Origin of the sequence: Streptomyces sp. NPDC079020, assembly GCF_044542225.1 — a bacterium.
Classification (GTDB): Bacteria; Actinomycetota; Actinomycetes; order Streptomycetales; family Streptomycetaceae; genus Streptomyces.
Genome location: NZ_JBITUB010000025.1, coordinates 1 through 56,635 on the forward strand (window position 1 = coordinate 1; position 56,635 = coordinate 56,635).

General features: G+C 72.1%; 53 protein-coding genes and 1 pseudogene (1 of these 54 cut by a window edge). 35 read left to right on the plus strand and 19 right to left on the minus strand.

Going from position 1 to position 56,635, the window contains the following annotated elements; translation table 11 throughout:
- Positions 1-308: 308 nt before the first annotated feature.
- Together ACIGJO_RS33120 and ACIGJO_RS33125 are read right to left on the minus strand one after the other, a co-directional pair.
- The gene (locus tag ACIGJO_RS33120; protein WP_399964619.1) at positions 309-503 is read right to left on the minus strand and encodes a ferredoxin; all 195 of its coding nucleotides are present in this window, start codon (positions 501-503) and stop codon (positions 309-311) included.
- 208 nt (positions 504-711) lie between these two features.
- Positions 712-1,356 carry a TetR/AcrR family transcriptional regulator gene (locus ACIGJO_RS33125; protein WP_399964621.1) on the minus strand — a complete coding sequence of 215 codons (645 nt, stop codon included), beginning with the start codon at positions 1,354-1,356 and terminating at the stop codon, positions 712-714.
- Between the two features lie 230 nt (positions 1,357-1,586).
- Here ACIGJO_RS33125 and ACIGJO_RS33130 point away from each other — a divergent pair, with 230 nt between their 5' ends.
- The gene (locus ACIGJO_RS33130; protein WP_399964773.1) at positions 1,587-3,011 is read left to right on the plus strand and encodes an MFS transporter; all 1,425 of its coding nucleotides are present in this window, start codon (positions 1,587-1,589) and stop codon (positions 3,009-3,011) included.
- Positions 3,012-3,059: 48 nt separating this feature from the next.
- Here the strand turns inward: ACIGJO_RS33130 and ACIGJO_RS33135 are convergent, their stop codons facing one another.
- Positions 3,060-3,821 carry a DUF4118 domain-containing protein gene (locus tag ACIGJO_RS33135; RefSeq protein ID WP_399964623.1) on the minus strand — a complete coding sequence of 254 codons (762 nt, stop codon included), beginning with the start codon at positions 3,819-3,821 and terminating at the stop codon, positions 3,060-3,062.
- 221 nt (positions 3,822-4,042) lie between these two features.
- On the opposite strand from ACIGJO_RS33135, the gene ACIGJO_RS33140 reads away from it, so the two are divergent.
- Positions 4,043-5,947 carry an APC family permease gene (locus ACIGJO_RS33140; protein WP_399964625.1) on the plus strand — a complete coding sequence of 635 codons (1,905 nt, stop codon included), beginning with the start codon at positions 4,043-4,045 and terminating at the stop codon, positions 5,945-5,947.
- A 52-nt stretch (positions 5,948-5,999) separates the two neighbouring features.
- Here ACIGJO_RS33140 and ACIGJO_RS33145 read toward each other — a convergent pair whose 3' ends face one another.
- Entirely contained in the window at positions 6,000-7,037 is a 1,038-nt protein-coding gene (locus tag ACIGJO_RS33145) for an NlpC/P60 family protein (RefSeq protein ID WP_399964627.1), read from the minus strand.
- Between the two features lie 705 nt (positions 7,038-7,742).
- Here ACIGJO_RS33145 and ACIGJO_RS33150 point away from each other — a divergent pair.
- From ACIGJO_RS33150 to ACIGJO_RS33170, 5 genes are all read left to right on the plus strand, one after another.
- Entirely contained in the window at positions 7,743-8,873 is a 1,131-nt protein-coding gene (locus ACIGJO_RS33150) for a DNA-binding protein (RefSeq protein WP_399964629.1), read from the plus strand.
- Positions 8,874-8,958: 85 nt separating this feature from the next.
- Positions 8,959-9,234 (plus strand): helix-turn-helix domain-containing protein, encoded by a 276-nt coding sequence (locus ACIGJO_RS33155; protein ID WP_399964631.1) that lies wholly within the window; start codon positions 8,959-8,961, stop codon positions 9,232-9,234.
- A 17-nt stretch (positions 9,235-9,251) separates the two neighbouring features.
- Entirely contained in the window at positions 9,252-9,734 is a 483-nt protein-coding gene (locus ACIGJO_RS33160) for a hypothetical protein (RefSeq protein WP_399964633.1), read from the plus strand.
- A gap of 126 nt (positions 9,735-9,860) precedes the next feature.
- Positions 9,861-10,229: a BlaI/MecI/CopY family transcriptional regulator gene (locus ACIGJO_RS33165; RefSeq protein WP_399964635.1), complete on the plus strand. Its 369-nt coding sequence runs from the start codon at positions 9,861-9,863 to the stop codon at positions 10,227-10,229.
- Positions 10,226-11,146 (plus strand): M56 family metallopeptidase, encoded by a 921-nt coding sequence (locus ACIGJO_RS33170; RefSeq protein WP_399964637.1) that lies wholly within the window; start codon positions 10,226-10,228, stop codon positions 11,144-11,146. Before ACIGJO_RS33165 ends, ACIGJO_RS33170 begins: the two co-directional genes overlap by 4 nt.
- Positions 11,147-11,267: 121 nt before the next feature.
- On the opposite strand, the gene ACIGJO_RS33175 is transcribed toward ACIGJO_RS33170, so the two are convergent.
- A complete protein-coding gene (locus ACIGJO_RS33175) occupies positions 11,268-11,834 on the minus strand; it encodes a GNAT family N-acetyltransferase (protein WP_399964775.1) in 567 nt (188 codons plus the stop codon).
- 228 nt (positions 11,835-12,062) lie between these two features.
- Between ACIGJO_RS33175 and ACIGJO_RS33180 the strand changes: the two genes are divergently transcribed.
- From ACIGJO_RS33180 to ACIGJO_RS33195, 4 genes are read left to right on the plus strand one after another with little or no spacing between them, the layout of a single operon-like run.
- A complete protein-coding gene (locus ACIGJO_RS33180; RefSeq protein WP_399964639.1) occupies positions 12,063-13,112 on the plus strand; it encodes an iron-siderophore ABC transporter substrate-binding protein in 1,050 nt (349 codons plus the stop codon).
- A 24-nt stretch (positions 13,113-13,136) separates the two neighbouring features.
- On the plus strand, positions 13,137-14,174 hold the full coding sequence (locus ACIGJO_RS33185) for a FecCD family ABC transporter permease (RefSeq protein WP_399964641.1): 1,038 nt from the start codon (positions 13,137-13,139) through the stop codon (positions 14,172-14,174).
- Positions 14,171-15,256: a FecCD family ABC transporter permease gene (locus ACIGJO_RS33190; protein ID WP_399964643.1), complete on the plus strand. Its 1,086-nt coding sequence runs from the start codon at positions 14,171-14,173 to the stop codon at positions 15,254-15,256. The genes ACIGJO_RS33185 and ACIGJO_RS33190 overlap by 4 nt, the downstream gene beginning before the upstream one ends.
- Positions 15,257-15,315: 59 nt before the next feature.
- Positions 15,316-15,864 carry a hypothetical protein gene (locus tag ACIGJO_RS33195; RefSeq protein ID WP_399964645.1) on the plus strand — a complete coding sequence of 183 codons (549 nt, stop codon included), beginning with the start codon at positions 15,316-15,318 and terminating at the stop codon, positions 15,862-15,864.
- A 37-nt stretch (positions 15,865-15,901) separates the two neighbouring features.
- Here the strand turns inward: ACIGJO_RS33195 and ACIGJO_RS33200 are convergent, their stop codons facing one another.
- The 4 genes from ACIGJO_RS33200 to ACIGJO_RS33215 form a co-directional block, all read right to left on the minus strand.
- Positions 15,902-16,537, minus strand: a complete 636-nt coding sequence (locus ACIGJO_RS33200; RefSeq protein ID WP_399964777.1) for a response regulator — start codon at positions 16,535-16,537, stop codon at positions 15,902-15,904.
- Positions 16,537-17,685, minus strand: coding sequence for a sensor histidine kinase (locus tag ACIGJO_RS33205; RefSeq protein WP_399964779.1), 1,149 nt, complete (start codon positions 17,683-17,685; stop codon positions 16,537-16,539). Before ACIGJO_RS33205 ends, ACIGJO_RS33200 begins: the two co-directional genes overlap by 1 nt.
- A 149-nt stretch (positions 17,686-17,834) precedes the next feature.
- Positions 17,835-18,497 (minus strand): DedA family protein, encoded by a 663-nt coding sequence (locus ACIGJO_RS33210; RefSeq protein WP_399964647.1) that lies wholly within the window; start codon positions 18,495-18,497, stop codon positions 17,835-17,837.
- Positions 18,498-18,775: 278 nt separating this feature from the next.
- On the minus strand, positions 18,776-19,660 hold the full coding sequence (locus ACIGJO_RS33215; RefSeq protein ID WP_399964649.1) for an SIS domain-containing protein: 885 nt from the start codon (positions 19,658-19,660) through the stop codon (positions 18,776-18,778).
- A 209-nt stretch (positions 19,661-19,869) separates the two neighbouring features.
- Between ACIGJO_RS33215 and ACIGJO_RS33220 the strand changes: the two genes are divergently transcribed.
- The 18 genes and pseudogenes from ACIGJO_RS33220 to ACIGJO_RS33305 all read left to right on the plus strand — a co-directional run bounded on the left by ACIGJO_RS33220 (position 19,870) and on the right by ACIGJO_RS33305 (position 39,686).
- The gene (locus tag ACIGJO_RS33220) at positions 19,870-20,667 is read left to right on the plus strand and encodes a DeoR/GlpR family DNA-binding transcription regulator (protein ID WP_399964651.1); all 798 of its coding nucleotides are present in this window, start codon (positions 19,870-19,872) and stop codon (positions 20,665-20,667) included.
- A gap of 359 nt (positions 20,668-21,026) precedes the next feature.
- Positions 21,027-22,070, plus strand: coding sequence for an MBL fold metallo-hydrolase (locus ACIGJO_RS33225; RefSeq protein WP_399964653.1), 1,044 nt, complete (start codon positions 21,027-21,029; stop codon positions 22,068-22,070).
- Positions 22,071-22,200: 130 nt separating this feature from the next.
- Positions 22,201-23,814 carry an ATP-binding protein gene (locus tag ACIGJO_RS33230; protein WP_399964655.1) on the plus strand — a complete coding sequence of 538 codons (1,614 nt, stop codon included), beginning with the start codon at positions 22,201-22,203 and terminating at the stop codon, positions 23,812-23,814.
- Positions 23,811-24,236 carry a roadblock/LC7 domain-containing protein gene (locus ACIGJO_RS33235; RefSeq protein WP_266924772.1) on the plus strand — a complete coding sequence of 142 codons (426 nt, stop codon included), beginning with the start codon at positions 23,811-23,813 and terminating at the stop codon, positions 24,234-24,236. Before ACIGJO_RS33230 ends, ACIGJO_RS33235 begins: the two co-directional genes overlap by 4 nt.
- Positions 24,233-24,586 (plus strand): DUF742 domain-containing protein, encoded by a 354-nt coding sequence (locus ACIGJO_RS33240; RefSeq protein WP_399964657.1) that lies wholly within the window; start codon positions 24,233-24,235, stop codon positions 24,584-24,586. Before ACIGJO_RS33235 ends, ACIGJO_RS33240 begins: the two co-directional genes overlap by 4 nt.
- Positions 24,564-25,169: pseudogene (locus ACIGJO_RS33245) on the plus strand (GTP-binding protein); the annotation flags it as partial. The gene ACIGJO_RS33240 and the pseudogene ACIGJO_RS33245, both read left to right, overlap by 23 nt.
- A 125-nt stretch (positions 25,170-25,294) precedes the next feature.
- On the plus strand, positions 25,295-26,548 hold the full coding sequence (locus ACIGJO_RS33250; protein WP_399964659.1) for a cytochrome P450: 1,254 nt from the start codon (positions 25,295-25,297) through the stop codon (positions 26,546-26,548).
- Positions 26,549-26,623: 75 nt separating this feature from the next.
- Positions 26,624-27,025: a cell division protein SepF gene (locus ACIGJO_RS33255; protein ID WP_329940876.1), complete on the plus strand. Its 402-nt coding sequence runs from the start codon at positions 26,624-26,626 to the stop codon at positions 27,023-27,025.
- A gap of 54 nt (positions 27,026-27,079) precedes the next feature.
- On the plus strand, positions 27,080-28,363 hold the full coding sequence (locus ACIGJO_RS33260; RefSeq protein ID WP_399964662.1) for an ATP-binding protein: 1,284 nt from the start codon (positions 27,080-27,082) through the stop codon (positions 28,361-28,363).
- Entirely contained in the window at positions 28,360-28,719 is a 360-nt protein-coding gene (locus tag ACIGJO_RS33265) for a nucleotide pyrophosphohydrolase (RefSeq protein WP_399964664.1), read from the plus strand. The genes ACIGJO_RS33260 and ACIGJO_RS33265 overlap by 4 nt, the downstream gene beginning before the upstream one ends.
- Positions 28,720-28,843: 124 nt before the next feature.
- Positions 28,844-29,359, plus strand: a complete 516-nt coding sequence (locus tag ACIGJO_RS33270) for a DUF6099 family protein (protein WP_399964666.1) — start codon at positions 28,844-28,846, stop codon at positions 29,357-29,359.
- Positions 29,360-29,489: 130 nt separating this feature from the next.
- Positions 29,490-30,413: an LLM class F420-dependent oxidoreductase gene (locus ACIGJO_RS33275; protein WP_399964668.1), complete on the plus strand. Its 924-nt coding sequence runs from the start codon at positions 29,490-29,492 to the stop codon at positions 30,411-30,413.
- Between the two features lie 135 nt (positions 30,414-30,548).
- On the plus strand, positions 30,549-31,466 hold the full coding sequence (gene mmuM, locus ACIGJO_RS33280) for a homocysteine S-methyltransferase (RefSeq protein ID WP_399964670.1): 918 nt from the start codon (positions 30,549-30,551) through the stop codon (positions 31,464-31,466).
- A 103-nt stretch (positions 31,467-31,569) separates the two neighbouring features.
- The gene (locus ACIGJO_RS33285; protein WP_399964672.1) at positions 31,570-33,072 is read left to right on the plus strand and encodes a 3' terminal RNA ribose 2'-O-methyltransferase Hen1; all 1,503 of its coding nucleotides are present in this window, start codon (positions 31,570-31,572) and stop codon (positions 33,070-33,072) included.
- On the plus strand, positions 33,069-35,612 hold the full coding sequence (locus ACIGJO_RS33290; RefSeq protein WP_399964674.1) for a polynucleotide kinase-phosphatase: 2,544 nt from the start codon (positions 33,069-33,071) through the stop codon (positions 35,610-35,612). Before ACIGJO_RS33285 ends, ACIGJO_RS33290 begins: the two co-directional genes overlap by 4 nt.
- A gap of 67 nt (positions 35,613-35,679) precedes the next feature.
- Entirely contained in the window at positions 35,680-36,912 is a 1,233-nt protein-coding gene (locus tag ACIGJO_RS33295; protein WP_399964676.1) for an arginine deiminase, read from the plus strand.
- Between the two features lie 73 nt (positions 36,913-36,985).
- Positions 36,986-37,996, plus strand: coding sequence for an ornithine carbamoyltransferase (gene argF / locus ACIGJO_RS33300; RefSeq protein ID WP_399964678.1), 1,011 nt, complete (start codon positions 36,986-36,988; stop codon positions 37,994-37,996).
- A 250-nt stretch (positions 37,997-38,246) separates the two neighbouring features.
- Positions 38,247-39,686, plus strand: a complete 1,440-nt coding sequence (locus ACIGJO_RS33305; protein WP_399964681.1) for an amino acid permease — start codon at positions 38,247-38,249, stop codon at positions 39,684-39,686.
- Here ACIGJO_RS33305 and ACIGJO_RS33310 read toward each other — a convergent pair.
- Complete coding sequence (locus ACIGJO_RS33310) at positions 39,637-40,086, minus strand: ATP-binding protein (RefSeq protein ID WP_266924800.1); 450 nt, start codon at positions 40,084-40,086, stop codon at positions 39,637-39,639. The two genes, ACIGJO_RS33305 and ACIGJO_RS33310, sit on opposite strands and share 50 nt — an antisense overlap.
- Positions 40,087-40,360: 274 nt before the next feature.
- On the opposite strand from ACIGJO_RS33310, the gene ACIGJO_RS33315 reads away from it, so the two are divergent.
- Together ACIGJO_RS33315 and ACIGJO_RS33320 are read left to right on the plus strand one after the other, a co-directional pair.
- Positions 40,361-41,188: an enoyl-CoA hydratase family protein gene (locus tag ACIGJO_RS33315; protein WP_399964683.1), complete on the plus strand. Its 828-nt coding sequence runs from the start codon at positions 40,361-40,363 to the stop codon at positions 41,186-41,188.
- Between the two features lie 4 nt (positions 41,189-41,192).
- Entirely contained in the window at positions 41,193-43,475 is a 2,283-nt protein-coding gene (locus tag ACIGJO_RS33320; RefSeq protein WP_399964685.1) for a bifunctional salicylyl-CoA 5-hydroxylase/oxidoreductase, read from the plus strand.
- Here the strand turns inward: ACIGJO_RS33320 and ACIGJO_RS33325 are convergent.
- From ACIGJO_RS33325 to ACIGJO_RS33340, 4 genes are all read right to left on the minus strand, one after another.
- Positions 43,462-43,965 carry a hypothetical protein gene (locus ACIGJO_RS33325; RefSeq protein ID WP_399964687.1) on the minus strand — a complete coding sequence of 168 codons (504 nt, stop codon included), beginning with the start codon at positions 43,963-43,965 and terminating at the stop codon, positions 43,462-43,464. The two genes, ACIGJO_RS33320 and ACIGJO_RS33325, sit on opposite strands and share 14 nt — an antisense overlap.
- Positions 43,962-44,786, minus strand: coding sequence for a GNAT family N-acetyltransferase (locus ACIGJO_RS33330; protein WP_399964689.1), 825 nt, complete (start codon positions 44,784-44,786; stop codon positions 43,962-43,964). Before ACIGJO_RS33330 ends, ACIGJO_RS33325 begins: the two co-directional genes overlap by 4 nt.
- Before the next feature lie 113 nt (positions 44,787-44,899).
- Entirely contained in the window at positions 44,900-45,724 is an 825-nt protein-coding gene (locus tag ACIGJO_RS33335) for a PaaX family transcriptional regulator C-terminal domain-containing protein (protein ID WP_399964691.1), read from the minus strand.
- A gap of 66 nt (positions 45,725-45,790) precedes the next feature.
- Positions 45,791-47,449, minus strand: coding sequence for an AMP-binding protein (locus ACIGJO_RS33340; RefSeq protein WP_399964693.1), 1,659 nt, complete (start codon positions 47,447-47,449; stop codon positions 45,791-45,793).
- Between the two features lie 91 nt (positions 47,450-47,540).
- On the opposite strand from ACIGJO_RS33340, the gene ACIGJO_RS33345 reads away from it, so the two are divergent.
- On the plus strand, positions 47,541-48,674 hold the full coding sequence (locus tag ACIGJO_RS33345; protein WP_399964695.1) for an acyl-CoA dehydrogenase family protein: 1,134 nt from the start codon (positions 47,541-47,543) through the stop codon (positions 48,672-48,674).
- Positions 48,671-49,072, plus strand: a complete 402-nt coding sequence (locus ACIGJO_RS33350) for a RidA family protein (protein ID WP_266924813.1) — start codon at positions 48,671-48,673, stop codon at positions 49,070-49,072. The genes ACIGJO_RS33345 and ACIGJO_RS33350 overlap by 4 nt, the downstream gene beginning before the upstream one ends.
- A 106-nt stretch (positions 49,073-49,178) precedes the next feature.
- On the opposite strand, the gene ACIGJO_RS33355 is transcribed toward ACIGJO_RS33350, so the two are convergent.
- From ACIGJO_RS33355 to ACIGJO_RS33375, 5 genes are all read right to left on the minus strand, one after another.
- Entirely contained in the window at positions 49,179-50,312 is a 1,134-nt protein-coding gene (locus tag ACIGJO_RS33355) for an FAD-dependent monooxygenase (RefSeq protein WP_399964698.1), read from the minus strand.
- Between the two features lie 64 nt (positions 50,313-50,376).
- Positions 50,377-50,946 carry an ATP/GTP-binding protein gene (locus tag ACIGJO_RS33360; protein ID WP_266924817.1) on the minus strand — a complete coding sequence of 190 codons (570 nt, stop codon included), beginning with the start codon at positions 50,944-50,946 and terminating at the stop codon, positions 50,377-50,379.
- A gap of 6 nt (positions 50,947-50,952) precedes the next feature.
- Positions 50,953-51,357: a DUF742 domain-containing protein gene (locus tag ACIGJO_RS33365; RefSeq protein ID WP_399964700.1), complete on the minus strand. Its 405-nt coding sequence runs from the start codon at positions 51,355-51,357 to the stop codon at positions 50,953-50,955.
- Entirely contained in the window at positions 51,354-51,791 is a 438-nt protein-coding gene (locus tag ACIGJO_RS33370; RefSeq protein ID WP_266924819.1) for a roadblock/LC7 domain-containing protein, read from the minus strand. Before ACIGJO_RS33370 ends, ACIGJO_RS33365 begins: the two co-directional genes overlap by 4 nt.
- A complete protein-coding gene (locus ACIGJO_RS33375; protein WP_399964703.1) occupies positions 51,788-54,865 on the minus strand; it encodes a nitrate- and nitrite sensing domain-containing protein in 3,078 nt (1,025 codons plus the stop codon). Before ACIGJO_RS33375 ends, ACIGJO_RS33370 begins: the two co-directional genes overlap by 4 nt.
- A gap of 194 nt (positions 54,866-55,059) precedes the next feature.
- Between ACIGJO_RS33375 and ACIGJO_RS33380 the strand changes: the two genes are divergently transcribed.
- Positions 55,060-55,491, plus strand: coding sequence for a (4Fe-4S)-binding protein (locus ACIGJO_RS33380; RefSeq protein ID WP_399964705.1), 432 nt, complete (start codon positions 55,060-55,062; stop codon positions 55,489-55,491).
- Positions 55,492-55,721: 230 nt separating this feature from the next.
- Positions 55,722-56,635: the 5' end (the start) of a Na+/H+ antiporter subunit A gene (locus tag ACIGJO_RS33385; protein WP_399964707.1), read on the plus strand. The gene runs 1,990 nt beyond the window's last position; 914 of the gene's 2,904 nt are visible here — the first part of the coding sequence; it begins with the start codon at positions 55,722-55,724; the stop codon falls past the right edge of the window.

Consider the following 56,635-nt stretch of genomic DNA (forward strand, 5'->3'; position numbering starts at 1 on the left):
CATGGACCACGGGCACATCACGGAGTCCCGGGAGGCCCGGGCAATCCGGGAATGACGCGACAGCCGTGGGGGGGGGGGGGGGGGGGGCCGCCGGCCCCCCCCCCCCCCCCCCCCCCCCGGGCCCCCGCGGGGGGGGCGGCGGCCCCCCCGCCCCCGTCCCCACCTCGCCCCCGGCCACCCCCCCGCCCCCCGGGCGGCCCCGGCCACCCGGCCCCCCCCCCCCCCGGGGGGGGGCGCCGGGCCCCCCCCCCCCCCCCCCCACGGCGACGGCCGCGGCACCGGGCCGCGGCGGACGCGTCGGACAGCCCCTAGTCCTCCAGTTGGATCGCCAGGGCCGGGCAGACGATGGCCGCGTGGCGGACGTCGTCCGCGTCGTCCGCGGAGGGCGCGGCGTCCAGGAGTACGGCGATGCCGTCCTCGTCGCGCTGGTTGAAGACCTCGGGGGCCGCCATGACGCACTGGCCCGACGAGACGCACTTGTCCTGATCGAGAGTGACTTTCACCGTGCTCCTTGGTTGAGGGGGCGAAATGTGCTGTCCGTGTCAAGCACCGTACCCGGCGGGGTCACCGTGTAACGGGGAGTTGGTACACGCCGTACACGCAACCGCCGTGCCTGAACGGGATGTCGTCCCTCCCGGCCGCGCGGCGCGGGGTGGGGATGCGCCGGCAGAGGGTGCTGCGGACGGCCCGGGCCCCGGGCGGGCAGCCGGGTCAGGGGCCGGGCGTCACGGGGGCGAGCCAGACCGCGGTGATCGCGTCGATGAGACCGGTCGCGAACTCCTGCCAGCCGGCGCGTGCGGTGTGCGTGCCGTCGGCGAGGGCGCGTTCCCGCTCGGCGGGCATGTGCACCAGCAGGTTGCGGGCCATGTCGCCCCGCTCGATCCGGACCGGGAGCGGCAGGTCGGGCAGGCACCGGTTGAGACCGTCCAGGGTCTGCTGGATGGACGGTCCGAACGTCTCGTCGACCATCACCTCGCGCAGGACCGGATCGGTCATCAGCTGCGCGCCGAACCGGGCGTACCACGTCGGATACGGGAGCTGCGCGAGGTGTTCGGTGCTCGGGCGGACCAGGCAGGCCACCCAGTCCCGTACGTCGGCGGAGTCCCCGGTCTGCTCCAGCATGCTCCTGCGCAGGGCGTCCATCGGCTCGCTGTGCCGGCGGACGATGGCCCGCAGAAGGTCGTTCTTGGTGCCGAAGTGGTAGCCGACGGCGGCGTTGTTGCCCTGTCCGGCGGCCTCGCTGATCTGGCGGTTCGACACGGCGAACACACCGTGCTCCGCGAACAGCCGCTCGGCCACGTCGAGGATGACTTCCTTCGTTCCGTCGGCCCGTCGGGAACGGGTGGTCCTGGTCATCGCGGTCTCCTTCCCGTCCCCGTTCTGCTGTGTACGAAGCCAGTGAATCAGCTTGCTAACGTAAGTCAAGCGAGTGACTTAAAACTTGCCGGGTGCCGATGCCGTGCCGTCGGCGCGGACCCGATACGTGAACAGCGGAGGTAGCCGTGGTGGCCAGCACTTCATCGCAAGCCGGGGAAGACTCCGGGGGCAGTCCCGGGGGCAGCCCGCGGGAACCCTCGAAGGGCCTGGTGGCCGTGCTCGCCCTGGCCGGCGTCGTCGTCGCGCTGATGCAGACGATCGTGATCCCTCTGGTACCCGAACTGCCCCGGCTCCTGCACGCGTCGGCGGCCGACACGACCTGGGCGATCACCGCCACACTGCTCGCCGGAGCCGTCGCCACCCCCGTCATGGGGCGGCTCGGCGACATGTACGGCAAGCGGCGCATGCTGCTCGTCAGCCTCGGCCTGCTGGTGGCCGGTTCGGTCGTCGGCGCGCTCAGCGACACACTCGTCCCGATGGTCATCGGGCGGACCCTCCAGGGCCTGGCCGCCGGGGTCATCCCGCTGGGCATCAGCATCATGCGGGACGAACTGCCGGCCCACCGGCTCGGCTCCGCGACCGCGCTGATGAGTGCCTCGCTGGGCATCGGCGGCGCGCTCGGACTGCCCGCCGCGGCCTTCCTGGCCCAGCACATCGACTGGCACGTGCTGTTCTGGGGGGCTGCGGGCTTCGGTGTGCTCGCCGCCGTACTCGTACTGACGCTGATACCGGAGTCGCCGGTCCGCTCCGGCGGCCGCTTCGACGTGGTGGGCGCCGCCGGGCTGTCGGCCGCCCTCGTGTCCCTGCTCCTGGCGATCTCCAAGGGCGGTACGTGGGGATGGGGCAGCGCGCTCACGGTCGGCCTGTTCTGCGCGGCCGTCGTGATCCTGCTGCTGTGGGTCCGGTGGGAGCGGCGCGTGTCCCGGCCGCTGGTCGACCTGCGTACCGTCACCCGGCGCCAGGTGCTCCTCACGAACGTCGCCTCGGCGGTGTTCGGCTTCGCGATGTTCGCGATGTCGCTCGTGCTGCCCCAGGTGCTCCAGCTGCCGGAGGCCACCGGCTACGGCCTCGGTACGTCGATGGTCACGGTGGGCCTGGTGCTCGGCCCCTCGGGCCTGATCATGATGGTGATGGCGCCGGTGTCCGCGCACATCACCCGTACCAGGGGCCCGAAGGTGACGCTGATGGCCGGAGCCGTGGTGGTCGCCGCCGGATACGGCCTGAGCATCGGCCTGATGTCGGCGATCTGGCAGCTCGTGCTCGTCTCCACTGTGATCGGCGCCGGCATCGGACTCGCGTACGGGGCGATGCCCGCCCTCATCATGGGCGCCGTGCCCGTGTCCGAGACGGCCGCGGCCAACAGCTTCAACACCCTCATGCGGGCCATCGGCACGACGATGGCCAGCGCCGTGGCGGGCGTGGTCCTCGCCCAGATGACCACCGCGTTCGGCCCGGTGTCCGTGCCGTCGGAGAACGGCTTCCGCACCGTCATGACCATCGGTGCCGGAGCCGCCCTCGTCGCCCTCGCCTTCGCGGCCTTCATCCCCGGCGGGCGTCCCGCCCGGCCGTCCGGGGACCTGCCCGCCGCCGCGGGGGCCGGTGCGGCGACGGCGACGGCACCCGTGAACGGCTGACGCCCAGCGCTGCCGCGGGCCGGCGGCGGGGCGGGCGCCGCCCCGCCGTCAGCCCGCGCGGTACAGGCCGGCCGTATCCAGCGCGGCACCGGTCTGCGCGGCCAGAGCGACCGCCACCAGGCGGTCCTGCAGCGACGGGAGGGGACCTGCGGCCGGTTCGAGCAGGAAGCGGCCGTAGTAGTGCCCGCCGCCGACGACGCGCAGCTCGACCGTGCCGGGCGGCCACCGGTCCGGCCAGTAGGTGCACTCGGTGTCCCCGGGGCCCAGGCCGAGCCACACGTTGCCGTCGTGCTCCAGGCGCGGCAGGTGCCCGATGAGCGACCCGTACGCGAAGCGGCAGCCGCGCAGCCCCAGCAGGCCGGTCAGCTCCCGCCGCACCTGCTCGACCACGTCCTCGGGCGAGCCGCCGCGCTCGACGAGCCGGGCCGTGCCCTCCAGCCGCGACAGCCGCGCGGCATCGTCGCCCACCGTGCCGCGGAGCCCGCGTATCCGGACCGCGAGCCGGGAGACGATCAGCCCGACGGCCAGCAGCAGAACGGCCGTCCGGATGTCGTCGCCGTCGGCGATGGCCACCTGTTCGTACGGCCTGGTCAGGAAGAAGCCGAAACAGGCCGCCGCCGAGAGAGCGGCCAGGGCGCCGGCGGCCCGGCTGCCGAGGGCGGACACCGCCACCACCACGACGACGAGCACCAGAGCCATGTTCGTCGTGGACAGATCCGTACGCAGCGGCACGAGCGCGAGGGCTGCCGACAAGGGGGCCACCAGGCCCACGACCAGGGCGAGTCGGTCAAGAAATCGGTACCCGGACATGTGATGCCTCCCGTCCGCATCTCCACCGTGCTCCTCGGCGCGAGGAAGGACCGCGGATGCCCATGGATCTTGACGAACTCCGTACGGCGCTGTGGATCCGGTGTCAGGAGTGCGTCAGGAACGGCTTCGCAGCCGTAGGGAAGACGCCAGGAGCGCTCGCCGCGGGGCCGTGGCGTTCCCACGCTGTCCTTCAGTCAGTCCGACGGAGGAACGAGCGAAAAATGTCCATCGACATGGGAAGACCGAGCGCGCCGGGGCACGGCCCGGACCGGGAGCAGCCTCCTGATACCGGTGCGGCCGTGCCTGCGGACGCCGGGGACAGACACCGGCTGACCTCCCTCCAGGGCCTGTCCGCACTCTCGCTCGACGCGATGGCGTCCGTGGCGTACGGCCCGGAGTCGATCGTGCTCGTCCTGGCCGCCGCCGGGGCCTACGGACTGGGCTTCACGCTCCCCGTCACGCTCGCGATCGCCGCACTGCTCGCCGTACTGGTCGCCTCGTACCGGCAGGTCATCGCCGCGTTCCCGGACGGCGGCGGCTCGTACGCGGTGGCCGGGAAGCACCTCGGCCGGCGCACCGGCCTGGTCGCGGCCGCCTCGCTGATCCTGGACTACGTACTCAACGTCGCCGTGTCGGTCACGGCGGGCGTCGCGGCGCTGACCTCGGCGTTCCCCGGCCTGTACGGGCAACGGGTATGGATCTGTCTGGCCGTCCTGGTCCTCGTCACCGCGGTGAATCTGCGGGGCATCGTCGACTCGGCCAGGGCGTTCCTTCTCCCCACCGCGCTCTTCGTCGGCTCGGTCCTCTCGATGATCGTGGTCGGGCTCCTCCGGGACGGACCGGTCAGTACGGCCTCCGCCGACGGCCATGCCTCCGCGCTCGGTGAGGGTGCCACCACCGTCGGCGCGCTCCTGCTCCTCAAGGCCTTCGCGGCCGGCTGCTCGGCACTGACAGGGGTCGAGGCGGTGGCCAACGCCGTACCGTCCTTCCGTGCCCCGGCCGCCCGCCGCGCCCAGCGCACGGAGGTGGCGCTCGGCGCGCTCCTCGGGGTGATGCTGATCGGGCTCTCGGTCCTCATCGGGCGCTTCCACCTCCAGCCGGTCGAGGGCGTGACGGTACTGGCCCAGCTCGCGGACGCCTCCTTCGGGCACTCCCTCGCCTTCTACGTGGTCCAGTTCGCCACCATGGTGCTGCTGGCGCTGGCCGCGAACACCTCCTTCGGCGGACTGCCCGTCCTGATGAGCCTGCTGGCCCGGGACAACTGTCTGCCGCACGTCTTCGCCCTCAAGGCCGACCGCCAGGTGCACCGCCACGGTGTCCTCGCCCTGGCGGCCGTCTCCGCCGTACTGCTGGCCGTCTCCGGCGGCGACACCAACACCCTCGTACCGCTCTTCGCGATCGGTGTGTTCGTCGGCTTCACGATCTGTCAGGCGGGGATGGTCCGGCACTGGTACACGGAACGCCCCGGGGGATGGCGGGCCAAGGCCGCGCTCAACGGCCTGGGCGCGCTGCTCACCGGCGTTTCGGCGGTCGTCGTCACGGCGACCAAATTCACCGAGGGCGCCTGGCTGATCGCCCTCGCGCTGCCGCTGCTGGTGCTCGGCTTCGAGAGGATCCACCGTAGTTACGCCCGCGTCGGGGCCCGCCTGGAACTGGGCCGCATCCCGCAACCGCCGCGGCGGGAGCGCTCGTTGGTCGTCGTGCCCGTCTCCGGGCTGTCCAAGCTGACCTGCCGTGCCCTGACCGCCGCCCGCTCCCTCGGCGATGAGGTCCGCGCGGTCACCGTCACCCACTCGGCCCCCGAGGACCGGAAGGCGGCCGAAGCGCTGCGCCGCGACTGGGAGCTGTGGAACCCGGGTGTCGAACTCATCGAGATCCCCTCCCCGGCCCGCTCCCTGGGGCGCCCGGTCTCCGCCTATGTGGCCGGGCTCGCCCGGTCGCATTCCGGCGTCCAGGTGACGGTCCTCATTCCCGAGACCGAACCGGCCCGGCTCTGGGAGCGGCTGCTGCAGAACCAGCGCGGCGCCGTCGTCGCCCGTGCCGTACGGCGCGACACCGACGCCGTGATCTGCCGGCTCCGGCTCCGGGTCACCCCCGGGTCCGGATCAGCGCCCGGAGCACCCTGACGCACCGTCGCGCGGTGGCCCCGCGCCGGTGTCAGCACGGCCGGCGCGGGCGTCAGAGGCGCACGCCCCACATGAACGGCATGCCGCTCCGCGCGATCGATTCGTAGCGGACCTTGGCACCCGGCTTGGGCGCGTGAAGGATCTGGCCGTTGCCGGCGTAGAAACCGACATGGCTCAGGTCGGTGCGCATGATGATGAGGTCGCCGGGTTTGAGGGCGCTCAGCGAGTTGATGCGGGTGCCGACCTCGGCCTGTGCCTGCGAGGTGCGGGGGATGGAGACACCGGCCTGTCGGAAGGCCCATGAGGTCAGGCCCGAACAGTCGAAGGAGCCGGGCCCCGACGCGCCCCACACGTACGGCATGCCGACGCGGCTCTGCGCGGCGGAGAAGGCCGCGGCGGTGCGCCCGGAGGCGCTGGCCTCATTGCCCAGATCCGTACGGGCGCTGTCGCGGTCGGCGCGCGCCTCCTCGGCGGCGGCCGCGGCCCTCTCCTCGGCGCTGAGGGTGTTCAGGAGCCGCCGCGCCTCGGCGAGCTTGCCCTGGATCTCCTTCTTCTTGCGTCCCATCTCGGCGCGTACGTCCCGGAGGTCACCGAGTTCGGCCGAGGCCCGGGCACGTTGCTGGTGCAGGGCGCGCTGCTGGTTCTCGAACGTCCGCAGGACGGTGAGCTGACGGTCGCTGAGCCGGTCCATGAGGGAGGCCTGGTCCAGGAAGCCGTCCGGGTCGGACGAGAGCATCAGCTGCACGGAGGGGTCGATGCCGCCGCTGCGGTACTGGGCGTTGGCTATCGCGCCGACGCCCTCGCGCAGGGTGTTGAGGTCCTCCTGCTTGCGGGCCGCGGTGTCCTGCAGGCCGGCGACCGACTTCTGGAGGGCGTCGGCCTCCTCCTTCGCGCCGTTGTACTTCTCCGTCGCCTGCGTGGCCTCCTCGTAGAGGCGGTCGATCTGCGCCTGGACCCCCTTCTTGTCCGGGTCGGGGGCGGGGTCGGCCGAGGCGGTCTGTGCCGAGAGCGCGACGGCAGCGGCAGCGGTGGCCGTCAGCGCGCTGGTGTACGCCCGATGGGGCGGCTTGGGCCTGCGGTGGGACGCCACGATGGGGCCAACTCCTTCTTCCTCGGCTGCCTCCCTGCTGGAGCGGGGGCGCCGGGGTGCCGTGTCCGGGTGCTCCGCAGGGCCACGAAAATACTAAGCGGATTAGCACTCAGTTTCCAAGTGTGGCCGAGGTGCCCGCCGTGCCCATCCGCGATTCCACTAAGAGGCTGCGCAGATTGGCTTGGCGGGGAAGGGTGTGGTGGGCTTCAGTTACAGTCTCGCCGTGTTCGGGATCGCAGCGCTCTGTCACCGCCACGCCGGGCACCGCAGTCGGGCGGCGGCCGCATCCGGCACGCCGGGCAATGTTTTCCTGCGGCTGGCTCGTGGATGAGAGTGACACCGTAGGCCTGGCCGGCTTGTGTGTGCTGGGTGTCGGGCTTCGGCTACGAACTCCGTTACGCAGCTGCTGAAGTGCCTCGTGGACGTCTTGTGTCGGTGCATGCGGTTACTCTGCCGGTCATGCCTGATCATCCATGATGGCAGTACAGGCACAGGTCTCCCCGATGATCACAGAGCGTCGCAACTCCATGATCGCCAAGACCTGTATCTGCTGTGCTGCTGGGACCATCATCGCGCCTACCTGCGCGCCCTCTAATGTGTCGCGCGAAGGGCATACGCGCTCACAGCGGAGATCCCTGAGCGAGATGAGCGGCCTTTGTCCTGGCAGAGCACACGGTCTGGACGAGTGGGTATGCGAGAAATCTGGTGACGCGCGAGCTGGACGAGGCGGCCGTCGGCGGCCCGATTGGGGTCCGCCTGGCGGCCTGGCGCCTTCGCCGGCGACTGACCCGCGATGAGCTGGCCTCCCGCACTGGGCTGGAACTCGATTACGTCGTCGGGCTGGAGACGGGCGGGGAGTGGGTGGACCGCCGCAGCCGGTTGGCGGCCCTGGCCGCCGCCTTGCGGCTGGACGTGGCGGACCTGACCGGGCAGCCCTACCCGCCGCGCGGAGAGGAGCACGCGGCGGTGCGGGCGGTCGCCTTCCACCTGCGGCGCCGCGTCGCCCGCCCGCACCCGGGCACGGCTGCCGGCCTGTTGCTGGAGGAACTGGCCGAGCAGACCCGGGCCGCCGCACAGGCCGATGCGGTGGGCGATGAGCACGCGCTCGCGCTCGCGCTGCCGGAGTTGATCGAGGCGGCGGACCACGCGTCCGCCACTGCCCCGGCGTCTGAGCGCGAGGAGGCGGTGCGGCTGCGGGTCGAGGTACATGTGCTGGGCGCCGGGCTGCTGCGGCGCCTGGGCTACAAGGACCTGGCGTGGATGCTGCTGCACCGAGCCCGCCCCGGCGCCCGCGAGCCGCTGCCACTGCTGGTCGAGGAGGTGCGGCTGCTGATCGATCTCGGCTTGCCGGAGTATGCGCTGGCCCGCGCCGAACGCGCCGCGGACGCCGGAGCCGGGTGGGAGTTTCCGGTGCTGGCCGCTGTCGCCCAGGCCATGACAGGACGCCGCCAGCACGCCGAACGGCTCCTTGCCGAGGCCGCAGGGCGGGCCACCGACGCACGGGAGTTGGCCATGGTGGTCGTCGGCCGCGCTGCCGTCGCCGCCGAGCACGGCGACGCCGAGGAAGCCGCCGACCATGCCCGCGCGGCGGATCTGGCCGCACTCGACGGCGCTCAGCGGTCCCGCCTGCTGGCGATCGCCGCCGCAGCCGAGGCCCGCCAGGACCGCGCCGATCACGCCGCCGCCCGCCTTGTCGAAGCTGATGCGGCAGCGCCGCTGCGGCTGCGGCTGGACCCCTTCGCCCGGGAACTGGTCACCGCGCTCGCCGCCCGTACCACCGACACCGTCCAGGCCACAGCGGTGCGGAATCTGGCCGAGCGGGCCGGGCTGCGGTGATGCCGCCCATCTTGGCGGGAAAGACCCCTGGGAGCGGGAGGCTCGCCCTACGCTACGGCTGAGGCACGGGAGTTGAGGCAGGGCGATGGACGAAGAGCAGGCCAGTCGGATCGCTGAGCGTCTGCGCGCGGCCCGTCGCCGGCGCGGGATGAGCCTGCGCAATCTCGCGGGCCTGGCCGGGGTGTCGGTCGGCTACCTGTCGATGGTGGAGAACGGCCATCGGCTGTTGGACCGCTCCAGCCACATCACCGCCTTCGCCGAGGCCCTCCAGATCGCCCCGTCCGAGATGACCGGTCAGCCCTTCGCTCGGCTGACCCGCACGCGAGCGCGGCCCATGAGGCGATCCCGGCCCTGCGGCTGACGCTGATGGGGATCACCATGGCCACCCCGCCGGACCGCCGTCCGCCCCGGGTTCCGGCGGCGGTGCTGGCCGAGCGGGTACAGAACGTCAACCGGCTCTACCACGCAGCCGAATACGGCACCCTCGCCGCCGGGCTGCCCGTGTTGCTGGCCGACCTGCACGCCGCTGCAGAGGCCGCTGCCGGTGCCGCCCGGCGCGAGTTACTGAAGCTGCTGGCGGACGCCTACCACCCGGCCTGCACGCTGCTGCTGAAGAACCTCGGCTACACCGACCTGGCGTTCATCGCGGTCACACGGGCGTCCGACGCGATCGCGGAACTGGACGACCCGGTCTACTCCGCCCTCTCCGGCTTTTTCCATACCCATGTGCTGTCAGCCACGACGGCAGAACGGGCACAGGTCTCCTCAGTAATCACAGAGCGTTGCAACTCCATGATCACCGGGCCTGTGCCCGTTCCTACTGCCGGTGTTCCCAACCGCGCCTATCCGCATGACCACTAAGTCACTTGGCTGTTGATTGCGAAGAGACCCGGTGTGCTGCATCCTCCGGCCGCGGCCGTGGTGACGACTACGATGAACGGATACCGATCCCGGAGGGCGTGTCCTCCGGGCGTGAGGGGAGCGGCCGTGCGACAGCTGGGTGAGCTGGAGGCGGAGATCATGCACCGCCTGTGGGCGTGGGGGCGCCCGGCGACCGCCCGTGACATCCTGACCGACCTCAACAAGAAGCGCCCCATCGCCTACAGCACGGTCAAGACCGTCGCCGACATCCTGCACGGCAAGGGGATGCTGCGGCGCGAGAAGGAGGGGCGGGCCTGGGTCTACGAACCCACCTGCACGCGCCAGCAGTACACCGCGGCCCTCATGCAGCAGGCCCTCGGCAGCAATCCCGATCCCGCGGGCGCGCTGCTGAGCTTCGTGGAGCAGATGTCGCCGGACGAGGCGGACGCGCTGCGCGCCGCGCTGCGTACGGCCAAGAGGCGGACGGACGGATGAGCGCGGCCGTGGTGCTGGCCGGGTACGCGCTCCTGGCCGGTGTCGTGGTGCCGGCCGTGCTGTCGCGGGCGCGGTGGCCCCATCGGGCTCCAGTGGTGGCGGTCCTGGCCTGGCAGGGGCTGATGGTGACCTTCGTCGTTTCCACCGCCCTGGCGGTCTATCACCTGGTCGTCTCCGAGCACCATGTGCACGAGGGCTTCCTCGGGCTGCTGAGTGCCTGCGGGCTCGCCCCGGGTGCCCTGGCGGGTGACTCGTGGACCTTCGGCGGCGACGCCGTCCTGCTGGCCCCGGCGGCGGTCGTCCTGCTCCCCTCGGCCTGGCTCGTCCGCACGGCGCTGCGGACCCGGCGCGCCCGGCGCCGCCACCTCGACCTGCTCACCCTGGTCGGCAGCCCGGCTCCCGAGTACGGTGCCACCGTCGTGGAACACGGTGTGCCGGCCGTCTACTGCCTTCCCGGGCGCTCCAGCCGGGTGGTCGTCACGCGGGGCGCCCTGGACGTGCTCTCGGAGGAGCAGCTGCGTGCCGTGCTGGAACACGAGCGCGGGCACCTCGTGGGCCGCCACCACCTTCTCCGTATGGAGACGGAGGCGTTCGCCCGCGCCTTCCCCGGCCTCCCGCTCGCCCGGCACGCCAGGGAACAGACGGCGCTCCTGCTGGAGATGGCCGCCGACGACCTGGCCCTGCGCTCCCACCCGCGCGAGGTGCTGGCCGCCGCGATGTGCGAGGTCGCGGGGGGCCGGACCCCCCGGGCGGCGCTGGGCGCGGCGGGCCCGGACGGCACGGGTGCGCTGATCCGGCTGCGGCGGGTGCTCGCGCCGCAGCCGGAACCGCATCGCGCGACCTGGCTCGGGATCGTGGCGGCCTCGGTCCTCGCCCCGCTGCTGCCGTTGTTCCTCGCCTGCGGCCCCGTCGTCTGACCCTGGGTGCCGCAGGTCCGTTCGGTGCTGCGGGTTCGTTCCGTGCCGCGGGTTCGTTCCGTGCCGCGGGTTCGTTCCGTGCCGCGGATTCGCCCGTACGCGGCTGATGGTGGCGCGGCGGTCACCGTACCGATGGGCGCCGGTGTGCCGCCCAGTGTTCGGCGGCGGTGATGCCGAGCAGCACGACATCGTGGTGGGCGCCCGCGAAGAACTCGTGCTGGCGAAGCCGCCCTTCCTCGACGAAGCCCAGCCCGCGGTAGAGGGCGAGCGAGGCGTCGTTGAAGGCGCGGACCTCCACCTCGCACTTGTTGCAGCGCTGTTCGGCGAACATGTAGGTGAGCAGGAGCACGGTCGCCTCGGCCGCGTACCCCCTGCGGCGGTGACCGCGGCCGATCTCGATGCCCGTCCTGAAGCGTCCCGCGCGGTGGTCCGTCTCCCCGACGGTCACGCTCCCGGCGAACGCGTGGTCCTCCAGCGACTCGACGACCAGACGGAACGACTCGCCCCCCGGCGGCCGGCCGGCCCTCTCGGCGGTCCAGGAACGGAAGCCCGCGTCCGAGCGCGGAGGTTCGACCAGGTCGGCGTCGCGGGCGTCGAGGGTGTTCCGGGCCAGGTCGCGAAAGCCCTCCCAGTCCTCGGGCTCGACACCTCGCAGGCGTACCTTCTCCCCGGTCCACATGTCCTTCACGGCGCTCACCACTTCACTCCTGGTCGCGGACGGCGACCGCCGGCGGCTTCTGTCCGTGTCGGGTCCGGGACACCGGGCCGTCCTCGACGTCCCGTCCGGCCGACGCCCTTCGGGCGGACGACGATACCCGCGATGTCCGGGGGCGAGGAGGGGGCGGTGCGGGAGCGCCCATTCGTTTAGCTTAGGCTTGCCTAACTCTCAAAGATCCGTCAAACACGAGGAACACCCATGCTCGGCTTCACCCGCGTGCGTCGTCACACACTTGCCGCTTCGGCCACCGCCGCCGCTCTCGCCCTCGTTCTGGGCGGCTGCTCCTCGGACGGCGACAGTGACAAGGACGCGGCCAAGGCCTCGGCGAAGAACGGGGAAGCCTTCCCGGTCTCGATCAAGAGCTCCCTCGGCACCGCGAAGATCGAGGAGAAGCCCGAGCGCATCGTCACGCTCGGCCAGGGCTCCGCGGAGACCGCCATCGCGCTCGGCAACACCCCGGTGGGCATAGAGAGCTACGAGTGGGGCAGCGACAAGTCCGGCTACCTGCCGTGGATCAACGAGGCCGTGAAGAAGTCCGGCGACAAGCTGCCCAAGCAGTTCACCGGCGGTGAGGACATCGACTTCGAGGCGATCACCGAGCTGGAGCCCGATGTGATCCTCGCCCCGTGGTCGGGCGTCACGCAGAAGCAGTACGACATCCTCAAGGACATCGCGCCGACCGTCGCCTACCCCGACAAGGCGTGGAGCACCGACTGGGACGAGCAGATCGACATCATCGGCAAGGCGCTCGGCCGGACCAAGGACGCCGAGGGCCTGAAGACAACGATCGAGAAGCAGCTCGCCGACGCCGCGGCCACCCGGCCGGACTACAAGGACGTCACGTTCTCGTACATCTACACCTCCGGCCCCGGCACTCTCGGCGTCTTCAAGCCCGAGGAGCAGCGCGTCAAGATGGTCTCCTCGCTCGGCCTGACCGTCGACCCCGTCGTGAACGGCTTCAAGGAGACCGAGGGCACCGACTCGGCGCTCATCGGCCTGGAGAACGCCGAGAAGCTCAAGGACAGCGACGTCGTCTTCACGTTCTACACGGACGAGAAGACCCGCAAGGAGACCGAGGCGCAGCCGCTGTACGCCGCGATCCCCGCGGTCAAGAAGGGTGCCGTCGTCGCGAGCGACGACAACTCCTTCGTCACGGCCTCCTCGATCATCAACCCGCTGACCGTCCCGTGGACGATCGAGCGCTACCTGCCGATCATCGACAAGGCCGTCGCCGCCGCCGGCAAGTAAGGCACCGAGGCACCCCTCACACCCATGGCACCCACCACGGCCGCACCCCCGAGCGGCGCCGGTACCTCGCGTACCGGCGCCGCTCGGCCGGCGTTGCTCCTGCTCCTGGGGCTCGCCGCCCTGGCACTCGCCCTCTGCGCGAGCGTCATGTTCGGCAGCCGCAGCACCTCGTTCGGCGAGGTGACCGACGTGCTCACCGGCACCGCCGATCCCCACATCACCACCATCATCGAGAGCCGCTACCCCAGAACCGTGCTCGGAGTCCTGGCCGGACTCTGTCTCGCCGTCGCGGGCACCCTCATGCAGGGCGTCTCCCGCAACCCGCTCGCCGAACCCGGCCTCCTCGGCATCAACGCGGGCGCGTCCGCGAGCATCGTCGCCGCGACGGCCTGGTTCGGCGCGTCCGGCGCCACCGACACCATGTGGTGGGCCCTGCCCGGGGCGCTGCTCGCCGGAGTGCTGGTCCATGTCATCGGCTCGGCCGGATCAGGTACGAGCGTGGTGCGGCTGGTGCTGGCGGGGGCGGTGCTCTCCGCGGTGCTGATGGCGTTCATCCAGGCCGTGACCCTGAGCAAGCCGCAGGTGTTCGACAGCTACCGCTACTGGGTCGTCGGGGCGCTCGGCGGCCGTGACTTCGACGTCTTCTGGTCCGTTTTCCCGTTCGCCGCCGTCGGCCTCCTCCTCGCCGTGGTGCTGGGCCCCGGCCTCAACACGCTGGCGCTCGGCGACGCCACCGCGGTCGCGCTCGGCTCGCATCCGGGCCGGATCCGCGCCGGCGGTCTGGTCGCCGCCACGCTGCTGAGCGCCGCCGCGACCGCGGCCGTCGGCCCGATCGCCTTCGTCGGCCTCGCGGTCCCGCACGTCGTACGGGCCCTGGTCGGCGTCGACTTCCGGCTCCAGATCCTGTTCTCCGCGCTCCTGGGCCCCACCCTGCTGCTCCTGGCGGATGTGGTGGGCCGGGTCGTCATGCGGCCCACCGAACTGATGGTCGGTGTCGTGACCGCCTTCATCGGCGCGCCCGCACTGCTCATCGCCGTACGCAGGATGAGGGGCACCGCATGACCGCCACCGGCAGCGGGGAGAGCGCGCCGCGCACCACCGCGCACCCCACGGCGCCCAAGGGCTTCCTCAGAGCCGGGCCCCGGGTGGCGATCCCGGTGCGACGGGTCTCCGTCGTCGCGGCGATCGTGCTCCTGGTACTCATCGTCGTGGCCGCCGTCGCGACCCTGTCCATGGGACGACTGGGCGTCGACCTGGCCGATCTGCCCGCCGCGCTGACCGGGGACGCGGAGGGCAAGAACCGGTTCGTCATGAACCGGCTGCGCGGCCCCCGGCTGACGGTCGCACTCGGGACGGGCGCGGCGCTCGGACTCTCCGGCGCGCTGTTCCAGTCCGTCACCCGCAATCCGCTGGGCAGCCCCGATGTGATCGGCCTGGCGGCCGGTGCCGGGGCGGGCGCCGCCATCTCCGCGCTGATGTTCCCCGACACGGTCCCGGTGGCCGTCGGCGCCCTCGTCGGAGCGGTTCTCGCGATGGCCCTCGTGTACGTGTCCACCGGCACCGGCTTCCGCAATCCGGCACGGCTCGTCGTCGCCGGCATCGGGGTCGCCGCCATCGGCGCCGCCATCACCCAGTACGTCGTGTACGCGATGGAGCGGGACAAGGCCTCCGTCCTCACCGCCTATGTCAACGGGAGCCTGGCCGCCCGCTCCTGGAGCGACGCGACCACCATCTGGCTGGTGCTGCTCGTGGTGGCCCCCCTGACGGCCCTGATCGCCCGGCGGCTGGACATCGGCGAGATGGGCGACGACATCGCCGAAGGTCTCGGTTCCGAGCCGAAGCGGACGAAGAGCGCAGCCGTCACGCTCGCGATCGTCCTCTCCGCGGCGGCCGTCAGCGTCGCCGGACCCGTCGCCTTCATCGCCCTGACGGCGCCCCAGATCGCCAAGCGCGTCACCCGGGTCTCCGGACCCCACCTGCTGCTGTCCGCCCTGACCGGCTCGCTGCTGCTCGTGGCGGCCGACCTCTGTGCCCAGCAGCTCCCGCTGTTCGACGATCTGCCGGTCGGCATCTACACGATGGCCATCGGCGGTGCCTACCTCGGATATCTGCTGGTCCGTGAATGGCGCAGGGGAGTGCTGTAGCACCGGGGTCCGGCCGGGACGACTGGTCTCGTACAGGTTCGTCGGCCATACTGCGCGCCGTGGAGCAGAGCATAGATTCGAACAAGAAACCCGAGTTCGCCGCAGGTACCGACCCGGCGTACATCCCCGGCCTGACGGCCCCTTCAGCGGTCCGGACGGAGGAGAAGGAGACCACGGCCGACGACGTGGCGCAGGACGTCCCCGAGGCCGCGGAGGACGCCGCGGAGGCCGCTCCCGCGCCCGCTGACGGGCCGGAGGCCGAGCCCGGAGCCGGGGACGGTCCCGAAGGGGCGGCCGGCGAGGCGGCGGCCGGCGGGAGCGCGGACGAGGGAGCCGTCTTCGAGGTCAGCGACCGCCGGGGGTCGATCCGGGTGGACCGCCTGGGCGTCCGGTTCCGGCTGGACGACCAGGAGGCGGAGTTCCTGTGGGAGGAGATCGGCGCGGTCGAGGTGAAGACCGCCCGTACCGGCCGCAGGCTCACCGTCACCGTGCATCTGTCGACCCGGCGTTGGTTCAACGGCGAGGTCGAGGCGGAGAGCAGGGCCCGGCTCAAGGAGTGGCCGGGCGAGCTCGACGCCGTTCTGGACGCCTACTTCGAAGAATCCTGAGCCCGGCCGACGGCTCCGCCGCCCGGGGGCGGAGCCGTCAGGACTCCAGATAGCGCAGGACGGCCAGCACCCGGCGGCTGTACCCCGTGGTGTGCGACAGACCGAACTTGTCGAAGACGGCGTGCAGGTTCTTCTCGACGGCGCTCAGCGAGAGGTGCAGCTGCTCGGCGATCGCCGCGTTGCTGCGCCCCTGGGCCAGCTCCTCCAGTACCGTCCTCTCCCGCGGTGTGAGCCGGGCCAGCGGGTCGCTGTGTGTCGTGAGGGCCACCAGCTGCCGTACGACCTCCGGGTCGATGACGGCCCCGCCCGCCCGGATCCGTTCCAGCGCGTCCAGGAACTCCCCGACCTGCGCGACCCGGTCCTTGAGCAGATAGCCGACCCGCTCGGCGCCCGCGGCGAGCAACTGGGCGGCGTAGGTGCGCTCCACATGCTGGGAGAGCACCAGGACACCGACCTCCGGCCAGCGCTCGCGGACCTCCAGCGCGGCCCGCAGCCCCTCGTCCGTGTGGGTCGGCGGCATCCGGATGTCGACCACCACGATGTCCGGCGTCCGGGCCTCGACCTCGCGGATCAGTGCCGCTCCGTCGCCCACGGCGGCCAGCACGTCATGGCCCTCCTCGGCGAGCAGCCGGACCAGTCCTTCCCGCAGCAGGGTCGAGTCCTCGGCGAGCATTACACGCACGGCAGCTCCGCGATGATGGTGGTGGGACCCCCTGGGGGGCTGTCGATGCTGAGCCGCCCGTCGAGCGCGGCCACCCGGCTGTGCAGCCCGGTCAGCCCGCTGCCCGCCGGGTCGGCGCCGCCCCGGCCGTCGTCCTCGATCCGCACGGTCAGCAGGGACGTTCCGCCCGTCAGACTGACCCGGACCCGCCCGGCTCCCGAGTGCTTGGCGGCGTTGGTCACCGCCTCCGACACCACGAAGTACGCGGCGGTCTCGACCGGCCGGGGAAGCTCCGGGGGCAGCGCGAAGTCCATCCGCAGGGGGAGGGCGCACCGCTGGGCGACTCCGCCGAGGGCTTCCTGGAGCCCCAGGCTGTCGAGCGCCGTCGGGTAGACCCGCCAGGCCACGTCCCGCAGTTCGGTGAGGACGTCGGTGGACTCCCGGTGCGCCTGCTCCAGCAGGGCACCGGCCTGTTCGGGCGCGCGGTTGCGGCGGACCCGGCCCAGCAGCATGGCCAGCGCGACCAGCCGCTGCTGCACACCGTCGTGGAGGTCGCGCTCGATGCGGCGGCGTTCGGCGTCGACCGCCCGGAGCACGGCGGCCCGGCTGGCGGCCAGTTCATCGATCCGCGCCTCCAGCAGCTCCTTCTCGGACGGCCCGAAATACTCGCGGGCCAGCCTCGCGTCCAGCGCGCCGAGCGAGGCCAGGCCCTGGAGGTCGAGGAAGAGCAGCACTGCGCCGAGGAGCACCTGCGGCGCCAGTTCCCGCCAGCCGGTCGTGGAGCGGGCGACCCCGGCGGCCAGGACGAGGGCCAGCACCGCGCCGACGGCCAGCAGACCGATCACCACCGTGCTCAGCAGCCCCGTGTACGTGCGGGCGGCGAGATAGCGCAGGGCCCGCCGGTCGTCGGGTTCGCGGGCGTACGGGGGCGGGAACCGGTCGCCGAGGAGGACGGTCCGCCGCATCCGTTCCGGCCCGGTCAGCCGCCGTGCCCCCGCACCGAGCAGGGCCAGGGCCCGGCCGCGGGTGCGCGGCCAGAGGAAGAAGGGTCCCAGCAGGGCGCCCGGCCCGGCGAAGTACAGCAGCCAAAGGAGAGAGGTGCCGCAGCCGAGGAGCACGCCCATGGCCCGGCGGGCCCACCCGGGCGGTTCCGCCACCATGTCGCCCCGCCGGTCGCCCCGCCCGTCGCTGTCCGGCACGGAAGGCGAGGCTAGCCGCGCGGCGGGGCGCGGGCAAGATCGTCCGGCGGGCGCCGGGGCGGGCCCCGCGCCCGGAACCCGTGCGTGTTGCGCCCCCGGGCGCCCGGGGGTCACGAGGTGCGGCGGTGCTGGGCGCGTCCGCGGCTTCGCACCCGCCTGACCACGTAGCCGGCCACGGCCAGCACCACCACGGCGAGCACCGCCTTGGACAGGACGCCGACGTACGCCTCCACCAGGTCCCACTGGTCCCCGAGCAGGTACCCGGCCATCACCAGGATCGTGTTCCACAGCAGACTCCCGGCCGTCGTCAGCGCGACGAACGTGGGCAGCGGCATGCGTTCGACGCCCGCGGGCACCGAGATCAGGCTGCGGAAGATCGGCACCATGCGGCCGAGGAACACCGCCTTGGTGCCGTGCCGCGCGAACCACTGTTCCGTACGCACCAGGTCGGAGACCTTCACCAGCGGCAGCTTCGCCCACAGCGCGTGCATCCGCTCCCGGCCGAAGACCATTCCGATCCAGTAGAGGACGACCGCGCCGACGGCCGAACCGAGCGTGGTCCAGAACAGCGCCGAGGCCACGCTCAGCACTCCTTGCGAGGCGGCGAAGCCGGTCAGCGGGAGGATGACCTCGCTGGGCAGCGGCGGGAACAGGTTCTCCAGCGCGATGGCCAGACCGGCGCCGGGCCCGCCGAGGGTCTCGACGAGACCGGCGGCCCAGCCCGCTGCGCCGCCCGGGGGCTCCTGCGCGGCAGCTGACAGTACGAGGTGCATCCGGGCTCTCCAAGGGTGACGGGAGGACAGCCGCTGGGCATCCTCCGCGGCATACCGTCAACGCTAGGAACCGCCGATCAGTGCCGGTATGAGGTCTCCCGTCGCACCACCCTGCGGTTTTCCGCACCCCTGTGGCTTTGCGCACCCCTGCGGTTTCCGTACCTCGTGTGGAGGCGTGGATTCCGGTGCCCCCGTGGCCCGGTGATGTCCCGCACCCCCGCACCCCTGCGGCAAGGGTGCGGCACATCACGGCGAACGGGCCCGGAGACCGCCCGGTCTCAGCCCTCGCTCAGAACCACCGAGCGCGACAGGTGCCGGGGCAGGTCCGGGTCGAGACCGCGCGCCGCGGCCCGCGCGATCGCCAGCCGCTGTACGCGTACGAGATCGGCCAGCGGGTCCAGCTCGGTCTGCACCCAGCGCGCGCCCGTGGCGAGCACCTGCTCCGCCAGGCCCTCGGGGGCGGCGCCGAACATCCAGGTCGCCGTGCCGGCGGTGGCGATGCTGATCGGGCCGTGGCGGTACTCCATGGCCGGGTACGACTCGGTCCAGGAGAGCGAGGCCTCCTTCATCTTCAGCGCCGCCTCGTTGGCGAGACCGGCCGTCCAGCCCCGGCCGAGGAAGGAGAACTGGGTGCAGTCCACCAGCCCTTCGGGCAGCGGCTCGGCGAGCGCGGTCTCCGCGTCCCGCACCACGTCGTCCGTGTGCAGCCCGAGGTGGGCGCGGAGCAGGGTGAGGACCGTGGTGGCGAAGCGGGTCTGGACGACGGACTTCTCGTCCGCGAACTCCAGCACGACGACGTCGTCGGCCGCGGCCATCACCGGGGTGTCCGGGTCGGCGGTGATGGCGACCGTACGCGTCGTGCCGCGCAGCCGGGTCAGCAGCTCCAGCACCTCGGTCGTGGTCCCCGAGCGGGTGAGCGCGACGACCCGGTCGTAGGACCGGCCGAAGGGGAACTCCGAGGCGGCGAAGGCGTCGGACTCGCCCTGGCCGGAGTCCTCGCGCAGCGAGGCATAGGCCTGCGCCATGTAGAACGAGGTTCCGCAGCCCACGACCGCGATGCGCTCGCCGGTGGCGGGCAGGGCCGCCGCGTGGTCCCCGGCCAGCGCTGCGGCACGGCGCCAGCACTCGGGCTGGCTGGCTGTCTCGGTCTCGACATACGACACGTCTGCACTCCGCTTGTGCGTGGGCGAATGAAGCATGGAATGTTCGATTCTGCACGTTACATCTGTCGATCGAGCAAAAACAAGCAAAACTGCGGGGGTAGAGGGCTGTCCGGCCGGTGTCCTGTGGGACGCTTGCGCCTGTCCGGCCGGCGGTGACCGCGTTCCCGGGAAGCGCGGTGCCCACGCCGGACGGTGAAGGAGACACGCTCTTGTCCAGGGACGCCCGGTGGGACGCTTTGCTGGAACTGGTCGGCAGGAACGGCCGGGTCGACGTCGAGGATGCCGCGCTGGCGCTGGACGTCTCGGCCGCGACGATCCGCCGTGACCTGGACCAGCTCGCCGAGCAGCAGCTGCTCACCCGGACCCGGGGCGGCGCCGTCGCGCACGGTGTCTCCTACGAGCTGGCGCTGCGCTACAAGACGGGCCGCCACGCCCCCGAGAAGCAGGCCATCGGCCGTGCCGTGTCGGAGCTGGTCGCGGTCGGCGAGGTGGTCGGCCTGACCGGTGGTACGACGGTGACCGAGGTGGCCAGGGCGCTGGCCACGCGTCCCGGCATCGTCGGCGAGACGGCCGCGGCCGGCGGGCAGCCGATGCTGACCGTGGTGACCAACGCGCTCAACATCGCCAGTGAGCTGGCGATGCGGCCGCAGATCAAGATGGTTGTGACCGGCGGGGTGGCCAGACCGCAGTCCTACGAACTGACGGGCCCGCTGGCCGTCGGTGTGATGAACGAGATCACCCTGGATGTCGCCGTGCTCGGCGTCAACGCGATCGACACCGAGCGCGGGGCGTACGTCCATCACGAGGGCGAGGCCAGTGTGAACCGGCTGCTCGCGCAGCGGGCGCAGCGGGTGGTGGTGGCGGCCGACTCCTCGAAGATCGGCAAACGGGCCTTCGCCCGCGTCTGCGACCTCGGCGCGGTCGATGTGCTGGTCACCGACTCCGGCATCGCTCCGGAGGCGAGGGCCCGGTTCACCGAGGCGGGCGTGAGTGTGATCGCCGTCTGACGCGGCGACGCGGTCATGTGCCGGCGCGTCCTCGCGTCCTGCCTCCGTCGGTCACGTGTCAGCGCGTCGGTGCGTCTATTTTCGGCCATGCTCGGTGGGTAGTCGGCTGATTCCGGTTCGGTCGCAGAGGGATGGGCAGCAGTCGTGCGGAGTCATGGAACCGGGCGACATTCAGGCTTTCGTCCGGAAAGTTCCCGGCGTGGTGAGAGACCGTCGACCCCGGACCGTCACCGCCCGCCGCCAGTGATGGCCCCCCGAGGGATGAATGCGGACGGAAGAACGGCGAATTCACGCCACTGAGTCGTCGTGTTGGCCGAGTTCGAACGCGTGGCCGGATCGTGGTCGGCATAATCGCGTCCATGTCGATCACGGGTGGGGACGTCGTTGATCTGGGCCGGGGCCTGTACGCCTGGCTGCCGCCGAAACGCGGCTGGGGACTGGCCAACTGCGGCCTCCTCGTGTCGCCGCGCGGCGCGCTGTGGATCGACACCCCCTACGACCGCGCGCTGGCCGGACAGTTCCTGGCGGAGAGCGCCGAACGGCTGCCCGAGGGCGTCACCGTCGACCGGATCATCGTCACCCACGCCAACGGGGACCACTTCTGGGGCGCGGGCGTCCTCCCGGACGCCGAGATCATCGCCACGCGCGAGGCCAGGGAGCACATCCACTACGAGCCCACCCCGCAGCAGCAGCACGCCCTGGTGACGGGAGGCGATCCGGCCACCCCGCTCGGCGCGTACCTCGCCCGGCACTTCGGCCCGTTCGACTGGTCGGCCACCGAACCGGTGCGCCCCAGCACGTACTTCACCGGGGAACTGGAACTGACCCTGGGGGACCACCCGGTCCGGCTGACGGCGCTGCCGCCCGCCCACACCACGGGCGACCTGATCGTGCATCTGCCGGCGCAGCGCGCCGTGTTCAGCGGTGATGTGATCTTCTCCACCACCCCGCGGCAGCCGGGCGACCACCCGGTGCACTGGGCGGGCCCGCTGAGCAATGTGATCGCGGCCTGCGAGCGGGTGCTCGCGACCGGCGCCGAGATCATCGTCCCCGGCCACGGCCCGGTGCTCGACCCGGCAGGCGTACGGGAGCACATCGGCTACCTGGAGTACGTACGCGAGCGCGCCCACGCCTTCCATGCGGCGGGCGTGCCCGCCCCGGAGGCGGCCCGGCGGGTGATCGCCGAGGGCCGTCATCCCGAACTCGGCCTGCCCGAAAGGCTGTCCGTCACCATCGGGACCGAGTACCGGCACCTGGACGGCTCCGAGCTGCCGGGTGTGCTCCAGGTGATGACCGAGGTGGCCGTGCTGGCGCAGGAGGTCGAGCGGGCGCGTACGGACGGCGGGCCCGGCCGTACCGGCGGCGCGGATGCCGTGCGCGAACCGGCCGGCGGACCCCGGTGAGTACGGTCCCGGCGGATACGGCGCCGACGCGTACGGACGCTGTGCGCGGGGCCCCGGTGACCACGGCCCACCCGCCGGCCGCCACCCGCCGCCGCCCGGTGCGCGGGATCCGCTCGACACGAAGGACGCGGTGACCGCAGTGGGATGGATCGTGGCGCTCCTCGCCGCCGCCTGGGCCGCGGTGGCGGTGGCACGGGCTCAGCAGTCATCCCGTGACGTCTACGCGGCCACGGCCCGTGCCGAACTGGCGGAACGGCAGGCGAAGGCCGCCGAGGCCCGCACCCTCGCCCTCACCGACGAGATACGCCAGCTCGCCGACCGGCGCATACCCGCCGCCGCGACCGCGCTGTCGCACCCCACCGCGTCCGTCCCGGGACTGCGCGAGGCCGCAGACATCGACGGTGATGCAGCCCGTCTGCTGACCGAGGCCGTACAGGCGGCCCGAGCGGCGGTCGTCGAGGAGCGGCAACGGGTCGACGCGGCGGCGCGAGCGGCCATGCGCGGCACCTCGGCCAAGATCCAGTCGCTCCTCAACCAGTCCCAGCAACTGCTCCACGAGCTCCAGCACGAGTACGACGACCCGCGCATCCTTCAGCTCGACTTCCGCAACGAACTTGCCCTGCGCCGCACCCAGGCCACCGCCGTGCTCTGCGACGCCTGGCCCGGACTCGCGCGGCAGAACTCACCCCTCGTCGAGATCGTGCTCGGCGCCCAGTCCCGGGTCGCGGGCTACGAGCGCATCCGGGTCACCAACCATCTGCGCCAGGAGCGGCTCGCCCTCGTGGCCCGCGCCGCCGAACCCCTCGCCATCGTCCTGGCGGAGCTGCTGGCGAACGCGACGGCGTACTCGCACCCGGACACCGAGGTGCCGGTCACCGTTCAGCAGACCCCGGGACGCGGGGCCCTGGTGCTGGTCGACGACGCGGGCATCGGCATGGACGACGACGCGCTGGAGCGGGCCCGCGCGCTGCTGGCCGGGCCGTCCGAGGTGCTGCTCACCGAGCTGGGGGACCCGCCGCAGACCGGGTTCGCCGTGGTCGGCCGGCTCGTCGCGCGCTACGGCTTCAGCTGTCACATCGAGCCCTCGCCGTACGGGGGAATGCGCACCATGCTCCGCGTACCAGCCCATCTGCTCACCGTGATGGAGGACGACCGGACCCTGTCGGTGCTCGTTCCGAAGCCGGTGGGCGCCCGCCCGCAGCCGGCACCGTCGGCGCAGGCGGCGGAGCCGGCACGGGCAGCGGAGACGACGGAGGCGGTGGAGGCGGTGGAGGCGGTGGAGGCGGTGGAAGCGGTGGAGACACCGGGAGCACCCGGGGTGCCGGCGGCATCGGTCGTGCCGGTAGGGGCGGTTTCCGGACAACCGGCCGACGGCGCCGCGCCGTCGGCCGACGCCGGACCGCGTACCGAACTCCCCACCCGCCGCCGGCGCCCCCGCCGTCCGGCCGCCCCGGAGCCCGCCGGCCCGCGCGGCCCGGTGGCCGAGGAGCCCGCGCCCCGCACTCCGGAGCAGGCCGGGGCATCCTGGACGGCGCTCCAGCAGGGCACGGTCAGCGGCCGCAACGCGGAGGCGGCCACCGGACCCGCCGCGTCCGACGAGGCCGCCGGGCCCGCCCGCTCCGCAGCGGACGCCGAGCCTGCCGGGCCCGCCGCAGCCGCCGAGTCCGGGCCACCGGTACCCGTACCACCCGCCCCAGCAGCATCCGCATCGCCATTGGACGATCAAGGAGACGACGAGACGTGAGCGCCCCCAACCCCACCACCGGTGACCTCGCCTGGGTGCTGACCCCGTTGCTGGAACTGCCCGGTGTCCAGCATGCGGTGGTCGCCACCGGTGACGGGCTCGTCGAAGGCGCCTCCCCGGGGCTCGACCGGGCGTCCGCCGAGCGGGTGGCCGCCATGACGGCCACCCTGCACGCCGCGGCGCGCGCCTTCACCACGGCCTTCACCGAGGCGGAGACGCCCCGGCTGGCACAGACGGTCGTGGAGTCCGAGCTGGGCTTCGCCATCGTCGTCCCCGCGGGCAGGAACACGACCCTCGCGCTCTTCGCCGCCCCCGACGCGCACCTGGGGAACATCGCCTACCAGATGCAGGTGCAGGTCACCGCGCTGACCCGGGCGATGAACGCCCCCGCCCGCCAACCGGACGCTGCCGCCCGGCCATGACCCCCGGCCCAGGACGCCGTCTGATCCCCGCCTATCTGGTCACGGGTGGCCGCTCCGCACCCACCGGCCCCGCGCTCGACCGGCTCGCCGTGCTCGTGCGTACGGACTCGACGCTGCCCCAGGACACCGGGACCGAACACCGCAGGCTGTGCGAACTGCTGGAACCGGGGGCACTCACCGTCGTCGAGTGCGCCGCCCACCTGGAACTCCCGGTCAGCGCCACGGTCTTCCTGGCCGCGGATCTCGCGGTCGCCGGACATCTGCACACCCGACCGCCGATCCCCAGCGCCGGGGAGATCGACCGGTCGCTCGTCGAGAGGCTGCTCGTTGGACTCCGCTCCCTCCACTGACCGGACCGGCATCGGCTATCTGCCGAGTGCCGACCAGACCCTGATGAAGCTCGTCGTCACGGGTCCCTTCGGCGTGGGCAAGACGACCCTGATCCGCACCCTGTCGGAGATCCCGACGCTGCACACCGAGGAGGTGATGACACAGTCCAGCACCGGGCTCGACGACACCGCGGGCCTCCCCGACAAGACCACGACGACGGTCGCCGTCGACTTCGGCAGGCTGACCGTCCCCGGTGACCTGGTGCTCTACATGTTCGGCACCCCGGGGCAGGAACGCTTCTTCCCCCTGTGGGCGGACATCGCCCGCGGTGCCCTCGGCGCCCTCGTCATGGTCGACACCCGCCGGCTGGAGGACTCGTTCGCGGTGATGGACATGGTGGAGGAACAGGGGCTGGCGTACGCCGTCGCCGTCAACCGTTTCCCGGACGCCCCCGCCCACCCCGACGAGGTACTGCGCAAACACCTCGACCTGGCCCCGGAGACCCCTCTGGTGCAGTGCGACGCCCGTGAACGCCGGGGCTCCATCGACGCGCTCATCGCCCTGGCCGAGCACGCGCTGACCTGCCTGCCGCCACAGGATTCCCCGCCTCAGCAGGAGCCACCGGGCCGCTCGGGGCCCCGGCCGCAGTCCCCGCCGCAACTCCGGTCCCCGTCCCGACCCCCGCTCCAGTCCCCGTCCCGTCCCCTGCCCCTTCCCCGGGATCCGTCATGACGCTCTCCCCGCCGGACACCGAGCACGACCAGCCGCACCGGCCACTCGCGCTGTACGGTCCCGACTTCGCCGCCGATCCGCACGGCCACTACCGCAGCCTGCGCGCACAGGGGCCGCTCGCCCGCGTCAGGATCGCCCCCGGTATCGACGCGATGCTCGTCACGGACTACCAGGCGGCCGTCGACCTCGTGCGCGACACCGACACCTTCACCAAGGATCCGCGCGCCTGGCAGGCGACCGTACCGGCGGACTCGCCCGTCCTCCCCGTGCTCGGCCACCGGCCCACCGCGCTCTTCAGCGACGGCGCCGTGCACACCCGCTACCGCGACACCATCAACGACAGCATCGCCCTGATCGAACCGCACCTTCTCCGGGCCGAGGTCACCCGGGTCGCGCAGCAGCTCATCGGCGAGTTCTCGGCGACGGGCAGCGGCGACCTCGTCGCCCAGTACGCGCGCCGGCTCCCGCTGCACGTCTTCACCACCTGGTTCGGCGTGCCGCCCGAGGACGGCGAACGCATCGTCAACGGTGTCGGCGGGATGATGAACTCCGCCGCGGACGCCGCGGCCGCCTACGCGGATCTCGTCGGTGTCGTCACCGAACTGGTGGCCGCCCGTCGCGCCCGCCCCGGCCGTGACCTCACCTCGTACCTGCTCGCGCACCCCGCCGGGCTCGACAACGACGAGACAGTGCGTCAGATCACACTCATGATGAGCGCGGGGCACGACCCCACGACCAATCTGATCTCCAACGCGCTGCTCCACATGCTCACCGACGCGCGCCATTCCGGTTCGCTGCACGGCGGAGCGATGACCGCCCACGAGGCGATCGACGAAGTCCTCTGGCAGGACCCTCCACTGGCCAATCTGGGCGCCCACTACCCCCGTCACGACACGGAGTTCCACGGGGTCGCGCTGCGCGCCGGACAGCTGGTCCTGGTGTCGTTCGCCGCCGCCAACACCCAGTCCCCGCCAGCACTTTCGGACCCCGGGTCGGGTTCCGGGTCCAGTGCGCATCTGGCCTGGTCGACCGGGCCGCACCGGTGCCCGGCGAAGCAGCCGGCACTGCTGATCACGATGACCGCGATCGAGCAGCTGACCAGTCAGCTCTGCGACCTCGAACTCGCCACGGAGCCGTCGCGGCTGATGTGGCGGCCCGGCCCCTTCCACCGCGCGCTCGTGCATCTGCCGGTCCGTTTCACGCCGCTCGATCCGGGTCTTGGCCGTGTCGGTGGTACGCCGAACGGGTGAGGGGCGAGAGGATTGCCCGATGAACATTGAGCGCAGCCGGCGCAAACCCAACCGGCGCACGGACGGGGTGGCCCTGTGAGCAGGTACGACAGGTACGACAGGTACGACGCCACCGACGAACAGTGGGAGGGTCTCGCCCAGGTCGTACCGCTGCGGGGCCGCAACGAGTGGCCGTCCCGGGTCGACCACCGCGCGGTCCCGGACGAGCGGGCCGAGCAGCGGCGGCTCGTGGTGCTGCGGGTGCAGGTCTTCGCGGACGCACGCGAAGTCGCCGAGTATCTGGTCGCGCAGGTTCCGGTGCTGCTCGACCTGACTGCGGCGGAGACGGATGTGGCCAAACGCATTCTGGACTTCAGCAGCGGCGTCGTCTTCGGACTGGGCAGTGGCATGCACCGCGTCGACAAGAACGTCTTCCTGCTGGCGCCGGTCGGCATGGAAGTCGAAGGAGTCACGCCCGCGGGACTCCCTCAATCGTAGGAAGGTCCCCGGGCAAAACGGTTCGGCTGGCGCGGCCGTGCATACGGTCCGCACATGACAGCCACTACCTCGCCGCCCGGACTGGACGCCTCACTCCCGGCCTCCGGAGGCACCGCTCGTCCCTCCGGTCCCACCGGCCACTCTCGCCCCACCGGCCGTTCCCGTTCTGCCGGTCCCGTCGGTCCTGACGGTTCCGCCGGTTCTCCCGGTCCCGTCCGTCATGTCCGCCCGGCGGTCACCGAGTTACGGCTCGCCGCCTTCGCCTCGCTCCGCCGCGCGGTCCTTCCCATGGGACCGATGACACTCGTCACCGGCGGGGCGGGCACCGGCAAGACGACCGCGCTGCGGGCGTACGGGGCGCTGGCGCGGCTCGGGGCCGGTGCTCCGCTCGACGAGGTCTTCCCGGACCCGGTCGCCTGTGTGCCCGAACGGGCGGGCAGCGACGGCCAGGGCCGGCGCGGGTTCCGGCTCGGCTGCACGGTGGACGGCCCGGCCGGCCCGGTCCGGCTGGAGGTGGCGGTGCAGGCCGAGCCGACCCTCCGTATCGTCGGGGAACGGCTGACCGGGGGAGGCGAGACCCTGCTGGCCACCGCGCTGCGCGATCCGCGGCGCCCGACGGTCCAGGCCGCCTGGCACACGGCGGGGCTGGTTCCGGTGACCCGGGCCCCGCTGCCGGACGACCGGCTGGCGACGGCGCTGCTGCCGCTGCGGGTCGCGGGCACCACTCCGGGGCAGTTACAGGTGCTGGCCGCCGCCGAGCAGGTGGTGGTGGCGCTGCGGTCGGCCTTCGTCTGCGATCCGCAGCCGCAGCTGATGCGGGCGCCGGTACCGGCCGGTCCGGGGCGCCTGCGGTCCGACTGCGCCAATCTCGCCGAGGTGCTGGCGCGGACGCACACCCGGTGCGGCCGGCGGCACGCCAGAGTGGTCACCGCCGCCGACGCCGGGTGCGCCGGACCGGTGACCGGGCTGGGCGCGGAACTGCTCGGGAGCGGGACGGTCCGGGCCTGGGTGGGGCGCGGGGCGGGCCACCGGACGCCCCTGGGCCGGCTCGGTGACGGTGAACTGAGGTATCTGGCCCACGCGCTCGTCCTGCTGACCGGCCCGCAGGTGCTCGCGGTGGACGCCCCGGCGGAGGTGCCGCCCGCGATGCGGGCGCTCACGGTGCTGGCCGACGGGCTGGACCGGAATCTGGACGGGAGGCAGCTGCGGGAGCTGCTGGCGCTGGCCTCGTCGGTCTGCGGGGACGGGCACATCCGGCTGGTGGGAACGGTCACGGACCTGTCCGCGGCGGGCGCCCGCGGGACAGCGGGAGTGTCAGTGGTAGACCTGGGACCGTGACGGAACTCGATGTGGCAGAACTTCAGCGGCGACTGGTGGCGTTCGCGGCGGCCCGGGACTGGGAGCGGTACCACTCCCCGAAGAACCTCGCCGCCGCCCTGAGCGTGGAGGCGTCCGAACTGCTGGAGATCTTCCAGTGGCTGACGCCCGAACAGTCGGCGCGGGTGATGGAGGAGCCGGGATCGGCGCATCGGGTGGCGGACGAGGTCGCCGATGTTCTCGCGTATCTTCTTCAGTTCTGCGAGGTGTTGGGCATCGATGCGCTGGCGGCGCTGGCGGCCAAGATGGACCGGAATGAGAAGCGGTTCCCGGTTCCTGACTCTTCGGAACCCTCAAATTGTCACTCTTCGGAGTGATCCACTTATTCACAGTCGACTTTGTGTCCACAGATTTCCGAATTCCTCTGGCCTTTCGGTGCCGTCCACCTCACTGTGGGTAATGGATGAGGTGAGCGGGTTTTCGTACGGACGGGGGAGTGGCATGGAAGCGGAGCGACTCATCGAGATCGGTCGTCGTGCTCTGGCGGAGAGCCGGGGTGCGCTGAGCATCATGGCGGAGGCCTGGCAGGCCCAGGCGCTGGCACGGACGGTCGGCGGCAAGCTGGCCCAGGGCGGCCCGCTGGAGTTACGGAGCGATGCGCGGGGCCTCAGCGAGATCGGCGGGAGCGGCGTCTCGGTGCTCGACCACCCGATGGTGCTCGCCGGAGGGACACGGGCCTCACAGCTCTCCGAAGTCACCGATGTGCGGCGGACGCTGGCGGGTCTGGCCCTGCTGCTGGGCGAGTCGGGGATCGCGCTGGTCGGTGTCGCCTGCGACACCGGGGAGGACGGGCTCTACTGGCAGTGCATCGAGGCCATAGACGCCACGGACGAGTCGATGGACCGGGTGCACGGAATGCTGAGGCGGCTGGCGGAGAGGGAGCGTGAGAGGGGGCGGGAGCGTGACGGCCCCTACGGAGTGCTCCACGGCCCGGCGGGATCGGCGGCGGGCCCATGACCTAGCGGCGGGAGCGGAGCCCTGAGCCGCCGGGCGGTGACGGGCCCGGTGCGGTGACCGGGTGCCGGGTGCACCGGGCGGGACCGGGTGACGGGAGGAGGACCGGCACCCGAAGGGGCAGGATGGATGTATGGATCTTCGAATCTTCACCGAGCCCCAGCAAGGGGCGAGCTACGACACGCTGCTCACCGTCGCCAAGGCGGCCGAGGACCTCGGCTTCGATGCCTTCTACCGCTCGGACCACTATCTCCGCATGGGCTCCGGAGACGGGCTGCCCGGCCCGACCGACGCATGGATCACCTTGGCCGGACTGGCGCGCGAGACCAAGCGGATCCGTCTCGGCACGCTGATGACGGCGGGCACCTTCCGACTGCCCGGAGTGCTGGCCATCCAGGTCGCCCAGGTGGACCAGATGTCCGGCGGCCGGGTCGAACTGGGCCTGGGAGCAGGCTGGTTCGAGGAGGAGCACAAGGCGTACGGCATCCCGTTCCCGAAGGAGAAGTTCGGCCGGCTGGAAGAGCAGCTGGCGATCATCACCGGCCTGTGGGCGACGGAGACGGGCAAGACCTTCAGCTATGACGGCACGTACTACCAGCTCACGGACTCGCCCGCGCTGCCCAAGCCGGCCCAGGCCAAGGTGCCGGTCCTGATCGGGGGGCACGGCGCGACCCGCACCCCGCGGCTGGCCGCGCAGTACGCGGACGAGTTCAACATCCCGTTCGCCTCGATCGAGGACAGCGAGAAGCAGTTCGGGCGGGTCAGGGAAGCGGCCGGAGCGGCGGGCCGCCGGCCGGAGGACCTGGTGTACTCCAACGCGCTGGTGGTCTGTGTGGGCAAGGCCGACGCGGAAGTGGCGCGACGCGCGTCCGCCATCGGGCGTGATGTGGACGAGCTGAAGGCGAACGGACTGGCGGGCTCGCCCGCCGAAGTGGTCGACAAGATCGGCCGGTTCGGTGCGATCGGGTCCTCCCGCATCTACCTCCAGGTATTGGATCTGGACGACCTGGACCATCTGGAACTGATCTCTTCGCAGATTCAGCCCCAGCTGACCTGACCCGCCTGACCCGGCCACACGACCGACCTGACCGACGTGACCGATGTGACCGACGTGACCGATGTGACCGACCGACCCGGCGGGTCCGATCCGGCCCGCGGAGAAGCCGGCCCCCGGGAAGAGGGAGTGATACCTGTGCGGTCCGTCCGTACGCTCGCGGCAGCGCTCGACGCGGGGCCCGTCCTGCTCGACGGCGGGCTCTCCAACCAGCTGGAGGCGCAGGGGTGCGATCTGTCCGATGCCCTGTGGTCGGCCAGGCTGCTGGCCGACGCACCCGGGCAGATCGGGGCCGCGCACCTGGCGTACGCGCGGGCGGGGGCACAGGTGCTCATCACCGCCGGATATCAGGCGACGTTCGAGGGTTTCGCGCGGTACGGGATCGGGCGGGCCCGCACCGAGGAGCTGCTCGCCCGCAGTGTGGACCTGGCCGGAGCGGCCGCCGACTCGGCCCGGCGGGAGAGCCCGGGACGGGAGATCTGGATCGCCGCGTCGGTCGGGCCGTACGGGGCGATGCTGGCGGACGGCAGTGAGTACCGGGGGCGGTACGGACTCTCCGTGCGGGAGCTGGAGGCCTTCCACCGCCCCCGGGTGGCCGTGCTGGCCGCCGCCGGCCCCGATGCGCTGGCCCTGGAGACGGTGCCCGACATGGACGAGGCCGAGGCGCTGCTGCGGGTGACCGAGGCGTACGGGGTGCCGGTGTGGCTCTCGTACAGCGTCCTCGGGGACCGGACCCGGGCCGGGCAGCCGCTGCGGGAGGCGTTCGCGCTCGCCGCCGGGCGGGACCATGTGATGGCCGTCGGGGTCAACTGCTGCGACCCGGCGGACGCGGACCGGGCGGTCGCGCTCGCGGCGGAGGTGATGGGCAAGCCGGTCGTCGTCTATCCGAACAGCGGGGAGCGATGGGATGCCGGGCGCCGCGGGTGGACCGGGGCGAGCACCTTCGACCCGGAGCGGGTGCGGTCCTGGACCCGGGCGGGCGCCCGGCTGGTCGGCGGCTGCTGCCGGGTGGGCCCGGCGCGCATCGCGGAGCTGGCCGGCCAACTGGGGCGATGACATGTCCACCGGTGCCGAGTACGGGTTCCCCAGCGGTGAACTGCCCTGCTGCCGCAGCGAAAATGCCTGGTCGGGCGGGGGCCGGAAGACCATAATCGGACGGGTGTTCCTGACAATCAGCACGACCGGCACCCCGGAACGGCCCGCGACCGACCTCGGCTTCCTGCTGCACAAGCATCCCGACAAGGCGCAGTCGTTCTCCACCTCGCACGGCATCGCGCACGTCTTCTACCCCGAGGCGTCCGCCGAGCGCTGCACGGCCGCACTCCTGCTGGAGGTGGATCCGGTGGCGCTGGTGCGGCGCGGCAAGGGCAAGGGCCGGGGCGGTGCGCCCGACGCGGCGCTCGCGCAGTACGTCAACGACCGCCCCTACGCGGCGTCCTCACTGCTGGCCGTCGCCATGTCAGCGGTCTTCAAGTCCGCTCTCAGCGGGGCCTGCCGGGCCATGCCCGAGCGGGCCGGGGCGCCCCTGCCGCTGCGCGTCGAGGTGCCCGCGCTGCCCGCGCGCGGCGGTGCGGAGCTGGTCCGCAAGCTCTTCGGCCCGCTCGGCTGGACGCGGGTGGAGGCCGAGGCCGTACCGCTGGACTCGGAGTTCCCCCAGTGGGGCGACTCGCGCTATGTGCGGCTCGTGCTGGAGGGCGAACTCCGGCTGGCGGACGCCCTGCGCCAGCTGTACGTCCTGCTGCCGGTGCTCGACGACGCCAAGCACTACTGGGTCGCGCCCGACGAGGTCGACAAGCTGCTGCGGGCGGGTGCGGGCTGGCTGGCGGGCCACCCCGAGCGGAAGCTGATCACCAGCCGCTATCTGTCCCGCCGCTGGAGCCTGACCCGGCAGGCCGCGCAGGCACTCGAACTGGTGCGGCTGGCCGAGTCGGACGACCTCGACGTGGACCATGTCGACAACGCCGTGGACGAGACCGAGGACACCGAGGAGAAGCCGGTGCCGCTCGCCGAGCGGCGGCGTACGGCGATCCTCGGCGCGCTGCGCACGGCGGGGGCGAGCCGGGTGCTCGACCTGGGCTGCGGCCAGGGCCAGTTGGTGCAGGCGCTGCTCAAGGACCCACGCTTCACGGAGATCGTCGGCGTGGATGTGTCCATGCGCGCTCTCACCATCGCCTCGCGACGGCTGAAGCTGGACAGGATGGGGGAGCGTCAGTCCGGCCGGGTCACCCTCCGCCAGGGCTCGCTGACCTACACCGACAAGCGGCTGGGGGGCTATGACGCCGCGGTGCTCAGTGAGGTCATCGAGCACCTGGACCTGCCCCGGCTGCCCGCGCTGGAGTACGCGGTGTTCGGTTCGGCCCGTCCCCGGACGGTGCTGGTGACCACGCCGAACGTCGAGTACAACGTCCGCTGGGAGACCCTCCCGGCCGGGCATGTACGCCATGGCGACCACCGATTCGAGTGGACCAGGGCGGAATTCCGGGCCTGGGCGGAGAAGGTCGCCGGACGACACGGCTACACCGTCGCCTTCGAGCCCGTCGGGCCCGAGGACCCGGAGGTCGGACCGCCCACGCAGCTGGCCGTCTTCACCACGACAGCGGCCGCCGACGACCGGCCGGCCGAGAGCACGGACAAGAACAAGAAGGAGGCGGAAGCCGCATGACCAGCACCTCTCGCACCCTGCCGGTGACCGACCTCTCCCTCGTCGTCCTCATCGGGGCGAGCGGATCGGGCAAGTCCACGTTCGCCCGCAAGCACTTCAAGCCCACCGAGATCATCTCCTCCGACTTCTGCCGTGCTCTCGTCGCCGACGACGAGAACGACCAGAGCGCCAGCCGCGACGCCTTCGACGTGCTGCACTACATCGCGGGCAAGCGACTCGCGGCGGGCCGGCTGACCGTCGTCGACGCCACCAGCGTCCAGTCCGAGAGCCGCCGGGAACTGGTGCGGCTGGCCCGGGAGCACGACGTCCTGCCCATCGCCATCGTGCTCGACCTGCCCGAAGAGGTCTGCGCCGCGCGCAACGCCGCCCGCCCCGACCGCGCCGACATGCCCCGGCACGTCATCCAGCGGCACCGCCGCGAGCTGCGCCGCTCCCTGCGCGGCCTGGAGCGCGAGGGCTTCCGCAAGGTGCACGTCCTGCGCACCGAGGAGGAGGCAGAGCAAGCCGAAGTGGTGCTGGAGCGCCGCTACAACGACCTGCGCCACCTCACCGGACCCTTCGACATCATCGGTGACATCCACGGCTGCCGCTCCGAGCTGGACACCCTGCTCGGCAAGCTCGGCTATGTCGACGGCGAGCATCCCGAAGGGCGTACGGCGGTCTTCGTCGGCGACCTCGTCGACCGGGGACCCGACAGCCCCGGCGTGCTGCGCCGCGTCATGTCCATGGTGTCGGCCGGCCACGCCCTGTGCGTACCGGGCAACCACGAGAACAAACTGGGCCGTTATCTCAACGGCCGCAACGTCCAGCACACCCACGGTCTCGCCGAGACCATCGAGCAGCTGGACCGCGAGGACGCCGAGCACCCGGAATTCCGCGGACAGGTCAAGGAGTTCATCGACGGGCTCGTCAGCCACTACGTCCTGGACGGCGGCAAGCTCGTCGTCTGCCACGCCGGGCTGCCCGAGAAGTACCACGGGCGCACCTCCGGGCGGGTCCGCGCGCACGCGCTGTACGGCGACACCACCGGCGAGACCGACGAGTTCGGGCTGCCCGTGCGCTACCCGTGGGCGGAGGAGTACCGGGGCCGGGCCACCGTCGTCTACGGTCACACCCCCGTGCCCAGCACCTCCTGGATCAACAACACCATCTGCCTCGACACCGGTGCGGTCTTCGGCGGGAAGATGACCGCGCTGCGCTGGCCGGAGCGCGAACTCGTCGACGTACCGGCGGAGAAGGTCTGGTACGAACCGTCCAGGCCGCTCACCACGGAGGCCCCCGGCGGCCGGGAGGGCCGCCCGCTGGACATCGCCGATGTGCAGGGCCGCCGGATCGTGGAGACCCGGCACATGGGCCGGGTCGCCGTGCGCGAGGAGAATGCGGCGGCGGCGCTCGAAGTCATGAGCCGGTTCGCCGTCGACCCGCAGCTCCTCGGCTACCTCCCGCCCACCATGGCGCCGACCGCCGCCTCCCGGGAGGACGGTTTCCTTGAGCACCCGGCCGAGGCCTTCGCCCAGTACCGGGCGGACGGCGTCGCCAAGGTCGTGTGCGAGGAGAAGCACATGGGCTCGCGCGCCGTGGCCCTGGTCTGCCGTGACGCCGGAGCGGCCCGGGAGCGCTTCGGGGTCGACGGCCCGACCGGTGCGCTGCACACCCGTACCGGACGGCCGTTCTTCGACGACGAGGCGCTCACCGAGGCGGTGCTCGGCCGACTGCGCGACGCCGTCACCGCGGCCGGGCTGTGGGAGGAGTGGGACACCGGCTGGGTGCTCCTCGACGCCGAGCTGATGCCGTGGTCGCTCAAGGCCGCCGGGCTGCTGCGCTCGCAGTACGCCGCGGTCGGCGCCGCGTCCGGTGCCGTCCTGCCCCCGGCCCTCGCGGCCCTGGACGCGGCGGCCGCCCGGGGCGTCGACGTCGCGGACCTCGCCGGGCGGCAGCGCGGACGCGCCGAGGACGCGGAAGCGTTCACCCGCGCCTACCGCCGCTACTGCTGGGGCACCGAGGGGCTGGACGGGGTGCGCCTGGCACCGTTCCAGATTCTCGCGGTGCAGGGCCGCTCGCTCGCCTCCGTACCGCACGACGAGCAGCTGGCCTGGCTCGACCGGCTGGTCGAGCACGACCCGACCGGACTGCTCCAGGTCACCCGCCGGCTCGTCGTCGACACCGGCGACGACGACTCGGTCCGCTCCGGCACCGACTGGTGGCTGGAGATGACCGGGCGCGGCGGTGAGGGCATGGTCGTCAAGCCGCTCGGCGCGCTCGTCCGTGACGGGAAGAGCCGTCTCGTGCAGCCCGGCATCAAGGTGCGCGGCAGGGAGTATCTCCGGATCATCTACGGACCCGAGTACACCCGCCCGGAGAATCTGGAGCGGCTGCGCTCCCGGTTCCTCGGCCACAAGCGCTCGCTGGCGCTGCGGGAGTACGCCCTGGGGCTGGAGGCGCTGGACCGGCTGGCCGACGGGGAACCGCTGTGGCGGGTCCATGAGGCGGTCTTCGCGGTCCTCGCCCTGGAGTCGGAGCCGGTGGACCCCCGGCTGTAGACCACGGCCCGGGAACCCGTTGGCGATTCGCCGGGTGAACGGCGCTCCGCGCGGTGAGGATGGAGTCATGGGATTCCATGTCGACTCCGAGACCGGGCGGCTGCGCCGCGTCATACTGCACCGTCCGGATCTGGAGCTGAAGCGGCTCACCCCCAGCAACAAGAAGGCACTGCTCTTCGACGATGTGCTGTGGGTGCGCCGTGCCCGGCAGGAGCACGACGGGTTCGCCGACGTCCTGCGGGAGCGCGGTGTGGCGGTGCATCTCTTCGGCGACCTGCTCCAGGAGTCCCTGGACATCGCGGTGGCCCGGCGGCTCGTGCTGGACCGGGTCTTCGACGAGAAGGAGTACGGCCCGCTCGCCACCGAGCATCTGCGGGCGGCCTTCGAGGAGCTGCCCTCCGCGGAGCTGGCCGAGGCGCTGATCGGCGGGATGACCAAGCGGGAGTTCCTGGAGCGGCACGCGGAGCCGACCTCCGTCCGTTTCCATGTGATGGACCTGGACGATTTCCTCCTGGGCCCGCTGCCCAACCACCTCTTCACCCGTGACACCTCGGCCTGGATCTACGACGGTGTGTCCATCAACGCGATGCGCTGGCCGGCCCGGCAGCGCGAGACCGTGCACTTCGAGGCGATCTACCGCCACCACCCGCTCTTCACCGGCCCCGAGGCGGGCGCGTTCCACCACTGGTCGGAGGGGCAGGACGACTACCCCTCCACCATCGAGGGCGGCGACGTCCTGGTCATCGGCCGGGGTGCCGTACTGATCGGGATGAGCGAGCGCACCACCCCGCAGGCCGTGGAGATGCTGGCCCGGGGGCTCTTCGACGCCGGGTCCGCCCGGACGATCGTGGCGCTCGACATGCCCAAGCGCAGGGCCTTCATGCACCTGGACACGGTGATGACGATGGTCGACGGCGACACCTTCACCCAGTACGCGGGGCTCGGGATGCTCCGCTCGTACACGATCGAACCCGGTGGCGGACCCCGCGATCTGAAGGTCACCGATCATCCGCCCGAGCACATGCACCGGGCCATCGCCGCCGCGCTGGGCCTCGACTCGATCCGGGTGCTCACCGCCACCCAGGACGTCCACGCCGCCGAGCGCGAGCAGTGGGACGACGGCTGCAATGTGCTGGCGGTCGAGCCGGGAGTCGTCGTCGCGTACGAGCGCAACGCCACCACCAACACCTTCCTGCGCGAGCAGGGCATCGAGGTGATCGAGATCCGCGGCAGCGAACTGGGGCGGGGGCGCGGCGGCCCGCGCTGCATGAGCTGTCCCGTGGAAAGGGATCCTGTATAGCGATGCAAGTGGTCGTATAGACTTCCAGGGTTACTGTATGACGCGATCCCCGCCCGACCCAGGAGCAGTCACCATGGCCATAGACCTCGCAGGCCGCCACTTCCTCAAGGAGCTGGACTTCACGGCTGAGGAGTTCCGCGGGCTGATCGCCCTGGCCGCCGAGCTCAAGGCCGCGAAGAAGGCGGGCGCCGAGGTCCAGCGGCTGCGTGGCATGAACATCGCGCTGATCTTCGAGAAGACCTCCACCCGCACCCGCTGCGCCTTCGAGGTGGCGGCCGCGGACCAGGGTGCTTCCACCACCTATCTCGACCCCTCCGGTTCGCAGATGGGGCACAAGGAGTCGGTGAAGGACACCGCCCGCGTCCTCGGCCGGATGTTCGACGGCATCGAGTACCGCGGTGACAGCCAGCAGACGGTGGAGGACCTGGCCGCGTACGGCGGAGTCCCCGTTTTCAACGGTCTCACCGACGACTGGCACCCCACCCAGATGCTCGCCGACGTGCTCACCATGACCGAGCACAGCGAGAAGCCGCTGGACGCGGTCGCCTTCGCCTACCTCGGTGACGCGCGCTTCAACATGGGCAACTCCTATCTGATCACCGGCGCGCTGCTCGGCATGGACGTGCGGATCGTGGCCCCCGAGGCCTACTGGCCGCAGGAGGCCGTCGTCGCCCGCGCGCGCGAGCTGGCCGTGCACAGCGGCGCTTCGGTCACCCTCGCCGAGGACATCACCGAAGGCGTCCAGGGGTGCGACTTCGTCGCCACGGACGTCTGGGTCTCCATGGGGGAGCCCAAGGAGGTCTGGGCGGAGCGCATCGCGGCCCTCTGGCCGTACGCCGTGACCATGGACGTGCTGCGGGCCACCGGCAACCCCGATGTGAAGTTCCTCCACTGCCTCCCGGCCTTCCACGACCTCGGCACCGAGCTCGGCCGGGAGATCCACACCGCCCACGGGCTGGCCGAGCTGGAGGTCAGCGACGAGGTCTTCGAGTCCGCGCACTCGGTCGTCTTCGACGAGGCGGAGAACCGGATGCACACGATCAAGGCCGTCCTCGTGGCCACCCTCGCGGGTGGCGGCCGGTAGGCGGCACGGCCGGGCGTCCGTGCGAGGCGCCCCGGCCGGGCACCTGGGCGCCGGGGTGCCGGGTGCCGCATGATCATGCACCCAATTGGGTGAATATGCGTATCAGTGGCTACTATGTCGCCTCTTGGTGGGGTTCGAGCTCGCACGCTCGGACCCCATTCCCATGTGCCGCCCCGGAGCCCCCCCCACGGCTCCGCGCACCGGGTCCCCCACACGCGTCACCTGCACCACCAGAGAAGAGACACCCCACATGAGTTCCGGTCCGCGCCGCAAGAGTCCCCAGCAGCTGGTCGCCGAGTCCGGCGCCGACCTGGAGGGGCACGGCCTCAGACGCACCATGGGTCTGTTCCAGCTCGTCTGTTTCGGGGTCGGGGCCATCGTCGGCACCGGAATCTTCGTCGGGCTGTCCGACAGCGTCGCCGAGGCCGGGCCCGCCGTCGTGCTGTCGTTCGTCCTCGCCGCTGTCACCTGCGTCTTCACCGCCTTCTCCTTCGCGGAGCTGGGCAGCGCGATCCCGGTCTCCGGCAGCTCGTACTCCTTCGCCTACGCGGCGCTGGGGGAGCGCACGGCGTTCCTGGTCGGCTGGTGCCTGCTGCTGGAGTACGGGGTCTCGGTCTCCGCGGTCGCGGTCGGCTGGAGCCAGTACGTCAACGAGCTGCTCGACAGCCTCGTCGGTGTGGAGCTGCCCGCGGCGCTGTCCGCCGGGCCGGGCGACGGCGGTGTGGTCAATCTGCCCGCGATCGTGGTGATCATGATGGCCGCCACCCTGCTGGTGCGCGGCATCCGGGAGAGCGCCACGGCCACCGCGGCGATGGCGGTCCTCAAGATCGGCATCCTGATCGCGTTCTGCGCCATCGCGTTCACGGCGTTCGAGGACGGGAACCTGTCGCCGTTCGCGAGCCAGGGGCTGGGCGGCGTTACGGCCGGCGCCTCGCTGGCGTTCTTCTCGTACATCGGCTTCGACGCCATCACCACCGCGGGCGAGGAGGTCAAGAACCCCCGCCGGAACATCCCGATCGCCATCATGATCTGCATCGGAGTGGTCACCCTGCTCTACTGCGCGGTCGCCGTCTCGGCCATCGGCGCGCTCGGTGCCGACGCCGTCTCCGGCAAGCCGGCCGCGCTCTCGCTGATCGTCGACCAGGTCACCGGATCCACCGTGGGCGGCGGGATCATCGCCTTCGGCGCGGTCGTCGCGATCGCGTCCGTGGTGCTCGCGGTGATGTACGGGCAGACCCGCATCCTGATGTCGATGTCCCGGGACGGGCTGATCCCGAAGGTCTTCGAACGCGTCTCGCCCAGGACCCACACCCCGGTCGCCAACACCTGGATCGTGGCGACCGTCTTCGCGCTCCCTGCGGCCTTCTCGTCCCTGGACGTCGTGGTCGGCCTGACGACCATCGGCACGCTGGCCACCATGGTCGCGGTGAATGTCGCGGTGGTCGTGCTGCGGCGGCGCGAACCCGGGCTGAAGCGCGGCTTCCGGGTGCCGCTCTACCCCGTGAGCCCGGTGCTGGGCGTCGCCTTCTGTCTGTATCTGATGTATGGGACGGGCTGGACGACCTGGGTCCAGTTCGCGGCCTTCCTGGCGGCCGGATCACTGCTGTACGCCTGCTACGGACGCGGCCGCTCGCGGCTGGTCAGCTCAGCGGCGACGGGCCCGGCTGGGCCGGAATCGCCGGCAGGGTGAACCAGACCGCCTTGCCGTGCTCCGTGGTGCGGTGACCGCAGGCGGAACTGAGGGTGCGGATCAGGAGCAGGCCGCGGCCGTGCTCCTGCCAGGGGTCGGGCTCGCTGCCGGGCCGCGGGCGGGAGAGATCGCCCGGCGGGGCCGGGTCGCGGTCGTGGACCTCGACCTGGCAGCCGGTCGGCATCAGCTCCACGACCAGCTCGATGGGCCCGTGGCCCTCGGTGTGCTCGACGGCGTTGGCGACCAGCTCGGCCGTGAGGAGTTCGGCGGTGTCGCAGTCGGCGGGGGCGTCGATGTCCGACAGGGCGGTACGGATGAGGGCGCGGGCGATCGGTACGGCGGCGGTGGAGTGCGGCAGGGCGATACGCCAGGAGGCGGGCACGGGGACATCGGGCGGCACGGCGTGGTTCCGTTTCGGGAGCGGGGCTTCCTTGGGGCGGACTTCTCGGACCCGGAGTTCTCGGAGCGAGACTTCCTGGTTTCAACCTTACGAACCGCAATGACGCATACATAGAGGCGGTCGACCGGTACAAACGGGACCTTCGGTACAACGGTCTCATGGTCGATGTATCGCGTCCTCGTGACGGTAGTCACGTACGGGTGATAGTTTCGAAGGCGGAACGAGACCCGCGCAGTGCCATCCGGCAGCCCTACGGCCGAAGGGGACCGCCTCCATGAGCCCTTTTCCCAGTTCCGCCCCGCACACCGAGGGCTGGCGCCATCTGCGGCTGACCAGACAGGGCGGTGTGGCGACTGTCACTCTCGCCCGCCCGGAAAAACTCAACGCGCTCACCTTCGGTGCCTACGCCGACCTGCGTGACCTCCTCGCCGAACTCTCCAGGGAACGCTCCGTACGCGCCCTCGTCCTCGCCGGTGAGGGACGGGGCTTCTGCTCCGGCGGCGATGTCGACGAGATCATCGGCGCCACGCTCGCGATGGACACCGCGCAGCTCCTCGACTTCAACCGGATGACCGGCCAGGTCGTACGGGCCCTGCGCGAATGCCCCTTCCCGGTCGTCGCCGCCGTCCACGGGGTCGCCGCGGGAGCCGGTGCCGTGCTGGCCCTGGCCGCCGACTTCCGGATCGCCGACCCGTCCGCCCGCTTCGCGTTCCTCTTCACCCGGGTCGGTCTCTCCGGCGGCGACATGGGCGCGGCCTACCTCCTGCCGCGGGTCGTCGGCCTCGGCCACGCCACCCGGCTGCTGATGCTCGGCGAAGCCGTCCGCGCGCCCGAGGCGGAGCGGATCGGGCTGATCAGCGAACTGGCCGAGGAGGGACGGGCCGACGCCCGTGCGGCGGAACTCGCCCGCCGCCTCGCCGACGGACCCGCCCTCGCGCTCGCCCAGACCAAGGCCCTGCTCACCGCCGAACTCGACATGCCGCTGGCCGCCGCCGTCGAAATGGACGCGGCGACCCAGGCACTGCTGATGCACGGCCAGGACTACGCCGAGTTCCACGCCGCCTTCACCGAGAACCGGCCGCCGAAGTGGCAGGGGCGGTAGCGCCGTGGCGGCCGCCGCACAGCGGATAGCGGTCATCGGCGGCGGGCCCGGCGGGCTGTACGCCGCGGCCCTCCTCAAACGGCTCGACCCGCACCGCGACATCACCGTCTGGGAGCGCAACGCCCCCGAGGACACCTTCGGCTTCGGCGTCGTCCTCTCCGACGAGACGCTCGGCGGCATCGAGCACGCCGACCCCGTGGTGTACCGGCACCTGAGCGAGGAATTCGTCCGCTGGGACACCATCGACATCGTCCACCGGGGCCGCACCCACACCTCCGGCGGCCACGGCTTCGCCGCCCTCGGCCGGCGCCGCCTCCTGGAGATCCTGCACGCCCGCTGCGCCTCCCTCGGCGTACACCTCCGCTTCCGTACCCCGGCGCCCCCGGCCGCCGAACTCGCGGCCCGCCACGACCTGGTCATCGCCGCAGACGGAGTGCACAGCGCCACCCGCGAGGCCCATGCCGACGCCTTCGGCCCGCGACTGACCGCACACCGCAACCGCTACATCTGGCTCGCCGCGGACTTCGCCCTGGACGCCTTCCGGTTCGAGATCGCCGAGACCGGGCACGGCGTGCAGCAACTGCACGCCTACCCCTACGCGGCGGACGCCTCCACCGTCATCGTCGAGATGCGCGAGGAGGTCTGGCGGGCCGCCGGACTCGACACCGCCGGCCCCGCCGAGTCCGTCGCGCACTGCGCCAAGACCTTCACCGAGGCGCTGGACGGCAGGCCGCTGCGGGCCAACAAGTCCTCCTGGCTCACCTTCCGCACCGTCGTCAACTCCCACTGGTCGCACGGCAACACGGTCCTCATCGGGGACGCCGCCCACACCGCGCACTTCTCCATCGGATCGGGCACCAAACTCGCCGTCGAGGACGCCCTCGCGCTCGCCGCCTGCGTGGAGGAACAGCCCGACCTGCCCACCGCCCTGGACGCGTACGAGCGGGAGCGCCGCCCGGTCGTCGCCTCCACCCAGCGCGCGGCGGCGGCCAGCCTGCGCTGGTTCGAGGAACTGGCCGCCTATGTGGACCAGCCGCCCCGCCGCTTCGCGTTCAACCTGCTCACCCGCAGCCGCCGTGTCACGCACGACAACCTGCGGCTGCGCGACGCCACGTTCACCGCCGCCGTCGAGGAGGAGTTCGGCTGCCCGCCCGGCACCCCGCCGATGTTCACCCCGCTGCGGCTGCGCGGTCTCGAACTGCGCAACCGCGTCGTCGTCTCCCCGATGGACATGTACTCGGCCCTCGACGGGGTCCCCGGCGACTTCCACCTCGTCCACCTGGGCGCACGGGCACTCGGCGGCGCCGGGCTCACCATGACCGAGATGGTGTGCGTCAGCCCCGACGGGCGCATCACACCCGGCTGCGCCGGTCTGTACACCGACGAACAGGCCGCCGCCTGGCGCAGGATCACCGACTTCGTGCACACCTCCGCGGACGGCGCCGCGATCGGCGTCCAGCTCGGCCACTCCGGCCGCAAGGGCTCCACGAAACTGATGTGGGAGGGCATCGACCAGCCGCTCGACACCGGCAACTGGCCGCTGTCCGCCGCCTCCCCGATCCCGTACGAGCCGGGCGTCAGCCAGCTGCCCCAGGCACTGGACCGGGCCGGACTCGACGCGGTCCGCGAACAGTTCACCGCCGCCGCCCGGCGTGCCGCCCACTGCGGCTTCGACCTTCTCGAACTCCACTGCGCGCACGGCTATCTGCTCTCGGGTTTCCTCTCCCCGCTCACCAACCACCGCACCGATGCCTACGGCGGTCCGGTCGGCAACCGGCTCCGCTACCCCCTGGAGGTCTTCGACGCGGTCCGCGCCGTCTGGCCGCAGGACCGGCCCATGACCGTCCGGATCTCCGCCACGGACTGGGCACAGGGCGGCACCAGCACCGAGGACGCCCTCACGGTCGCGCGCGCCTTCGCCGCGCACGGCGCCGACGCCATCGACGTCTCCACCGGCCAGGTCGTCCCCGGCGAACGCCCCGAGTACGGCCGCTCCTACCAGACCCCGTACGCCGACCGCATCCGCAACACCGTCGACGTCCCTGTCATCGCGGTCGGTGCCATCTCCTCCTGGGACGACGTCAACTCGCTGCTCCTCGCGGGCCGCGCCGACCTCTGCGCCCTCGCCCGCCCCCATCTGTACGACCCGCACTGGACGCTGCACGCCGCCGCCGAACAGGGCTACAGCGGTACGGCCGCGCCCTGGCCCCTCCCGTACCGGGCGGGCAGCCGTCCCCCGCCCACCGGCCGCACGGACGCGCCGAAGCCGAGACTCACCCTGGACTGACCCGGCCCGCGTCCCCGTCCGGCGCCGCCCCCGCGACCGCCCCCGCCTCCGCGGCCCCGGCGGCCGTCAGGCACTCGTGGCAGCGGCAGGGGACCGGGTGCGGCGCCGAGTGATGCGCGTGCCGCTCCTCCCGGGCGATCCGTTCCAGCAGGGCCGCCAGTTCCTCCGCCTCCCCCTGGGTGCCCGCGGGCGTCCCGGCGCGTGCCAGCACGGCCGGGCTGTACACCAACTGGGCCCGGAAGGTGTGCAGATGACGGGTTCCCGTATCGATGGTGATGAAGCGCCGGGTGTGCCGGCCGCGTCCCACGGTGGTCAGCTGCTGGTGGCCCGTCCCGGGGTAGGTGCCGATCACGTACACCTTGGTGCCGCCCCGGTACGCCTTGGTCCCCGGGCGCAGTTCCTGGCCGAGATCCCCGTACCGGCGCCACCGCACCACATTGGCCGCGACCAGCCATACGGCCTCCGGCCCGGGTTCCCCGTCCGCGCTCAACGCGCCTCCTCCGCACTGATCAGCAGCCGGTCCGAGACCGGCTCGTACCCGATGCGCAGGTATACCCCGTTGCTGGTCGGATTCGCGAGGTCCGTGAACAGCAGGACCTCGGCCGCGCCCGCCGCCCGCGCCGCCCGGCTGACCTCGGCGGTCACCGCGGCCGCGTAGCCGCGGCCCCGGTGCTCCGGCGGGGTGTACACCGGCGCCACCCGCACCGCCCCCGCGGTCTCCGGCGAGACGCACGCCATCGACACCGGAACGCCCCCGTCCTCCCACAGGGTCAGCCCGCCGTCCGCCGTCCGCTCGTCGACGAGCCGTTCCGCGTGGGTGCCCGGCTGGCCGACCTGCTCCGCGAACGCCAGGTGCCAGGCCACGAGCAGCTCCCGGTCGGGGGCGACGGCGGCCCTGGGCCGGCCCGGCGGCGCGGGCGAGGGCGGGACCAACTCGCCCAGCCGGTACAGCCGCTGTTTCTGCTCGACCCGGTGCCCGGGCCAGCCCGCGGCCAGGGCCTCGGCGCTCGCCCGGTCCGCGCTGATCACCGTCGGGCTCAGGGCCTCGGCCAGCGGGCCGAGCGCCTCCGGGACCACCGAGCCCAGCATCGGCGGATACGGCGGGGTGTGCACCAGCGTCCCCGCCACCTCGCCGTCCGCCCCGCGCCACCAGCCGAGCAACGGGTCCTCCTCGCCATAGGCGTGCGGGCCGGTACGCCGCAGTGTCCCGGTGACGGTCAGCACCAGGGTGTTCTCGGCGGGGCGGGCGGTGAGCGAGGCCCCGGCCGCGTCCAGGAACGCGTCGACGTCATCCGTGAAGGTCCAGGTCATGCTTCATCCTGACGGGAACGCGGACCGCGCGGCATCCGGATTTCGCCCGGTGGACGGGCAGCCCGCCGCCGGAGGGGCGCCGCGCGCCGCCGCCGCACCGCCGGCCCCGCACCTCACCGCCGTACGAACCGCTCCCCGGCATCCCGCAGCCGCTCGTGCAGCAGCCCGAACACCTCCGCCGAGCGGCCCCCCGGCCACTCCTTCGGCAGCAGTTCCTCCGGCAGTCCCGGGTCCGCGTACGGCAGCCGGCGCCAGGAGTCCAGCGCCGGCAGATAGTCCCGGTAGGCCTCCTGCGGATCGGGGCCACCGTCCTGCCCGGACGACCGCTCCTCCCAGGCCCGCAGCACCGGTTCGTGCCGCGCGAGGAAGTCCAGATGCAGCCGGGCGACGGCGGCCAGGTCCCACCAGCGCGCCACCGACTGCCGTGTCGCGGCGAAGCCGAGGTGCTGGGCGCGGAACAGGTCGACGTACGGGGCGAGTTCCAGCCGCTCCAGGGTGTGCCGGGTCTCCTCGTACAGCCCGGCGGGTGCGATCCACACGCCGGGGGCCGCCGTGCCGAAGCCAAGCCGGGACAGCCGCGAGCGCAGCAGGTGCCGCTTGTGGCGCTCGGCCTCGGGTACGGAGAACACGGCGAGCACCCAGCCGTCGGCGAGCCGGGGCGCCGGATGCCGGTAGATCCGCCGGTCACCGTCGTCCAGCAGCTGGCGGGCGTCGGCCGACAGCGCGTATCCGGCCGCGCCGTCCGCCGTACGGGCCGGGACCAGCAGTTCGCGTCGTTTGAGACGGGAGACGGAGGACCGTACGGACGGGGCGTCGACACCGACGGCGCCCAGCAGCCGGATCAGCTCGGCCACCGGCAGCGGGGCATTGCCGGGGGAACGGCCGTAGGCGCCGTAGAGGGTGACGATCAGGGAACGGGGGGTATGGAGCTCGGCCACGTGATCACTCTAGGGGCTGTCCGGAACATGACGCCGTCCGCCCGGGGGAGGGCCGGGCAGGATGCGTCACAGGGGCGGGACGGTCTCCTCCCGCAGCCGGAACCGTTGGAGCTTGCCCGTCGCGGTCCGGGGCAGCGAGGCCGTGAACTCGAAGACGCGTGGGCATTTGTGCGGGGCGAGGGTGCCTTTCATATAGGCGCGCAGGGAGTCCGCCGACTGCGCGGAACCCTCCCGCAGGACCACGTACGCCACCACGATCTGGCCGCGCAGCTCGTCGTCCCGTCCCACCACGGCGGCCTCGGTCACCTCGGGGTGGCGCAGCAGGGCCTCCTCCACCTCGGGGCCCGCGATGTTGTAGCCGGAGGAGATGATCATGTCGTCGGCGCGGGCGACGTAGCGGAAGTAGCCGTCCGGCTCACGGACGTAGGTGTCGCCCGTCATGTTCCAGCCGTTGCGCACGTACTGCGTCTGCCGGGGGTCGGAGAGATAGCGGCAGCCGACGGGACCGCGCACGGCGAGCAGTCCCGGTTCGCCGTCGGGCAGTTCCTCGCCGTCCTCGTCGACCACCCGCGCCTCCCAGCCCGGGACCGGGACGCCGGTGGTACCGGGGCGGATGGCGTCGTCGGCGGCCGAGATGAAGATGTGCAGCAGCTCGGTGGCCCCGATGCCGTTGATGATGCGCAGCCCGGTCCTCTCGTACCAGGACCGCCAGGTCGCGGCGGGCAGGTTCTCCCCCGCCGAGACACAGCGGCGCAGGGCGGACAGGTCGTGGCCGTCGAGCCGGTCGAGCATCGTGCGGTACGCGGTCGGCGCGGTGAACAGCACCGAGACCCGGTGCCTGGCCAGCGCGGGCAGCAGCTGCCCGGGGCCCGACTGCTCCAGCAGCAGCGCCGAGGCCCCCACCCGCAGGGGGAAGATCACCAGTCCGCCGAGGCCGAAGGTGAAGCCCAGCGGCGGGCTGCCGGCGAACACGTCGTCGGGCACGGGACGCAGCACATGGCGGGAGAAGGTGTCGGCGACGGCCAGGACGTCGCGGTGGAAGTGCATACAGCCCTTGGGCCGGCCCGTGGTTCCCGAGGTGAACGCGATCAGGGCGACGTCGTCGGCGGCGGTGTCCACGGGCTGGTAGGGGCCGGGGCGGGACTCGGCGAGCCGGGTCAGATCGTCCGGGCCGTCCCCGCCGTAGAGGGTGATCCGCACCCCCGGGACCCCGGCGTTCACCAGGTCGTCGGCACCGCGCGCGTCACACAGCGCGTGGCTGACCCGGGCCAGCGAGCAGATGGTGGCCAGCTCCTGCGAGCGGGCCTGCGCCAGTACGGTGACGGCGACCGCGCCCGCCTTCATCACCGCGAGCCAGCAGGCGGCCAGCCAGGGAGTGGTGGGGCCGCGCAGCAGCACACGGTTGCCGGGGGAGACGCCCAGATCGTCCGTGAGGACATGGGCGATCCGGTCCACCCGGTCCCGCAGCTCACCGTAGCTCCAGACGGTGCCGTCGTCGGTGCGGAAGGCGGGGCGGTCGGGGCCCAGATGGCCGATGGTGGCGTCCAGCAGTTCGTAGCCGCAGTTCAGCCGGTCGGGGTAGCGCAGTTCCGTACGGTCGAGTGCCAGCTCGGGCCACTGACCGGGCGGCGGGAGATGGTCACGGGGAAAGGTATCGGTGTGCGCGCTCGATATGCGCGTGGCGCTCTTGGACGCCTGCGCACCCGGCGAGGAATTCGGCTCCATGAAGGATCGCCCCCTTGTCGCCTCTGGAGCGTATCGTTTGAGTGACGGTAGTCAACGGTCCGCGATAAGACGTGACAAGAGAGGCGCCGGTATGACGGTATTTTCCCTCGATCCGGCACAAACCGCATGGTGTGAAGAGCTGCGTACCCTCGCCGAGGAGCGGCTGCGCCCGCTCGCGGAGAAGGGCGGGCCCGGACACGTCAACCGTCCGCTCCTCGCCGCGCTGGGAGAGCTGGGCCTGCTCGGCAGGCTCTTCGGCTCCGGCGCCCTGGACCTCTGCCTGCTCCGGGAGTCCCTGGCCCGCGGCTGCACCGAGGCCGAGACCGCACTCGCCCTCCAGGGCCTGGGCGCGTCCCCGATCGTCCAGGCGGGCACGGCGGCCCAGCGCGAACGCTGGCTGCCGCAGGTCCGCGCGGGCCGCGCCGTCGCCGCCTTCGCGCTGAGCGAGTCCGGCGCGGGCTCGGATGCCGCGGCCCTCTCGCTGGCGGCCGACCGCACATCGGACGGCTGGCGGCTGACCGGGGGAAAATGCTGGATCTCCAACGCCCCCGAAGCCGACTTCTACACCGTCTTCGCCCGTACGACGCAGGGCGCCGGAGCCCGGGGTGTCACCGCGTTCCTGGTCCCGGCCGATCGCCCCGGACTCACCGGGACGGCCCTCGACATGCTCTCCCCGCACCCGCTGGGCACCCTGGACTTCGACGGCGTACCCGTCACCGCCGACGACCTGCTCGGCGAACCGGACCGGGGCTTCAGGGTCGCGATGAACACCCTCAACCTCTTCCGGCCGAGCGTGGGGGCCTTCGCCGTCGGCATGGCGCGGGCCGCCCTCGACGCGACCCTGGACCACACCTCCGTACGCACCGCGTTCGGCGGTCCGCTGCGGGACCTCCAGGCGGTCTCCCACCAGGTCGCCGAGATGGCCACCCGCACCGAGGCCGCCCGGCTCCTGGTGTACGCGGCCGCCGCCGCCCACGACGCGGGCGAACCGGGCGTGCCCCGGCGCGCGGCCATGGCCAAGCTGTACGCCACCGAGACCGCGCAGTACGTCGTGGACGCGGCCGTCCAACTGCACGGCGCCCGCGCACTGCGCCGCGGCCATCTCCTGGAACACCTCTACCGGGAGGTCCGCGCGCCCCGGATCTACGAGGGCGCCAGCGAGGTGCAGCGCACGATCATCGCCAAGGAGCTGTACGCCCGTCCGACCCAGGAGCCGTCCGTATGAGCCCTGTCCAACGCATCAACCCGGCCGAACTCGCCCCGCCCACCGGCTTCTCCCACGCCGTCACGGCCGAGGGCGGACAGCTGGTCTTCCTCGCCGGGCAGACCGCCCTCGACCCCGACGGCAAGATCATCGGAGGCACGCTGCCCGAGCAGTTCGCGACGGCTCTCACCAATCTGCTCACCGCCCTGCGCGCGGCGGGCGGCGCCCCCGCGGACCTGGTACGGGTCACGGTGTACGCCACCGACATCGCCGACTACCGCGCCCACGCCGGTGAACTGGGCCGGGTCTGGCGGAGTCTGGCCGGGCGGGACTATCCCGCGATGGCGGTGATCGGCACGGTCAGGCTCTGGGACGAACAGGCCCTGGTGGAGCTCGACGGGATCGCCGTGCTGCCCTGAACAGGGCGGTGGGCGGACCCGGTCCGGCCGGGCCCGCCCACCGCGCGGCATCAGCGGCGTACCGCTGGCCCGCCCACCGCGCGCGGCATCTGCGGCGTACCGCGGATCAGTACGGCTTGACCAGCACGTGGGCGGCCCCCGGAATACCGACCTTCAGCAGCTCGTCCTCCTCGGGCGTCGTCGCGTTGCCGGTCTCCTGCTTCAGGATCGCCCGTGACATGCTCTGCACCCACATGGCGCGCGGCCTGCGCCGGGCCTCCCAGGCGGTGAGGGCCGCGGCGACGTCGTCCTCGGCGTCCAGCGACTCGGCCAGCACCTGCGCGTCCTCGACGGCCATCGCCGCGCCCTGCGCCAGATGCGGGGTGCTGGCGTGCGCGGCGTCACCGGCCAGCACGACCCGGCCCACGTGCCACGGCTCCTCGACCGTCACCTGCGAGATCCGCGAGTACACCACGGCCCGCGGGTCGGTGACATGGCGCAGCGCCTCGGCGACCGGCCCGGAGAACCCGGCCAGCCGCTCCGCGAGCTGCTCGTGCGCCCGCTCCGGGTCCGGCCGGAAGTCCTCGGCCTCGGCGAACACCGCGCCCAGATACATCAGTTCGTCCGTGATCGGGGTCAGCAGCGCCTTCGCGGCCTGATTGCCCGTGCTCATCACGACACCCTGGACCTCGGGCTGACGGGGCACGGTGACCCGCCAGTTGGCGAAGCCGGTGTACTCGGGCCGGAAGCGGTCGCCGTAGAGCCGGGTGCGCAGCGGCGAGCCGATGCCGTCGAAGCCCACGACCAGGTCCCAGCGGGCGGCCGAGCCGTCGGACAGGGTCACATCCACCCCGGCGCCGTCGTCGGTCAGCCCGGTGATCGTCGCGCCGAAGCGGACCGGCACTCCGGCGGCCGTCGCGGCATGGCCGAGCACCTCGGCCAGGACGGGGCGCGGTATGCCGTTGTTGGAGGGGGCATCGCCCATCCGCGGCTGCGGGATCCTGGCGAGCGTGGCGCCGGCCGGGTCGCAGATCGTCAGCACCTCCCACTCGAAGCCCGCCTTCACACAGGCGTCGAGCACCCCGATCTCCCGCATGACGTGCAGGGCGTTGGAGGGCTGGATGATGCCGACGCCGAGCGCGTCCAGCTCCTCGCGCAGCTCGACGACCTCGACGGTGTGACCGCGCCGGGCCAGCGCGACGGCGAGGGTCAGTCCGCCGATCCCGCCGCCGTGGATCAGTACGCGCAGGGGTGATGCCATCTCGGATCTCCGATACGAAAGGTGAGAGAGAAGAGGTACAGAGAAGAAGGGGGAGGGGCGGCGGTCAGCCGGCCGCCGCGGGCAGGCTCATCAGGTGGTCCACCAGGGCCAGCAGCACATCGCGTCCGAACGGCCGCTCGCGCACATCACCGATCAGCAGCGGGACATGCGGGTCGAGGTCGAGCGCGGCCCGGATCTCCTCGGTGGTACGGGTGTTGTGACCGTGGAAGCAGTTGATCGCCACGACGAACGGGATGTCCCGGCTCTCGAAGAAGTCGATCGAGGCGAAACTGGTGTCCAGGCGCCGGGTGTCGGCGATCACGACACCGCCGAGCGCCCCGTTGACCAGGTCGTTCCACATGAACCAGAAGCGTTCCTGGCCGGGGGTGCCGAAGAGGTAGACCACCAGCTCCGGGCTGACCGTGATCCGCCCGAAGTCCAGGGCGACGGTGGTGGTGTCCTTCTGGCCGACACCGGCCAGGTCGTCCACCCCGATGCTGGCCTTGGTCAGGTACTCCTCGGTGCGCAGGGGCGCGACCTCGCTGACGGCGCCCACCAGGGTGGTCTTTCCGACACCGAAGCCGCCGGCTATGAGGATCTTGACGGCGCTGGGCGCGGTCTGAGGGGTTGTCATCTTGGTTCAGAGTCTCCGGAGTCCGTCACGTACAGCGGCCAGCAGGCCCATCCGGGCCCCGCCGGACGCCCGTGCCACCGACAGCGGGGCACGGGCCAGCAGCAGGCCCTGGGAGACCAGGTCCGCCAGCAGAATCTTGGTCACCGAGACCGGCAGATCGAGGTCGGCGGAGACCTCGGCGACCGCCGCCGGGCGGCGGCAGCGGTCCAGGATCATGCGGTGCTCCGGCTGGAGCCTGCCCGCCCGCAGGGGAACACCGTGGACGTCCCGCGGGTCGTCCGCGGTCGTCAGCACGGTGATGAGGGTGAAGTCGTCGCGCTCGGGAGCGGTCCGGCCCCGGGTGATGGTGTACGGGCGGACCATGGTGCCCGCGCCGTCCTCCTCCGGCTCCTCGTCCCAGTAGGGCGTCACACCCGCTGCCCGTCCCCGGTACCGAATGCGTCGAAGTCACCGCGCACCGGCGCGCTGAGCTTCTGGCCGACCTGCTGGACCAGGTTGTGCATGGCCAGGGACATCACCTCGGCGTCCACCTCCTGCGAGGCGACCACGGCCAGATGGGTGCCCTGGCCCGCCGTGATGATGAAAAGCCACAGGTCGGCCAGTTCGACGATGACCTGGTGGACGGATCCACCGTTGAACAGCTGGCCGACACCCCGGGCAAGGCTCTGCTGGCCGGTGCAGATGGCGGCCAGCCGCTCGGCGTCGGCGCGGTCGATGGTGCGCGAATGGCTCACCACCAGCCCGTCGTCGGACAGCAGCACGGCGTTCAGCGTCTCGGCCACCGAGTCCACCAAACCGTCGAGCAGCCAGTCGAGATCCTGGAGGGTGGCCGTTGTGCGTGTCATGACCGTTCTTCTCTCGTGGGGAGGGGGGCTGAGGGTGGTTCGGGCCGTGCCTGCGGTTCCTCGGCCGCGCGTGCCGCGCGCGACCTCCGCTGGAACGCCCCGATCGCGGCACCGGCCCGGCGGGGGGCCGGCCGGAGCAGCGGGTTCTCGTCCCAGCTCGGGGGCCTGGGGACGGCGGGCCGGGCGGCCGGGTCGATCCGGAGCTCGTCCACCAGACTGGCCTGGCGGACCCGGCGCGGGAGCGGGGGCTCCCCACCGGACTCCGCGGGCGCCGGTGCCGGGGGGAGGGCCGGGTGTTCGGACACCGTTCCGGGCCGCGGGGTGACGGGACCGCTCTCCGTGTACGGCTCGGGCAGCGACGGCTCGGAGTACGACGGCTCCGGGAACGCGGGCTCCGCGTACGCGGGCTCCGTGTACGACGGCTCCGGGAACGACGGCTCCGACGCCGGGTACGGGTCCTCCGCGGACGCGTACGGGTGGCCCGGCACCGGGTACTGCCCCGCGGCCGTCATGTACGGCTGCTCCTGCGCCGCGTACGGGTCCTCGGCCGGGGCGTAGCCGTTCGGCTCCCCGGCGTACGGGCTCTCGGGCGGCGGGTAGCCGGACCCGGCACCGGACCCGGCGGCCGGGTAGGAGGACCCGGTGGCGTACGGCTGCCCGGCCGGACCGTAGGACTGCTCGGGCGACACGTACGGCTGGTCGGACGGGGCGTACGTCTCCTCGGGCGACGTGTACGGCTGCTCCGGCACGGAGTACGTGCCCTCGGCACCGCCGTACGACTGCGGGCCGGCCTCGTACGGGTTCTGCGCGGCGGTGTACGGCTGCCCGGGGACGGCGAACAGACCTGGCTGCGCGGGCTGCGCGGGCTGCTCGGACCGGCCCGGTAGGTCCGGCAGGCCGGCCGGGTCCTGCTGTCCGGAGGGGGCCGGGCGTTCGGCGCGGGCGGCGGCGTGGTCGACCAGGGCGGTGACCCCCGCCATCGCCCTGCCCTGAACCCGGGTGGGCAGGGCGCCGGGAGCGGCGGCGGGCACCGCGGACCGGTCCTCGGGGGAGGGGTTCCCGGCGGCCGGCGGCACCGCGACGGGTCCGGCGGACGGATCGGCGACGGTCAGCTCGTCGGGGACCAGGACGACGACCCGCGTGCCGCCGAAGGCGGACGGCCGGAACTCGACCCGCAGACCGTGCTGGTCCGCGAGGCGGGCGATCACATAGAGACCGAGCCGGATGTCGTCGGCGTGTGCGAGGACGTCCATCCGGGGCGGCCGGCTCATCAGCTCATTGGCCTCGGCCAGCTGGTTCTCGTCCATCCCGAGACCGCGGTCCTCGACCTCGATGGCCAGACCCCGGCTCACCTTGGCGGCCCGGACCTCGACCGGGCTCGGCGGCCGGGAGAAGGTCAGCGCGTTCTCGATCAGCTCGGCCAGCACATGGGAGACCGGACCGATGGCCCGTTCGGCCAGCCACGGGGCGCCGTCGAGATCCAGCACCACACGGCGGTAGTCCTGCACCTCGCCCTGCGCGGAGCGCATGACGTCCAGCAGCGGTACGGGCTTGCGCCAGCGCCGGTGCGGGGAGCCGCCGGCGAGGATCACGAGGTTCTCCTCGTACCGCCGCAGGCGCGCGGTCAGATGGTCCAGGTCGAAGAGCCCGTCCAGTACCTCCGGGTCCTCGTGCTTGCGCTCCAGCTCGTCCAGCTTCTTCAGCTGCTGGCCGATCAGCTGCTGGGTGCGGCGGGCGATGCGCTGGAGCAGCCGCTCGAAGCCGCGGTGCTGGTCGGCCTGTTTGACGGCGGCGTTCAGGGCGCTGGTGCGCGCCAGGTTGAGCGCGTCGCCGAGCTGGGTGAGTTCATCGGCCCTGCCGTCGGCGTTCTCCGGCTCGATCGCGCGCGCCTCGGCCTCGACATCGATCTTCTCGCCCTGGCCGAGCCGTTCGACGACATCGGGGAGCGTCTTCTCCAGCTCCTCGGCCCGCTCCTGGAGGCGGCCGATCCGGCGGCGCAGGTTACGGGTGAGGCGCCAGGTGGTCACGATGACCGCGATCACGGCGGCCAGACCGATCACGGTGGTGAGCGCCATCTTGAGGAGCAGGGACATGACGGTGCCCTTGCCCTCCTCGACGACCAGCGCGGTGCGGTGCTCCAGCAGGTCCACCAGCTGGGGGGTGAGGTCGTCCATCGCCCCGCGCCAGGTCTTCTGTTCCGTGCCGAGGGCCACCATGCCCGCGTCGTCGGGGGAGGCGGGCCGCAGGATCTGCTCCTCGGCCGCCGTCTTGGCCTGCCACGCGTCGCTGCCGGTGATCTCCCGCCACATCGCCCGCTCTTCGTCGGGGAGATAGGGCACGACCTTGGTGCCGTACTGGAAGGACTGTCCGGACACCTCCTGGCGCAGCTGCTGGAGGTCCTCGACGCTCAGCTTCCCCTTGGGCCAGCCGCGGGCCAGGATCGCGTCCGAACGGGAGATCATCTCCTTGGTCCAGAACAGGTCGACGAGCGGCTGTGACAGCGTGGTCACCCGGCCGTTGTCCACATGGCTGAGGGCGGAGAAGAGCTTGAGGTCCACGGAGATCAGGTCGGTGTAGTAGTCGTACACCACCGTCTGCTGCTTGCTGTCGCCCCGGTCGACCAGGGTCCGCTGGGCGGGGAGCTGGTTGATCTCCTCGCGGGCCTTGGCGACGGCGTCCCGGACCTCGGCGGGAGCATCGTCCGCGGACACGTCGGAGAAGGACCGGAAGGTGTCGATCGCGTCGTCGGTGAGCTTGCGCTGACGCTCCAGAGCGTCGGTGGGACCTCCGGGGCGGGCGAGAGCCTCGGCGCTGAGCCGCCGCTCCTCCTGCAGGTTGTAATACACGATATTGGACGGCTGGCCGGCCTTCTCGGCCAACTGTCCCTGGGCTGCCTGGCGTTGAAAGTCGAGCAGTGTCTGCCCACTGGTGACGGCCCAGAGGGCGGCCAGTGCGACACCGGGGACGATGGCCAGTACGAGCAGGGCTGTCCGCAGCGACATGGTGGTCGAGTCGGTCCGCCGAGACGCGCGCGTGCGCAGGGCTAGCTCCTTGACGATGGGTACCAGCCTCACGACTGGTCAAATCTGTTGAGAACTTCGACACATAGATATTAGTCACACTGCAAAAAAGAAGAGAAAGCGGCCTCACACGGACAACACGGCGCGCCCACGTCTTCGCCATGAATCCCGTGCCGGCGGGGCCGGCCGGGGGTACGGCCCGTACCGCTCGGGTAGCGGGCCGGCCCGCCCGGGGTGAGGGTGGAACCGTGACCAGTGAACCGCCCCCGCACCCCGCCGCCAGGTCGTACGACGGCGAGGGCATCACCGTGAGCTACGACGCCCACCGCTGTCTGCACGCCGCCGAATGCGTGCACGGGCTGCCCTCCGTGTTCGAGGTCGGGCGCAAGCCGTGGATCATGCCGGCCAACGCCTCCGCCGACGAGGTGGCCGACGTCATCCACCGCTGCCCGAGCGGAGCTCTCCAGTACCACCGCACCGACGGCCTGCCCGACGAGGTCCCCGATGTGCCCACGCATGTCTCCCTGCGCGCCGACGGCGTACTCCATCTGCGCGGGGATCTGCTGGTGGACACCCTCGACGGCCCCCGGCGCGAGACCCGGGTGATGCTGTGCGGCTGCGGGCGCACGGGAAACGCGCCGTACTGCGACCACAGCGGGGCATGCGCCGACCACGTCTGACCGGGTCCGGCCGGAGCCGTCCCCCTCCGGCCCCGTCCGGCCGGAGCGGGGCGAGTCCGGAGCGAGGCGAGGCGGGTGAAGCGGGCGGGGTGAAGCGGCACGGCGGTCGTACGCCGCGCGGCCCGGTTGCCGCGCCCTGTACGGTCCGGGTGCCGTACGGCGCGCCGTACGGGTGAACGGTCCTGGGGGATATATCTGTATTTAGTGCTTCTTCTTCCGGATGTCCCACCGTGACCGCGCTCATCGTCTGTCATTTCCTGCTGGCGGCCTGCGCGGGCCCTCTGGTGCACCGGTTCGGCAGCCGGGCGTTCGTGGTCCTCGCCCTGCCCCCCGCCGCCGCCACCGTCTGGGCGGTCACCCAGTGGGGCACCACGGCCTCCGGACGGCCGGTCACCTCGTCCTGGCCCTGGATCCCGCAGTACGACGTCTTTGTCGCCCTGCGCCTGGACGCCCTGGCCGAACTGATGGTGCTGCTCGCCGCCGGGGTCGGCACGCTCGTACTGCTCTACTGCGCCTCCTACTTCGCCGACGACACCCCGCAACTGGCCAGGTTCGCCGGAAATCTGCTCGCCTTCGCGGGCGCGATGCTCGCCCTCGTCCTCGCCGACGACCTGATCACGCTCTATGTGTTCTGGGAACTCACCACGGTCTTCTCCTACCTGCTGATCGGCCACGGCAGCGAACGCAAACAGAGCCGCCGCTCCGCCCTCCAGGCGCTGACCGTGACCACGTTCGGCGGGCTCGCGATGTTCGTCGGCTTCCTGATCCTCGGTCAGGCGGCGGGCACCTACCGGATCTCCGCCATCGTCAGCGACCCGCCCGAGACGACCCTCGCCGTTTCGGTGGCCGTCGTCCTGGTCCTGATCGGGGCGCTGTCGAAGTCCGCGCTCTGGCCGTTCTCCATGTGGCTGCCGAACGCCATGGCCGCACCGACCCCCGTCAGCGCCTATCTGCACGCCGCGGCGATGGTCAAGGCCGGTGTCTACCTGGTGGCGCGGCTCGCCCCCGCCTTCGCCGACGTCCCCGTCTGGCGCCCGGTCGTCCTGGTGCTCGGTGCCGCGACCATGCTGCTCGGCGGCTGGCGCGCGCTGCGCCTCAACGACCTGAAACTCGTCCTCGCCTACGGAACCGTCAGCCAGCTCGG

Excerpts from the sequence above, each read along its gene's own strand:
- ACIGJO_RS33305 (WP_399964681.1), top strand. The coding sequence starts at position 38,247 with ATGAGTTCCGGTCCGCGCCGCAAGAGTCCCCAGCAGCTGGTCGCCGAG.
- ACIGJO_RS33370 (WP_266924819.1), bottom strand. The coding sequence starts at position 51,791 with ATGACACGCACAACGGCCACCCTCCAGGATCTCGACTGGCTGCTCGAC.
- ACIGJO_RS33180 (WP_399964639.1), top strand. The coding sequence starts at position 12,063 with ATGCTCGGCTTCACCCGCGTGCGTCGTCACACACTTGCCGCTTCGGCC.
- ACIGJO_RS33260 (WP_399964662.1), top strand. The coding sequence starts at position 27,080 with ATGACAGCCACTACCTCGCCGCCCGGACTGGACGCCTCACTCCCGGCC.
- ACIGJO_RS33160 (WP_399964633.1), top strand. The coding sequence starts at position 9,252 with ATGGCCACCCCGCCGGACCGCCGTCCGCCCCGGGTTCCGGCGGCGGTG.
- ACIGJO_RS33295 (WP_399964676.1), top strand. The coding sequence starts at position 35,680 with ATGGGATTCCATGTCGACTCCGAGACCGGGCGGCTGCGCCGCGTCATA.
- ACIGJO_RS33350 (WP_266924813.1), top strand. The coding sequence starts at position 48,671 with ATGAGCCCTGTCCAACGCATCAACCCGGCCGAACTCGCCCCGCCCACC.
- ACIGJO_RS33315 (WP_399964683.1), top strand. The coding sequence starts at position 40,361 with ATGAGCCCTTTTCCCAGTTCCGCCCCGCACACCGAGGGCTGGCGCCAT.
- ACIGJO_RS33270 (WP_399964666.1), top strand. The coding sequence starts at position 28,844 with ATGGAAGCGGAGCGACTCATCGAGATCGGTCGTCGTGCTCTGGCGGAG.
- ACIGJO_RS33275 (WP_399964668.1), top strand. The coding sequence starts at position 29,490 with ATGGATCTTCGAATCTTCACCGAGCCCCAGCAAGGGGCGAGCTACGAC.
- ACIGJO_RS33360 (WP_266924817.1), bottom strand. The coding sequence starts at position 50,946 with ATGACAACCCCTCAGACCGCGCCCAGCGCCGTCAAGATCCTCATAGCC.
- ACIGJO_RS33225 (WP_399964653.1), top strand. The coding sequence starts at position 21,027 with ATGTCGATCACGGGTGGGGACGTCGTTGATCTGGGCCGGGGCCTGTAC.
- ACIGJO_RS33250 (WP_399964659.1), top strand. The coding sequence starts at position 25,295 with ATGACGCTCTCCCCGCCGGACACCGAGCACGACCAGCCGCACCGGCCA.
- ACIGJO_RS33205 (WP_399964779.1), bottom strand. The coding sequence starts at position 17,685 with ATGGTGGCGGAACCGCCCGGGTGGGCCCGCCGGGCCATGGGCGTGCTC.
- ACIGJO_RS33355 (WP_399964698.1), bottom strand. The coding sequence starts at position 50,312 with ATGGCATCACCCCTGCGCGTACTGATCCACGGCGGCGGGATCGGCGGA.
- ACIGJO_RS33240 (WP_399964657.1), top strand. The coding sequence starts at position 24,233 with ATGACCCCCGGCCCAGGACGCCGTCTGATCCCCGCCTATCTGGTCACG.
- ACIGJO_RS33330 (WP_399964689.1), bottom strand. The coding sequence starts at position 44,786 with ATGACCTGGACCTTCACGGATGACGTCGACGCGTTCCTGGACGCGGCC.
- ACIGJO_RS33340 (WP_399964693.1), bottom strand. The coding sequence starts at position 47,449 with ATGGAGCCGAATTCCTCGCCGGGTGCGCAGGCGTCCAAGAGCGCCACG.
- ACIGJO_RS33140 (WP_399964625.1), top strand. The coding sequence starts at position 4,043 with ATGTCCATCGACATGGGAAGACCGAGCGCGCCGGGGCACGGCCCGGAC.
- argF (WP_399964678.1), top strand. The coding sequence starts at position 36,986 with ATGGCCATAGACCTCGCAGGCCGCCACTTCCTCAAGGAGCTGGACTTC.
- ACIGJO_RS33290 (WP_399964674.1), top strand. The coding sequence starts at position 33,069 with ATGACCAGCACCTCTCGCACCCTGCCGGTGACCGACCTCTCCCTCGTC.
- ACIGJO_RS33190 (WP_399964643.1), top strand. The coding sequence starts at position 14,171 with ATGACCGCCACCGGCAGCGGGGAGAGCGCGCCGCGCACCACCGCGCAC.
- ACIGJO_RS33200 (WP_399964777.1), bottom strand. The coding sequence starts at position 16,537 with ATGCTCGCCGAGGACTCGACCCTGCTGCGGGAAGGACTGGTCCGGCTG.
- ACIGJO_RS33345 (WP_399964695.1), top strand. The coding sequence starts at position 47,541 with ATGACGGTATTTTCCCTCGATCCGGCACAAACCGCATGGTGTGAAGAG.
- ACIGJO_RS33155 (WP_399964631.1), top strand. The coding sequence starts at position 8,959 with ATGGACGAAGAGCAGGCCAGTCGGATCGCTGAGCGTCTGCGCGCGGCC.
- ACIGJO_RS33170 (WP_399964637.1), top strand. The coding sequence starts at position 10,226 with ATGAGCGCGGCCGTGGTGCTGGCCGGGTACGCGCTCCTGGCCGGTGTC.
- ACIGJO_RS33125 (WP_399964621.1), bottom strand. The coding sequence starts at position 1,356 with ATGACCAGGACCACCCGTTCCCGACGGGCCGACGGAACGAAGGAAGTC.
- ACIGJO_RS33210 (WP_399964647.1), bottom strand. The coding sequence starts at position 18,497 with ATGCACCTCGTACTGTCAGCTGCCGCGCAGGAGCCCCCGGGCGGCGCA.
- ACIGJO_RS33185 (WP_399964641.1), top strand. The coding sequence starts at position 13,137 with ATGGCACCCACCACGGCCGCACCCCCGAGCGGCGCCGGTACCTCGCGT.
- ACIGJO_RS33135 (WP_399964623.1), bottom strand. The coding sequence starts at position 3,821 with ATGTCCGGGTACCGATTTCTTGACCGACTCGCCCTGGTCGTGGGCCTG.